Annotated in this window: 54 protein-coding genes and 1 pseudogene (2 of these 55 only partly in view); 26 read left to right on the top strand and 29 right to left on the bottom strand. The window is 71.6% G+C overall.

From position 1 onward, the window contains the following. From ACGFZF_RS08005 to ACGFZF_RS07965, 9 genes are all read right to left on the bottom strand, one after another. Positions 1-541: the 5' portion of a bifunctional DNA primase/polymerase gene (locus ACGFZF_RS08005; protein WP_393551996.1), read on the bottom strand. The gene continues 299 nt to the left of window position 1, outside the view; the window shows 541 of its 840 coding nt (coding positions 1-541); it begins with the start codon at positions 539-541; the stop codon falls past the left edge of the window. After that, positions 538-1,263 carry a DNA methylase gene (locus ACGFZF_RS08000; RefSeq protein WP_393551994.1) on the bottom strand — a complete coding sequence of 242 codons (726 nt, stop codon included), beginning with the start codon at positions 1,261-1,263 and terminating at the stop codon, positions 538-540. The genes ACGFZF_RS08005 and ACGFZF_RS08000 overlap by 4 nt, the downstream gene beginning before the upstream one ends. An 81-nt stretch (positions 1,264-1,344) precedes the next feature. Then, positions 1,345-1,620 (bottom strand): hypothetical protein, encoded by a 276-nt coding sequence (locus ACGFZF_RS07995; RefSeq protein ID WP_393551992.1) that lies wholly within the window; start codon positions 1,618-1,620, stop codon positions 1,345-1,347. Between the two features lie 14 nt (positions 1,621-1,634). Continuing rightward, the gene (locus ACGFZF_RS07990) at positions 1,635-3,410 is read right to left on the bottom strand and encodes a MarR family transcriptional regulator (RefSeq protein ID WP_393551990.1); all 1,776 of its coding nucleotides are present in this window, start codon (positions 3,408-3,410) and stop codon (positions 1,635-1,637) included. A gap of 272 nt (positions 3,411-3,682) precedes the next feature. Then, positions 3,683-4,045 carry a DUF6251 family protein gene (locus tag ACGFZF_RS07985; RefSeq protein ID WP_393551988.1) on the bottom strand — a complete coding sequence of 121 codons (363 nt, stop codon included), beginning with the start codon at positions 4,043-4,045 and terminating at the stop codon, positions 3,683-3,685. 5 nt (positions 4,046-4,050) lie between these two features. Beyond that, positions 4,051-4,389 (bottom strand): RRQRL motif-containing zinc-binding protein, encoded by a 339-nt coding sequence (locus ACGFZF_RS07980; protein WP_393551986.1) that lies wholly within the window; start codon positions 4,387-4,389, stop codon positions 4,051-4,053. Then, positions 4,389-5,252, bottom strand: coding sequence for a DUF2637 domain-containing protein (locus ACGFZF_RS07975; RefSeq protein ID WP_393551984.1), 864 nt, complete (start codon positions 5,250-5,252; stop codon positions 4,389-4,391). The genes ACGFZF_RS07980 and ACGFZF_RS07975 overlap by 1 nt, the downstream gene beginning before the upstream one ends. Then, positions 5,249-5,422, bottom strand: a complete 174-nt coding sequence (locus ACGFZF_RS07970) for a hypothetical protein (RefSeq protein WP_393551982.1) — start codon at positions 5,420-5,422, stop codon at positions 5,249-5,251. Before ACGFZF_RS07970 ends, ACGFZF_RS07975 begins: the two co-directional genes overlap by 4 nt. Continuing rightward, complete coding sequence (locus ACGFZF_RS07965; protein ID WP_393551980.1) at positions 5,419-5,685, bottom strand: DUF6284 family protein; 267 nt, start codon at positions 5,683-5,685, stop codon at positions 5,419-5,421. The genes ACGFZF_RS07970 and ACGFZF_RS07965 overlap by 4 nt, the downstream gene beginning before the upstream one ends. Positions 5,686-6,200: 515 nt before the next feature. Between ACGFZF_RS07965 and ACGFZF_RS07960 the strand changes: the two genes are divergently transcribed. The 5 genes from ACGFZF_RS07960 (at position 6,201) to ACGFZF_RS07940 (ending at position 11,812) form a co-directional block, all read left to right on the top strand. Continuing rightward, entirely contained in the window at positions 6,201-6,989 is a 789-nt protein-coding gene (locus ACGFZF_RS07960; protein ID WP_393551978.1) for a GntR family transcriptional regulator, read from the top strand. Then, positions 6,986-7,636, top strand: a complete 651-nt coding sequence (locus tag ACGFZF_RS07955) for a YdcF family protein (protein ID WP_393551976.1) — start codon at positions 6,986-6,988, stop codon at positions 7,634-7,636. Before ACGFZF_RS07960 ends, ACGFZF_RS07955 begins: the two co-directional genes overlap by 4 nt. A gap of 191 nt (positions 7,637-7,827) precedes the next feature. Beyond that, positions 7,828-9,756 (top strand): hypothetical protein, encoded by a 1,929-nt coding sequence (locus ACGFZF_RS07950; protein WP_393551974.1) that lies wholly within the window; start codon positions 7,828-7,830, stop codon positions 9,754-9,756. Positions 9,757-10,645: 889 nt separating this feature from the next. Continuing rightward, positions 10,646-11,266 (top strand): pyridoxamine 5'-phosphate oxidase family protein, encoded by a 621-nt coding sequence (locus ACGFZF_RS07945; RefSeq protein WP_393552943.1) that lies wholly within the window; start codon positions 10,646-10,648, stop codon positions 11,264-11,266. Positions 11,267-11,464: 198 nt separating this feature from the next. Next, positions 11,465-11,812 (top strand): VOC family protein, encoded by a 348-nt coding sequence (locus ACGFZF_RS07940; protein WP_147976856.1) that lies wholly within the window; start codon positions 11,465-11,467, stop codon positions 11,810-11,812. A 21-nt stretch (positions 11,813-11,833) separates the two neighbouring features. On the opposite strand, the gene ACGFZF_RS07935 is transcribed toward ACGFZF_RS07940, so the two are convergent. The 4 genes from ACGFZF_RS07935 to ACGFZF_RS07920 form a co-directional block, all read right to left on the bottom strand. Continuing rightward, positions 11,834-12,718 (bottom strand): sigma factor, encoded by an 885-nt coding sequence (locus tag ACGFZF_RS07935; RefSeq protein ID WP_393551972.1) that lies wholly within the window; start codon positions 12,716-12,718, stop codon positions 11,834-11,836. Positions 12,719-12,964: 246 nt separating this feature from the next. After that, positions 12,965-13,357, bottom strand: coding sequence for a DUF6479 family protein (locus ACGFZF_RS07930; protein WP_393551970.1), 393 nt, complete (start codon positions 13,355-13,357; stop codon positions 12,965-12,967). 143 nt (positions 13,358-13,500) lie between these two features. Beyond that, entirely contained in the window at positions 13,501-15,204 is a 1,704-nt protein-coding gene (locus ACGFZF_RS07925; protein WP_393551968.1) for a bifunctional 3'-5' exonuclease/DNA polymerase, read from the bottom strand. A 180-nt stretch (positions 15,205-15,384) separates the two neighbouring features. Next, positions 15,385-16,653, bottom strand: a complete 1,269-nt coding sequence (locus ACGFZF_RS07920; RefSeq protein ID WP_393551966.1) for a LuxR C-terminal-related transcriptional regulator — start codon at positions 16,651-16,653, stop codon at positions 15,385-15,387. A gap of 219 nt (positions 16,654-16,872) precedes the next feature. On the opposite strand from ACGFZF_RS07920, the gene ACGFZF_RS07915 reads away from it, so the two are divergent. Continuing rightward, entirely contained in the window at positions 16,873-17,790 is a 918-nt protein-coding gene (locus ACGFZF_RS07915; RefSeq protein ID WP_393551964.1) for an NADP-dependent oxidoreductase, read from the top strand. A gap of 215 nt (positions 17,791-18,005) precedes the next feature. On the opposite strand, the gene ACGFZF_RS07910 is transcribed toward ACGFZF_RS07915, so the two are convergent. The 3 genes from ACGFZF_RS07910 to ACGFZF_RS07900 form a co-directional block, all read right to left on the bottom strand. After that, complete coding sequence (locus tag ACGFZF_RS07910) at positions 18,006-20,111, bottom strand: FtsX-like permease family protein (protein ID WP_393551962.1); 2,106 nt, start codon at positions 20,109-20,111, stop codon at positions 18,006-18,008. Then, positions 20,105-20,875, bottom strand: a complete 771-nt coding sequence (locus ACGFZF_RS07905; RefSeq protein WP_393551960.1) for an ABC transporter ATP-binding protein — start codon at positions 20,873-20,875, stop codon at positions 20,105-20,107. The genes ACGFZF_RS07910 and ACGFZF_RS07905 overlap by 7 nt, the downstream gene beginning before the upstream one ends. A 134-nt stretch (positions 20,876-21,009) precedes the next feature. After that, positions 21,010-21,822 carry an NAD(P)H-binding protein gene (locus ACGFZF_RS07900; protein ID WP_393551958.1) on the bottom strand — a complete coding sequence of 271 codons (813 nt, stop codon included), beginning with the start codon at positions 21,820-21,822 and terminating at the stop codon, positions 21,010-21,012. 80 nt (positions 21,823-21,902) lie between these two features. Between ACGFZF_RS07900 and ACGFZF_RS07895 the strand changes: the two genes are divergently transcribed. From ACGFZF_RS07895 to ACGFZF_RS07875, 5 genes and pseudogenes are all read left to right on the top strand, one after another. Next, on the top strand, positions 21,903-22,292 hold the full coding sequence (locus ACGFZF_RS07895; RefSeq protein WP_356603701.1) for a helix-turn-helix domain-containing protein: 390 nt from the start codon (positions 21,903-21,905) through the stop codon (positions 22,290-22,292). Beyond that, positions 22,271-23,416, top strand: a complete 1,146-nt coding sequence (locus tag ACGFZF_RS07890) for a DUF2786 domain-containing protein (RefSeq protein WP_393551955.1) — start codon at positions 22,271-22,273, stop codon at positions 23,414-23,416. The genes ACGFZF_RS07895 and ACGFZF_RS07890 overlap by 22 nt, the downstream gene beginning before the upstream one ends. 165 nt (positions 23,417-23,581) lie before the next feature. Next, positions 23,582-25,639: an FUSC family protein gene (locus tag ACGFZF_RS07885; RefSeq protein WP_393551953.1), complete on the top strand. Its 2,058-nt coding sequence runs from the start codon at positions 23,582-23,584 to the stop codon at positions 25,637-25,639. A 222-nt stretch (positions 25,640-25,861) separates the two neighbouring features. After that, a pseudogene (locus ACGFZF_RS07880) lies at positions 25,862-25,948 on the top strand (hypothetical protein); the annotation flags it as partial. 164 nt (positions 25,949-26,112) lie between these two features. Beyond that, complete coding sequence (locus ACGFZF_RS07875; protein WP_393551951.1) at positions 26,113-26,355, top strand: DUF397 domain-containing protein; 243 nt, start codon at positions 26,113-26,115, stop codon at positions 26,353-26,355. Positions 26,356-26,512: 157 nt separating this feature from the next. Here the strand turns inward: ACGFZF_RS07875 and ACGFZF_RS07870 are convergent, their stop codons facing one another. Beyond that, positions 26,513-27,010, bottom strand: coding sequence for an ATP-binding protein (locus ACGFZF_RS07870; RefSeq protein ID WP_356603711.1), 498 nt, complete (start codon positions 27,008-27,010; stop codon positions 26,513-26,515). A gap of 330 nt (positions 27,011-27,340) precedes the next feature. On the opposite strand from ACGFZF_RS07870, the gene ACGFZF_RS07865 reads away from it, so the two are divergent. From ACGFZF_RS07865 to ACGFZF_RS07840, 6 genes are all read left to right on the top strand, one after another. Beyond that, the gene (locus ACGFZF_RS07865; protein WP_393551949.1) at positions 27,341-28,213 is read left to right on the top strand and encodes a helix-turn-helix domain-containing protein; all 873 of its coding nucleotides are present in this window, start codon (positions 27,341-27,343) and stop codon (positions 28,211-28,213) included. A gap of 76 nt (positions 28,214-28,289) precedes the next feature. Next, a complete protein-coding gene (locus ACGFZF_RS07860) occupies positions 28,290-29,747 on the top strand; it encodes an aldehyde dehydrogenase family protein (protein WP_356603715.1) in 1,458 nt (485 codons plus the stop codon). 190 nt (positions 29,748-29,937) lie between these two features. Then, a complete protein-coding gene (locus tag ACGFZF_RS07855; protein WP_356603717.1) occupies positions 29,938-30,477 on the top strand; it encodes a DinB family protein in 540 nt (179 codons plus the stop codon). Positions 30,478-30,518: 41 nt separating this feature from the next. Next, complete coding sequence (locus ACGFZF_RS07850) at positions 30,519-31,169, top strand: PadR family transcriptional regulator (RefSeq protein ID WP_393551946.1); 651 nt, start codon at positions 30,519-30,521, stop codon at positions 31,167-31,169. Positions 31,170-31,280: 111 nt separating this feature from the next. Beyond that, a complete protein-coding gene (locus ACGFZF_RS07845) occupies positions 31,281-32,219 on the top strand; it encodes an ATP-binding cassette domain-containing protein (RefSeq protein WP_393551943.1) in 939 nt (312 codons plus the stop codon). Further along, a complete protein-coding gene (locus ACGFZF_RS07840) occupies positions 32,216-32,980 on the top strand; it encodes an ABC transporter permease (protein ID WP_393551941.1) in 765 nt (254 codons plus the stop codon). The genes ACGFZF_RS07845 and ACGFZF_RS07840 overlap by 4 nt, the downstream gene beginning before the upstream one ends. An 87-nt stretch (positions 32,981-33,067) precedes the next feature. Here the strand turns inward: ACGFZF_RS07840 and ACGFZF_RS07835 are convergent, their stop codons facing one another. From ACGFZF_RS07835 to ACGFZF_RS07825, 3 genes are all read right to left on the bottom strand, one after another. After that, positions 33,068-34,480: a glutamate decarboxylase gene (locus tag ACGFZF_RS07835; RefSeq protein ID WP_393551939.1), complete on the bottom strand. Its 1,413-nt coding sequence runs from the start codon at positions 34,478-34,480 to the stop codon at positions 33,068-33,070. 24 nt (positions 34,481-34,504) lie between these two features. After that, on the bottom strand, positions 34,505-35,785 hold the full coding sequence (locus tag ACGFZF_RS07830) for an ion channel protein (RefSeq protein ID WP_393551937.1): 1,281 nt from the start codon (positions 35,783-35,785) through the stop codon (positions 34,505-34,507). A gap of 227 nt (positions 35,786-36,012) precedes the next feature. Further along, entirely contained in the window at positions 36,013-36,381 is a 369-nt protein-coding gene (locus ACGFZF_RS07825) for a YbjQ family protein (RefSeq protein WP_147979029.1), read from the bottom strand. Positions 36,382-36,531: 150 nt separating this feature from the next. Here ACGFZF_RS07825 and ACGFZF_RS07820 point away from each other — a divergent pair, with 150 nt between their 5' ends. After that, positions 36,532-37,227, top strand: coding sequence for a DedA family protein (locus ACGFZF_RS07820; RefSeq protein WP_393551935.1), 696 nt, complete (start codon positions 36,532-36,534; stop codon positions 37,225-37,227). Between the two features lie 381 nt (positions 37,228-37,608). On the opposite strand, the gene ACGFZF_RS07815 is transcribed toward ACGFZF_RS07820, so the two are convergent. Both ACGFZF_RS07815 and ACGFZF_RS07810 read right to left on the bottom strand, forming a co-directional pair. Then, positions 37,609-39,249, bottom strand: a complete 1,641-nt coding sequence (locus ACGFZF_RS07815) for a threonine/serine exporter family protein (RefSeq protein WP_393551933.1) — start codon at positions 39,247-39,249, stop codon at positions 37,609-37,611. A gap of 122 nt (positions 39,250-39,371) precedes the next feature. After that, a complete protein-coding gene (locus tag ACGFZF_RS07810) occupies positions 39,372-39,866 on the bottom strand; it encodes an inorganic diphosphatase (protein WP_003968257.1) in 495 nt (164 codons plus the stop codon). Positions 39,867-39,969: 103 nt separating this feature from the next. On the opposite strand from ACGFZF_RS07810, the gene dacB reads away from it, so the two are divergent. The 7 genes from dacB (at position 39,970) to ACGFZF_RS07775 (ending at position 48,439) form a co-directional block, all read left to right on the top strand. After that, positions 39,970-41,490, top strand: coding sequence for a D-alanyl-D-alanine carboxypeptidase/D-alanyl-D-alanine-endopeptidase (dacB, locus tag ACGFZF_RS07805; protein ID WP_393551931.1), 1,521 nt, complete (start codon positions 39,970-39,972; stop codon positions 41,488-41,490). A gap of 82 nt (positions 41,491-41,572) precedes the next feature. After that, positions 41,573-42,703: a zinc-dependent metalloprotease gene (locus tag ACGFZF_RS07800; RefSeq protein ID WP_393551929.1), complete on the top strand. Its 1,131-nt coding sequence runs from the start codon at positions 41,573-41,575 to the stop codon at positions 42,701-42,703. Between the two features lie 195 nt (positions 42,704-42,898). Then, entirely contained in the window at positions 42,899-43,912 is a 1,014-nt protein-coding gene (gene tilS / locus ACGFZF_RS07795; RefSeq protein ID WP_393551927.1) for a tRNA lysidine(34) synthetase TilS, read from the top strand. Between the two features lie 41 nt (positions 43,913-43,953). Beyond that, positions 43,954-44,493, top strand: coding sequence for a hypoxanthine phosphoribosyltransferase (hpt, locus tag ACGFZF_RS07790; RefSeq protein WP_132917781.1), 540 nt, complete (start codon positions 43,954-43,956; stop codon positions 44,491-44,493). 171 nt (positions 44,494-44,664) lie between these two features. Then, positions 44,665-46,686: an ATP-dependent zinc metalloprotease FtsH gene (gene ftsH / locus ACGFZF_RS07785; RefSeq protein ID WP_393551925.1), complete on the top strand. Its 2,022-nt coding sequence runs from the start codon at positions 44,665-44,667 to the stop codon at positions 46,684-46,686. Positions 46,687-46,771: 85 nt separating this feature from the next. Continuing rightward, the gene (gene folE, locus ACGFZF_RS07780; protein WP_393551923.1) at positions 46,772-47,377 is read left to right on the top strand and encodes a GTP cyclohydrolase I FolE; all 606 of its coding nucleotides are present in this window, start codon (positions 46,772-46,774) and stop codon (positions 47,375-47,377) included. 72 nt (positions 47,378-47,449) lie between these two features. Then, positions 47,450-48,439 (top strand): hypothetical protein, encoded by a 990-nt coding sequence (locus ACGFZF_RS07775; protein WP_393551921.1) that lies wholly within the window; start codon positions 47,450-47,452, stop codon positions 48,437-48,439. A 15-nt stretch (positions 48,440-48,454) separates the two neighbouring features. On the opposite strand, the gene ACGFZF_RS07770 is transcribed toward ACGFZF_RS07775, so the two are convergent. The 6 genes from ACGFZF_RS07770 to ACGFZF_RS07745 all read right to left on the bottom strand — a co-directional run bounded on the left by ACGFZF_RS07770 (position 48,455) and on the right by ACGFZF_RS07745 (position 53,383). After that, positions 48,455-48,943, bottom strand: a complete 489-nt coding sequence (locus tag ACGFZF_RS07770) for a DUF3180 domain-containing protein (RefSeq protein WP_393551919.1) — start codon at positions 48,941-48,943, stop codon at positions 48,455-48,457. Positions 48,944-49,005: 62 nt separating this feature from the next. Beyond that, complete coding sequence (folK, locus tag ACGFZF_RS07765; RefSeq protein ID WP_393551917.1) at positions 49,006-49,605, bottom strand: 2-amino-4-hydroxy-6-hydroxymethyldihydropteridine diphosphokinase; 600 nt, start codon at positions 49,603-49,605, stop codon at positions 49,006-49,008. After that, a complete protein-coding gene (gene folB / locus ACGFZF_RS07760) occupies positions 49,602-49,961 on the bottom strand; it encodes a dihydroneopterin aldolase (protein WP_147979038.1) in 360 nt (119 codons plus the stop codon). The genes folK and folB overlap by 4 nt, the downstream gene beginning before the upstream one ends. A gap of 202 nt (positions 49,962-50,163) precedes the next feature. Further along, positions 50,164-50,622, bottom strand: a complete 459-nt coding sequence (locus ACGFZF_RS07755; protein ID WP_393551914.1) for a nuclear transport factor 2 family protein — start codon at positions 50,620-50,622, stop codon at positions 50,164-50,166. Next, entirely contained in the window at positions 50,619-51,479 is an 861-nt protein-coding gene (folP, locus tag ACGFZF_RS07750) for a dihydropteroate synthase (RefSeq protein ID WP_393551912.1), read from the bottom strand. The genes ACGFZF_RS07755 and folP overlap by 4 nt, the downstream gene beginning before the upstream one ends. A gap of 56 nt (positions 51,480-51,535) precedes the next feature. After that, positions 51,536-53,383, bottom strand: a complete 1,848-nt coding sequence (locus ACGFZF_RS07745) for a phosphatidylglycerol lysyltransferase domain-containing protein (protein WP_393551910.1) — start codon at positions 53,381-53,383, stop codon at positions 51,536-51,538. A 164-nt stretch (positions 53,384-53,547) separates the two neighbouring features. Here ACGFZF_RS07745 and ACGFZF_RS07740 point away from each other — a divergent pair, with 164 nt between their 5' ends. Further along, positions 53,548-54,660 carry an alpha/beta hydrolase gene (locus ACGFZF_RS07740; protein ID WP_393551908.1) on the top strand — a complete coding sequence of 371 codons (1,113 nt, stop codon included), beginning with the start codon at positions 53,548-53,550 and terminating at the stop codon, positions 54,658-54,660. Here the strand turns inward: ACGFZF_RS07740 and ACGFZF_RS07735 are convergent. Further along, on the bottom strand, positions 54,647-55,575 hold the 3' portion of the coding sequence (locus tag ACGFZF_RS07735; RefSeq protein WP_393551905.1) for an ABC transporter ATP-binding protein. 214 nt of this gene lie beyond the right edge of the window; 929 of the gene's 1,143 nt are visible here — the last part of the coding sequence; its start codon lies beyond the right edge, outside the window — the gene reads right to left on this strand; its stop codon occupies positions 54,647-54,649. The genes ACGFZF_RS07740 and ACGFZF_RS07735 overlap by 14 nt on opposite strands.

Here is a 55,575-nt window from a genome sequence, read left to right as displayed (position 1 = left end):
ACCGGACGACGGTGGACTTCTTCTCGGCGAGCGCGCGGACGGTGTCGGGCAGATCAGCCAGGATGCCCGTCCCCGGGCCACGCCATCGGGCGTAAGACATAAGGGACTTGATGTCGACACCGGCCCGAACTCCGTTCATGGAGCGCATGGTGCCGACGTAGATCCAGTGCTCGCCCCGCGTCGTGGCGACGGTGCGGGTCGAGGGCAGGGTCTCGCGGGCCCACGCGATCGCGTCAGCGTCGTCCAGGTCCACGACGGTGACCCCGGCGCCACCGGGGTGGTAGGCGACGGCTCCGGCTCGCTGCCAGGCAGCGGTCCACGGGGCAGAGGACAGCACGGTGGGGTCGGTCGTGGCGGCGGCCCACCCGTGGCACGGGAGCGGGCACATGCAGGGACCGGGGGTCTTCATGTGCGGCCGGCCGCCACACGCGTTGGCCGCGCAGGCCGGGCAGTTTCCGAACGGCAGCTTCCCCACGCGCAGAGGCAGCACGGGGACGCCGGATCCAGCGAGGCTCAGGGCGGTGTGCAGGTGGGTGTTCACGCCGCCACCCCCAGCCGCGACTGGGCGAGGAACGCGGCACCGATCCACTGGCTGTAGGCGGGCGGGATGGCCTCGGTCAGCTCCTCACGGACGTCGGTCCACGTGATGCCCATCGCCGTCTGCATCTCCGGCACCGTGGCCTTACCGCCCCCGCTGCCGTACGGGGCGACGTACGGACCGTCCCGGTAGACGCCGTGCCGGTGCCCACGCACATAGCCCCGATGCTTCGGATGGGCCGGCTGCTCGGTGCTCCAGCGGCCGAGTTCGAAATTCCGGTGCCTCAGGACACCGAGGGAGAACATCTCCCCGCAAAGCCACACGTCCTTGCGGATCTCCGCCCGACCGTTGGGCTGCTCGATCACATACGGCAGACCGGAGGCGTCAAGGAGTTCGCGGGTAGGCGCGACCAGGTCCACATGGTCACCTCCCCAGCCCTGCGACTGGTTCGTGCCGACGGTCAGCGCGCACTTTCCCTGGCACGGCGGAGAGGAGTGGATGAACGCGTACCGCTCGATCTCCCCCGTGGCGATCAGGGCGGCCAGGTACTCCAGGGCATTGGCGCGGACGAAGGTGAAGGGGTAGTTCGTGCGGGCGACGATGTCGACGCCGACGATGTCGAACCCGGCTCGGCGGTAGCCCATGGCTGCGCCGCCGGCGCAGCAGAACAGGTCCAGGAGTAACGGACGCTCGGCGTCTCGCCGAATGTCGGTGGGGTGGGTCATGCTGGAGACCTCCAGGTCTTGAGTCGATCGGGAGATGAGGGCGGCCCCGGACTTTGCCGAGACGGGGGCCGCCCTTCCGCATCACTGCGGGTCGATGGACACGGGGTGTGTGGTGGCGACGAGGGCTGCGAACGCGTCGTGCCTGGCCCTGATGTCGCCGAAGGTGAGTGCTCCGAGGGGGCGGTGGGGGATCTCGCGCCCGATCTCCAGTCGCAGGGCGTCAGCTACGTACGGCTCGGCGCAGAGCACGGTGCTGTGGATCCGCCTACCGTCCGGGTCGTGGGCGTGGAGGACGAGGGTCGTGATGCCGTCCGGGTTGGTGGTGATGTGGAAGCCGAGCAGGGTGTGGGGTTCCACGTTGTCTCCTCGGGTTAGGCGGCTTCGTTGGTGGTGAGTGCGCCGTCGGCCTGGCGTTGGATGTGGCCGGTGTCGGCGAGGCGCTTGATTGCCTTGGAGACGGTGCCTTTGGTCAGGCCGGTTTGGTCGGCGAGGTCCTTCTGTCGGATGGGCTGTTCGGCCTGGCGGATGAGGGTGAGGATGCGTGCGTCCGCGCTGTCCGCCTGGACAGGGACCGATACCGGTGCTGCGGGGGTGTCGGTGGTGTCTTTCACGAGGGTGAGCGCCGGGGTTGTGGTGGTGGGGCGGTGCCAGGGGGTGCGGGCGGGTAGGGCGATGACGACGGTCTTGTCCATGTAGCGGACCTTGACGGGGTCGGGCTTGCGCTTGCCGTCGCGGATGAGCGCCACGCCGGGGGCGGGGAGTTCGTCGGCGTTCCAGCCCTTGGCCTGTGCGTCCTCGCCAAGCACGACGCGGGCCTCGGCGGGGGTGCGGACGGCGAGGCAGATGGAGGTGGAGATCTGTGGGGCGATCTGCTTGGGGACGCCGTCGTTGATGGTGGGCTTCTGGGTCATCCACCACAGGTCGATGCAGGCGGCGCGGCCCATGCGGGCGATGGACTCCAAACCCGGCAACGCGCTGCGGGTGACCGTCTTGGTCTTGCCGGTCTCGTCCACGGTGGGGAAGGGAACCTTGTCGGCGGCGGTAAGAACCTCGGCCCCTTCGTCGACGACGAGGGTGATGCGGGGGCGGTCCGGGGTGGGGGTCCAGGTGTCCTGGCCCTTGGGCAACACGGCAAGCCGGTCGTGCATCTCGGCTTCAACCTCATCCACCAGCGTGATCACGTCGCGCGGGGTGGAAGCGACGCGGGCCCGGTGGTCCCACAACCGTCCCTCGACCTGCTTCAGGTCGATGATCGCCAGCGCATTCGACGCGCCTTCGGACGCGTCGTAGAGCAGGGGGCGGGAAGCGACGGACTTACCCGCGCCGGAGCGGCCCGCGATGAGGAGCCGTTCGCCGAGCGGGACGGTCACCTGCTCGCCGGTCACCGTGTCCACCCCGAGAGAGCGGCGGTCGGGGGACCACTGGAGGTTGTCGCCGTCAGCGGCGGACCTGGTGCGAAGGGTCATCTCCGCCCAGCCGCCACGCTTGCCCGCCTTGATCTGGATCCGCAGATCGGTCCGGGCGCCGAGCAGGGCCCGGACGTGGTCCTCGGCCGAGCGGAGCTTGGTCGCGGTCCACTGCCCATCCAGCCGGACGGCAACGACGATCCCGGACTCGGTGAGCGCGGGCCGGCCGGTCATGGTTCCGGCGAGGCCGCGCTGCTCGGCGTGCTCGCGCCAGTGCTCCGGCTGCAACCGGCCCAGCAGCGCACGCTCCTCGGCCGTCGGCTGAAGACCGGTCTTCTCCCGCCGGGCGCGGGCGACCGTCCAGACGACAGCGCCGACGATGGCGACGGTGACGGTGATGGCCGACCACAGCCACACCCGCCCGGGAACCAGGGGCAGGGTGATCCGCGCGGCGATGGCGGTGGCGATCGCGGCCTTGGACGCGAACAGCCACAGCGGGTCGGGCACCCGGCGCTTGGCCGTGGCCAGCTCCCGTTCGGCGCGGTGGACGATGGAGGTGACCTTCTGCGGGTCGATGGCCCGTGCCTGGGCGACGGCGCGGCGGGCGTCTGTGACGAGCGGCTTGCGTTCGGCGCGCAGGGTGCGGCGCCGTTCTGCCTCGGCCCGCCAGCGGGTGGCGGTCCAGCGGGCGGCGGTGGCGGCGTACTGGCGGTGGATCTGCCAGGCTGAAGACTGGCTCACGTCGGTCCTCTCCAAAGGCTGGTGGGTCGGGTGGTGACGGGCCCTGCGACGGCCCGTCACCACCACGGTGAGTAGCGGAGTTTCCGGTTTCCTGGTTTCCGGCAGGGCCCCTACGCGTGCGCGCGCGAGACGGGAAACTTCCCTCACGCTGCGTCGCTACGGGGGCCCTGGCGGCCTAGCGCACCCCCGGGGGTCTCAGACCCTCCAGAAGGGGGGTGCGGGCCCCTGCGGCCCGCCTACGGCTTCAGGCCCCAACCTGGCGTGGATAGCGCCTACTTGGTGCGCTTGCTGGCGCGCTTGCCGTCCCTGCCGCCGACGCTGCGGACGATGGTGACGACGCCCCAGGACAGGACGGCAGCGAGCAGGGCGAGGATCGCGAGGTTCGCGGCGATCGCGGTCAGCGCGCCGACGAGCAGGGGGCCGAAGTAGACCCCGGCCGCGACCGCGCCGGCCCCGACCCCGGAGCCGAGCGCGACCCGCTGCACCGTGCGGTCCGGCGGTGCCTGGTGGATGTGCTGGTGCACCACCTGCGGCACGGCCGCGGGCTGCTGGTGGAGGGCGGGGAGGTGGTCGGCGTAGGCGTACTGGCCGTCCGGGAGCCGGACCACGGGCGCGGGCTCGGGAAGGTTGGTCACGGTGTTCACGTCCTTTCTGGCTGCTCGGGGAAGGCGCAGGGGGTGCACATGCCGAGCGATGTCGGGATGCGGTAGCCCGCGTCGCGCCGGCAGGTGGGGCAGATACGGCGAGCCGTGTTCGCCTTGGCCAGGGCCGCCCGCCGGGCGGGGGTCATGGGGCGGACGGGCTTGGCCAGGTCGACCCGGTACAGGTAGGCGACCAGCGGCCCCCGGCGCTTGCGGGGGCGTTCGAGCTGCGCGGCGACCGGCTGACCACCCGGCCGTAGGCCCCGGGCGCGGAGCTGCCGGAACGTGGCCAGCCCATCCGGGGCGAGCCGCCAGCGGTAGACAGGGACGGCGCCCATCAGCCGACCACCACCGGCTCAAGGACAGCGCTTCGTTCGGCCCGCAGGGTCTCGCGCAGCATCCGGGCCTTGTCGGGTGACGTCCGCAGCGCCTTCCGGATGCCTTCGGCGGTCAACTGCTCGACCGGCCACGACTCCGTGATCTGACGCGCCTCGGCCAACAGTTCATCGGCCGTGCGGCGAGGTCGGGCCGATCGAGCCGCCTCGGGCACCCGACCGGTCGCCCGACGCGGTGCCGACTGCTCAGCCGCCACCGCATGGACCACGACCCGATCAGTCGACCCCGACTCGACCAGGGAATCGACCGGCTCGGGCCGCTCGATCGCGACCGGCTCGACCAGCGCGGGAACCAGCTTGGGAGCGGGTTCCGTGAGGTCAGAGGTAGACCGTTCTGTGTCGACATCAGTGGATTTCTTCGCATTCGTGGGGTCGATCGGTCGATGGTGAAGGACCTTGGCGACCAAATCGGAGCCGAAGTAGATCGAGCCGACCGGGAGCGATGTGGCGAGCAGGACCAGCAGCCAGTTGACCGGGTCCCAGTCGGCCAGTCGGGTCCAGTCGACCGACTCGCCGTGCAGCTCGGGCACGAGACCGTGCACGAAGTTCAGCACCAGCGAAGCGGCCGTGTAGGCGGCCAGGACCCGCAGGGCGAACCGCTTGTCGGCCCGATCGGTCAGCACCAGCGTGGCGACCAGAGCCAGGGCCATCAGGCCGTCGACCACGAACGGATACAGGGTGGCGCCGGTCTCGTCCGCGCCGACGGCCGTGGCCACGTCCCGCAGCGCGTTCCACGACACCCGGAACGCCATACCGACCACGGCGACCAGCGCCAGGACGAGCAGCGCTTTGCCGGCGCGGTTCATCCCTGACCCTCCTTGCCCTGGCGGGCCAGGAAGAGGAGGCGGGCGACAGCGATCACGCCGACCGCCGCGATGACTCCGGCGTAGTGGACGCCCCGGCGGCCAAGGGCCAGCCCCCAAACCTCCACCGCGACACACAGAGCGAGCAGGCTCCAGAAGGTGAGGCGGTTCATGCGGCACCGCCCGCCTGGGTCAGGCCGGTGCGGTTCGTCAGGTTGCGGCGCTCGGCCAGGACCCGGTTCCGGGCCCGGCGGACGCGGCGGGTGTCCAGCTCGTTGGCCGGCCGGTCGATGGTCATGATCTGCGCGTCGAGCAGGTCGACCTCCGCCAGGATCAGCGGCATCTCCGTCTCGATCGCGTCCAGCTCCGCGTCCGACGGCTCACCATCGAACGGGACGGCCGTAACAGCGGCCTGAAGTGCAGCGATGAACGTCATTGGGTGTGTTCCTCTCACACAGGAACGGCCCGAACCGAGGCCCCGGAGGTGCAACTCCGGGGCCTCTCGCCGTTGGAAACCATCCGGCTCCCCTCAGCCCCGCCCGTACGGCACAGGCCGGACGGGCGGAGGAGGCAACCGGCCGCAGCCAAGCGGCTGCGGTGTTGGGGGTGGGTGGGGCTCGCGATCCTTGCCCTTGTCTCACCGCACGTATGGATCTCTTGTCCGCCCGGAAGGGCGGCATGGGAGAAGGTGCTTGCTGCTCGTGCGGCAGGGCCTGCGGCTTGTCGCAGATGCCTGTAGTTCTGATCTCTCTATGCAGTTCACAAGCCAGCGGTCGCTTCCATCGAGCCGCTTCACCAGCTCTCCGGGCGCCGGGAGCAGCCCAAAGAAGGCCCTCCCGCACTCGCTGTCCTGGGACTGCGAAGTGCCTGAGAAGACTGTGACGCACAGTCCCGGGACTGTCAACAGTCCTGGGACTGTGCTTGACTGGAGTCAGTCGAGAGGAGTTCGCAGTGGCACCGAAATGGCGGGAACTGGCGGACAAGCTGGCGGAGCAGATCAGGAGCGGGGAGTACTCCCCGGGTGAGCAGCTTCCGCAGATCCGCGACCTGGTCGAGGCGGGCGAGGGGTCGAAGACGACCGTCCACGCGGCCTACAAGGCGCTGGAGTCAGAGGGGCTCGTGACCTCCTCCCGTGGGCACGGCACTGTCGTGCGGGAGCGGGCGCCGCTCAAGCGGTTGGGCATCGCCCGCTACGACAAGGCGAAGTGGCGCGACGGCGACGAAGTCGCGTTCATCGCGGACCGGGTCGCCTCCGGGCGGGCCTACAAGCGTGGCGAGCAGACCCAGACGGTTGGCCGCGTCGTGGCGCCTCCCATCGTCGCGGCAGCGCACGGGCTACCCGAAGGCGCTGAGGTATACGCGCGGGCACGCCTGGTAAGGGAGGGTGATCAGCCGACGCACACCCTGACCAGCTACTACCGCCCGGAGCATGTCGAGGGGACGCGGATCGTCGACCCAACCCCCGGTCCCGCCGGCCGGGGCGGCGGCTTCCGCGTGCTCTATGACGCGGGTTACGAGATCGATCGCATGCGGGAGGAACTGTTCGCCCGGGCCGCCAAGTCGGAGGAGGCCGAACAGCTCAAGCTCCTCCCAGGGGAGTGGGTGGTCGAGCTGCACCGGAGCACGTTCACGGCGGACGGCACGCTGGTGGAGTTCGCGATCGGCGTGCATGCCGCGACACGCTTCGCCTGGGCGTACGACTTCCAGGTGCCCGACTCGGCGGCGGAGGAGGGGCAGTGATCTCCGCTCAGAACTGGGTCGACGCCGAACGGCTGTGGGACTTCCAGCAGATGGGCCACGAGCTGCGCCCCTGCTCGGTCGGTATCGGTCTGGGCAGCCATGACCTGGGTGTGGCTGACGTTTCCGTCGACCTGTACCAGCGTGGCCTCTTCCCGGTCATCGTCTTCACCGGCGCTACCAGCCGCACGACCGAGGGGCGGATGCCCCGCGGTGAGGCGGAGCACTACCGTGACAGGGCGCTGGAGTTGGGCATGCCGGCGTCCGCGATCCTCGTTGAGCCCAACGCCCGAAACACGGGCGAGAACATCCGGCTGTCCCGCGCCCTCCTTGCCGAGCAAGGGGTAGACGTGACGTCGGTGCTCCTCGTCAGCAAGCCGTACGAGGAGAGGCGGGCGTACGCGACCGCACGGAAGCTGTGGCCAGACGTCGACATCGTGAGTGCGTCTGCGGTCATGACGCTCAGGGAGTACGTCGACTCCGTCCAGGACACCCGCCTGGTGCTGGACATGCTCGTCGGTGCCGTACAGCGACTGCTCATCTACCCGCAGCGCGGTTTCATGATCTCTCAGGATGTGCCGGCGGACGTGCTGGCGGCGTACGGGCGGCTGCGCGATGGAGGATTCGTGAGCCGACTCATGCCGGAGTGAGGATCGCGACACGCCTTCTGTCCCGCCCAGATCGTCCGTGCAAGTGAGAAAAACCTCCCGGGTCGAGCCCCACTCCATCATAGAATCTGAAGCGAATAGCGGCTTCCTGGCAGCCGTTCGTTCATCGTGTCCGACCTGCCTTGAAGGTAAGACAGTCGTGATTCAAGTGAATGATTACCTGGGAGGGCGCCATGAGCGAAGGTGATTCCGCAGCGAGCGACTCGGATCTTACTGAAGGATCGCGATCCACTCTTGATCCTACTGCTCCGGAATTCATGGTGTATCGACACGACGCCTCCCTGGTGCCCGCCCTGGCTGCACTTGCTGATGAGGCATGTGAAGGGGCCGAAGACTTTATGGATGCGAGTCTTCGAATCGGGAAAATTGCGCAGGTATCCGGGAAGTCGTTCGATCCTGCTGCCTTGCGGGTTCTGACCACAACCTTTACGTATCATCTTGCGATCCACCCATTCATGTCCTCTCAGCCCGGTGCATCCCTAGTTCCCCTGGATGGCCCGTCGATCTTTCCCATGGCGCTGCGTGATGCTGATAGTGAGGTCCGGGCGCTATGGCTCGCGCTCAGTTCGTCCGTGACGCACTCGGCGGCAAAGGCGCGTTGTTCCGATATTGTCTTCACTCTTCGACTGGCGAATAGTCGCGACGCGGCCGAGGATGCAATCCGCTCTTATTTGGAATTGATCGGAGGAGGTCTTTCTGTCACGGACCAGGGATCTGGTTTGCTGCGCGCGTGGGAACTTGCGCGCTCGGTGAATCTCGTCTCAATGGTGTCACAGGTTAAGGCGGCCATGCTGGATATGGCTGAGGATCTGCTGAGTGACGGTGAAAACGGTTACATCCTCATCCAACTTCTAGATGCCCTGAGCGCCCCGCAGCGCAAGAAAAATGCACAGTTGGTGGATCCCAAGGTCGACCATCTGCTTGACGTGGCTCTCCTCGCCTACCCAGGGACGCTGACAATTGGCCAGATAGCCGCGCTTGTCCGCCGCAGGGCCACTGCCGATGGCGATGATGTCCGTGCTCGGCGCGCCAGTGAGGCTGAGGTTAGGGCGCACCTGAATGATGCTGATCGTGCTGTTGATGGGATCGTTATCAGAGCCCACCTGAATGACGCTGCTTCGCTCGCTCGGCGGCTCAACCTTCCCGAAATGGAAAGAGAGGCCGTTTCCCGTCTGCAGTCTGCCCCTTCGGTCGAATGGAAGACTGTAGGGGTCGAATTCGGCATCCCTAATGCATATGCTCGAAGCTACCTACGTCCATACAGGCGAGTCGACGCGTGGCGCAAAGCCCTGGGTGTCTGGTTCGAAAGTGAGGCTCCCAGTGGAAATCTGGATCAAAATGAGAAAGCGGCGCGCGTAGCGCTGGATCGGCCAGGATTTATCAGGCTCGCAACCACTCTAGTGTTCGGGCCGGGAGATATGCCCAGGCGTGTTCTCTCTGAAGGTGATGACAGCTTCCAGCGCGAGTTGGCTCGCGAAGAGACCTGGGGTATTCATATTCGCGGGATCCTTCTCGCTGATGCCCTTGACGTCATAAAGGATCGCTTCGGGATTCCTTGCTTCACTGATCTTGAAGAATCCATAGCCACGTCGGGAACCAGTCCGGGGTCAGCCAAGACTCTCGCGAAGGGGTTGATCCTGTATTGGGTCGGCGAGTTTGATGCTTGCGTGCATCTAGTTGTTCCCAAAATTGAAGCATCGATTCGAGCGCTCTTGCTTGAGCTTAATGAGCCCGTGTATAAAGTTCAGGTTGGTGATGGGGTAGGGCAATTCCCGGGTCTTGGTGCACTCCTTCCGTATCTGACAGAAAATGGGTTTGACCCTGACTGGGAGCGGTTTCTGAGGACTTTTCTGCTCGGCGACGGAATGAATGTCCGCAACCTTGTCGCTCACGGGTTCATGGACAATGCAAGCCGGGAGCAGGCCGCTCTGGCGCTCCGGGCTTACTCGCTGTTGGTGCTCATTACTTCCCACGAGCACGCCGAGACGGACGCCGGTCTGGTCAAGGCCGCCTTGGCCAACCCACTCGGAGTGGCGCCACGTCCGTGGTGGCGGCGCCTCGGGCGGGCTACGCGAGCTGCGTGGTACGAGCTTCTCGGGTAAGCGCGCTGGACTTCCTGTGGTCTCAATTACGGTCTCAACGGCCCCTCTGTCCATGGTCGTCCGCTCAAGTCTCAGAAGGTCTGTGACCAGGAGGGGGCTGGGACAGCGGACGCCCATGGACACCCCCGGACCAAGATCGGACAACTCGTAATGCGTAGGTCTCGGGTTCGAATCCCGAAGGCGGCTCTGTGGAAGCCTCAGGACTCACTCGCCGTGACCTGGGGCTTTTGCTTTGCCCGGGGAGTGCGCGTCGCGTACCGGGCACGCCGTGGAGGTCGTCTCGCCGGTGCCATCAAGGTTTCGGCGCCTGGGCCGAGTTCGTGCCCGGGAGGTCGGACGGTCACGCGTCCTCCGGCGGTCAGGACTCCCGGTGAGCGCCGGCCTGGGCGGCGTCCGGACGGGACCCCGCTGCGCCTGCCGTTGGGAGAGGACGCGGTGGAGCGCGTCGAGGCGAAGCTGGATCTGGTACGACGTGAACTCGACCCGTGGCGGCACGTAGCGCTCTCCACCGCGGTCTGAGTCCCCAGGCGAAGGGATCGTCACCTGCCCCGGGTTCCGCACGGGCGGACGAGGGTCCCGTGCGGGGCCGAGCCCGTGGTGGGGCACGCATCGACGGCTGTTCGGGGGCGGGTTGCCGTCCGAGCGGGTCGCCCCTGGTGGCCCCGCACCTTCGTCCTGCCGCGTGGCGCCTCGTGGTCCCGACAGGTGGGCGGCCGTGGCGGCGGGCGGGGGGAACGTCGTAGAACACGGGGAGCGGGAAACACCCGGGGGAGAGGACAGCATGAGCACAGCCGCCGAGCAGGTACACGGTGACGCGTCGGAGCAGGCGCGTGGCGGGCAGGAGGAGGCCGGGGGGCTGGAGGTGACCGGGCGGACGCGGTTGCGGCGGATGCGGCACAAGGGGAGCCATCGGCGGGAGGACCTCGACGCGGTGCTGGCCGCCGGGTTCCTCTGTCATCTCGGGGTCGTCGTCGACGGCACGCCGATGGTCGTGCCCACCGTCTACGGCACCGACGGCGACCGGATCTACCTGCACGGATCGGTCGCCAGCCGGAGCCTCGTCCAGGCCCCCGACGCCGCCGTCTGCGTCACCGTGACGCACGTCGACGCCCTCGTGCTCGCCCGTTCCGTCTTCGAGCACGGCGTCAACTACCGGTGCGCGATGATCTACGGCGTGCCGCGGCTGGTCACCGACCCCGAGGAGAAGCTGCGGGGGCTGCGGGCCCTCACCGAGCAGTCCACGCCCGGGCAGTGGGACTACGCCCGGCGGCCGAGCCGGAAGGAGCTCGCCGCGACCGCCCTCGTCGCGCTCGACCTCACCGAGGCCTCCGTGAAGACCAGCGACGGCCCGCCGGACGACGGTGACAGCCCGGACGCCGAACTCGGCCTGTGGGCCGGGGTCCTGCCGGTGGTCACCACGATCGGGGCGCCCCTGGCCGACCCGGTCCTGCCGGCCGGCATGGCGCCGCCGACCCATGTGGCGGAGCGGGCCGGACGGATCCTCGGTTAGGGGCGTCCCGCCGATCGTGCCGGGCTCGCGGCGCCGGGGGCGGGCTCGGCCACGAGGAGGTCCCCACGGGCGGGCGGCGGGGTGGTACGGGGTGGCTGACCGCGGCGGGGGAGAGGCCGCTTCCCGCTTGTCAGCCGCCGCGCGCCGCGGATCATGGAGGGGAAGGCATGCCCCGCCCGACTCCCCGAGGAGGACCCCATGACCACCACCGGAGCCCGGACGATCCTCTACCCCGTGAAGGACCTGGAGAAGGCGAAAGCCCTGTTCACCGCCCTGCTCGGCGTCGAGCCCGAGATGGACGAGCCGTACTACGTCGGGTACGTGGTGGCCGGGCAGCACATCGGCCTCGACCCGAACGGCCACGCCAAGGGGCTGACCGGACCGTCCCCGTACTGGCACGTCGACGACATCGAGGGAACGTGCCGGGCGCTGCTCGCCGCGGGTGGGGAGACCGTCCAGGAGATCCAGGACGTCGGGGGCGGCCGGCGCATCGCCTCCGTCCGGGACGCCGACGGCAGCCTGCTCGGCCTGCTCCAGGACCCCTGAGCCCGCCGCTGCCGCGGGTCCTCACTCGTCGAGGAGCTCCAGCTCCAGGCGGTGGAGCCGGCCCGGGTCCGCCAGGACGTCGATCGAGGTGATCCGGTCGTCGAGCACGGTGAAGCCGAAGACGACCCTCGGCTCCCCGCCCGGTGCCCAGACCAGGCCGGCCGCCCCGTCCACCGTCGCGATCCGCGCCGCGCGGGCCACGCGTCCGGAGAAGGTCTTCGTCACGTCGTCCGCCCCGTGCGCACCCGTCGCCCCGGTACGGACCGCCTCGGCGTCCGCCCGCAGCACCACGTCCGGGTCCAGGAGCGCGCGCAACGTGTCGACATCACCGCTCCGCGCTGCGGCCAGGAACGCCGTGACGACCTCCCGCTGACGCGGAAGGTCCGGTTCCGGCATCTCCTCCGTCCCCTGGACGCGCCGCCGCACCCGGACGGCGAGCTGCCGGGCGGCGGCCGGGGTCCGTTCCACGATCGGGGCGATCTCCTCGAAGGGGACGGAGAACAGGTCGTGCAGCACGAACGCCAGCCGTTCGGCCGGTGTGACCGTGTCCAGGACGACCAGCAGCGCGCGTCCGGCGGAGTCGGCGAGCAGCGCCCGCTCGTCGGGATCGCCCGCCGTGTCGGGCGGGTGCGGGGCCTCGTCGTCGCCCGCGTCCCACGGGCCTTCGCGAGGGGCCTCGCGGGCCCGCAGCAGGCCCAGGCACACGCGGGCGACGACCGCGGTCGGCCGGGCGTCCGGCCGCTCGATCGCCTCGGTCGCCTCGGTGTCGGAGCCGCCCAGCCGCAGCCGGGCCTCCCGGAGGGCGTCGTCGGCCTCGTCGAACGAGCCGAGCAGCCGGTAGGCGATCGCCCGCAGCCGCGGTCGGTGTTCCTCGAAGAGCTCGGCCGGGAGTGTGTGAGCGTCCACCGGAAACGACCTCCGTGGAGCGGTCGACCGCCGTCGCCGCCCGACGGCGGCGATCAGGGGCCGCGGCTGCCCGGATGTCCCGTGCGGACGGGCCGACGGGACGGGGAGGCGGCCGCGGCGAGGGGGTGGGTGGGCACCGGGGACCGCACGGGTCGGCGGCCGGTGCGGTCGGTGTCGGGGGCCGGCGTGCGGGTGCCGGACGGGGTGTCCGGCGACCGCACGCCGTCAGGTGTGGCGCGCCGGCGTTCAGTCGCCGTGGCCCGTGCCTCCGCTGCCGAAGCCTCCGCTGGAGATCCCGCCCCACTTCCGCTTCTCCTCGGTCGGTGGTTCGGGGGAGGTCTCGCTGCCCGACTTCTTGAGTTCGTACGGCATGAGCCGGTGTTCCCCGTCGGTCTGCGGCATCTCCGCTGGTCGGCGGTACTCGGACATCTCACCGGGGAGAGCGTCGCTCTCCGGGCGGTGAGGCTGTTCCTCCGGCTTCGGTGTCGGGGATTCCTTGTCCCGGACACGCATGCCCAGGAAGAACCCGCCGATCAGTACGGCGACGATGATCAGACCGCCGAGGACCTGGCCCAGGCCTGACTGCCAGACGCCGGCCAGTGTCGCGCCCCCTGCGGAATCCGCGAGAAAAGCGTTCATAATCCATGATTACCCCGTTTTGGGGCGTTATGGATGCTCGGGCTTCCGAACTTGCCGGAAACGCCCGCACCGGTCCCGGCCGCGGCACGGAGGTGGGCAACCGGTGACCCGGTGTGACCGTGGCCGGGGCGGACCGCAGCGCCCTACTTCGCGTCCGAGTAGCGCTCCACGGTCGCCGTCGTGAACGGGAAACGGACCGGTGTGGGGCCGAAGGCGATCCGCGCGGCCTCGTCACCGGCCGCGCGGATGGCCTCCGTGACCGCCTCCGCCTCGTCCCCCGGGCAGTGCACGATCACCTCGTCGTGCTGGAAGAAGACCAGCTCGCCACGCATTCCGGCGAGGGACCGGCGGAGCGCGGCCAGCATCAGGAGGGCCCAGTCCGCCGCGCTGCCCTGGACCACGAAGTTCCGGGTGAACCGGCCGCGGGCGCGGGCGTCGGTGGAGGCGTACCCGGGCGTGAACTCGCCCTCGGCGTCGCCCCGTCCGGCTCCCGCGCCGGCGTCCTCCTGCGGGATGCCCGCCTCCTCGGCCTCGCCCGCGCCGGCCGCGCGCGGACTGGTCCGGCCGAGCCAGGTCCGGACGAGCCGGCCGTCCTCGCCCGCCTTGGCCGCGTCGTCGACGTAGGCCACGGCCCGGGGGAAGCGGCGGCGCAGCGCCGCCAGGTTCTTCAGGCCGTCGCCGCTGGTCTGACCGTAGATCGCGCCGAGCAGCGCGAGTTTGGCGTGCTCGCGGTCGCCGGAGAACGCCCGGTCGGACAGCCGGGTGTAAAGGTCGTCGGGGTGCCCGGCGACCTCCATCAGCCCGGGGTCGCGGGAGATCGCGGCCAGCACCCGGGGTTCCATCTGGTCGGCGTCGGCGACGACGAGCCGCCAGCCCTCGTCCGCGACGACCGCCTGCCGTATCACCTTGGGGATCTGCAGGGCTCCGCCGCCGTTGGTGGTCCAGCGTCCGCTGACCGTGCCCCCGGGCAGGTACTCGGGGCGGAAGCGGCCGTCGTGCACCCAGTCCTGGAGCCAGGACCAGCCGTGGGCCGTCCAGATCCGGTACAGCTTCTTGTAGGCGATCAGCGGCGCGACGGCGGGATGGTCGATCTCCTCCAGCTCCCAGCGGCGGGTGGAGCGTACGCGGATCCCGGCCCGCGCGAAGGCCTTGACGACGTCGGCGGGCAGGTCGGGGCGGACCCGGTGGCCGAACGCGGCGGACACCTCGTCGGCGAGTTCGGCGAGTCTGCGGGGCTCCCCGCCGCCCGCGTAGCGCTCGCCCAGCAGCCCGCGCAGCACCTCGCGGTGCACGTCGGCCCGCCAGGGCAGACCGGCCCGGTTCATCTCGGCGGCCACCAGCATGCCCGCGGACTCGGCCGCGGTGAGCAGCCGCATCCTGCCCGGGTGTTCGGTGCCGTCGTGGCGGCGCTGCTGCTCGGCGTAGACCTCCAGGAGGCCCTCGAAGGGGATCCCGGTGGCCGGCGCGGGTTCGAAGAGCGAGTCCTGCGATCCGGGGGCGGCGGCGCGCTGGGGCGGATCGGGGGGCACCGGAGCGTTGCGCAGCCGCGCGAGGGCCGCGGCGGCCGACCGCGGCTCCCCGAGGCGCCCCTCGTGACCCAGGAGGAGCTGCTCGGCGTCCTCGATGTCGTAGCACCGCTCGACGCGCACCCCGGCGGCGAGCAGCCGGGGATAGACCTCGGCGGTCGAGCGCCATACCCAGCGGGCGACGTCGGGCCGGGAGCGGACGGCCGTCACGAGATCGGGCGCGCGCAGGACCGGTCCGGCGGGCAGCCCGTCGGGGCCGAGCGGGACGAGCAGCGCTCCGTCCCCCTCCGCCTCGGTGGCCAGCGCCCACCTCTCGCTCATGGGTGCGAGTCTGGCACCCGCCACTGACAGCGTCCTGCCGCGCCACGGCGGACGGGGGCGCGGGCTCCCGCGCGCCGCGGCGGGCGTTCGGCGGCGGGAGTGCGGCCGGGCGTCCGGGAGCCGGACGCCCCCGGGGGCGCCGCGGTCCGGACGTGCCCTGCACCCCGCCGCCGTCCCCCGCTAGGCCACCGCGTGGAAGAGGGCCGCCGCCTCGCCGCGGGAGCCGACGCCCAGCTTCGTCAGGATGTTGGCGACGTGGAACTTCACCGTGGACTCGCTGATGTGCAGCTCCTGGGCGATCTGCCGGTTGCGGTGGCCGAGCGCCAGATGGGTCAGCACCTCCACCTCCCGCTCACCGAGCCCGGTCAGCGGATGGTCCGCGGGCGTGACCGGGGTGTCCGGCGTGGCCAGGGGGATCACCGCCGTGAGGGTCGTGCCCCAGCCGGCGACCGCGTCCGTCTCCAGGCGCCCGCCGAGGACTTCCAGACGGTCGGTGATGCTGCCCGCTCCCAGCGGGCAGGCGTCGAGCATCCCCGCGCCGTCGTCCCGCACCGTGGCCCGCAGCTCGTGCTCGGTCAGCTGCCAGCCCACGTGGACCCGCGTCACCGTGTCCTGCTCCAGGACGATCAGCAGCAGCGCCCGCAGGATCGCCCGCGCCCCGTGCGCCACGTCCGCCGCCAGGGAACGCGCGGTGTCCGGCGGACCGAGCTCCAGCCGGACCGGGCTGTGCCGCAGCATCGGCCGCAGTCCGTCCGCGAGGCGCTCGAAGGCCTCGTGGGCCGGCTCCTCGGCCACCGAACGGTCCCGCGTCGACTCCGCTCGCATCTCGACCAGCGCGGAGACGGCCAGTTCGGTGGCGGTCGCCCGGGCCGTCGCGTCGTCCAGGGCCCGGCTCCGCAGCACCCCCAACACCCCTGACAGTGCGGCGGCGTGAGAGGTGGTCAGCTCGGCGGTCACCCGTGCCCGGGTGTCCGCGGCGGCCCGGGAGCGGGCCAGCGCGCCCGGCACGGCCTCCACGGCGAAGCGGTCGAAGTGGCTGGTCACGAGGTCCCACAGGGCCTGGGCGACCGCCAACTCGGGTTCGCCCGCGGGGGCGGCGCCCTCGTCGCGCACGAGGACCAGGACCGAGCCCCGCGGGGTGGCGTCGCTGGTCACGGCGACGACCGGGAGTGCGGTGCCGCCGGCCGTCACCGTCCCCTGCCAGGGGCGCCCGGGCGTCCCGGAGGCGAGCAGCGGGGTCAGGTCGGCGGCGGTGACGAGCATGCTCGCGTCGGCCGACTTGAACGGCGAGTGGGCGCAGTGCGTGGAGAGTTCGGCGGCGGAACGGTGCGGGATCAGCGGCGCGAGGACGGCCGAGACCCGAGGCAGGACCTGCCCCAGCGGCCGGCGCAGGACGTCGTACGCGGCGGCCAGGGCGTGGGACGCGGCACCGGTGGCGGTCAGTTCCATGCAGTCGAGCGTACTGAGCCGGCTCCTGTCCGCGGCCGTCCTTTCGGACAGGGAGGACTGGCCGTTCGGCGGGCCGGACGGACGGGCCGGCGAGGCCAGGCTGGGAGCACGCCGACGGACCGCAGCGAGCGGGACGGAGGCGGACCGAGGGCCGCACGGGAGCGGCCCGACGCGGATCCGGGCGCCGAGAGGACGAAGCGCCGGACGAAGGGGGTCGAGATGGAAGCGATCGTGTACGAGGAGTTCGGCGGCGCGGACGTGCTGCGCCACGAGACCGGGGTCGCCGTGCCCGAGCCGGGCCCCGGCGAGGTGCGGGTCGCGGTCGCCGCGGTCGGGGTCAACCCGGTGGACCACAAGCGCCGTCACGGCTGGGTCGAGCAGTTCTACCCGACCACCTTCCCGGCCGTTCCCGGTCTGGAGTTCGCCGGCACGGTGGACGCGCTCGGCGAGGGGGTGACGGGAGTCGCCGTCGGCGACGAGGTGCTCGGCTGGACGAAGACCGGCGCCTACGCGCAGTACGCCCTGGCCGATCTCTTCGTGCCCAAGCCGGCCGGACTGTCCTGGGAGCAGGCCGCGAGCCTGCCGGTGGCCGGTGAGACCGCGCAGCGGGTGCTGGACCTGCTGGGCGTGCGGGAGGGCGAGACCCTGCTGCTGCACGGGGCGGCGGGCGCCGTCGGCTCGATGGCCGTCCAGCTCGCGGTCGCGTCGGGGGTGACCGTGATCGGGACCGCGTCCGAGCGGAACCACGCCTACCTCAGGTCGCTGGGCGCGGTCCCGGTGACGTACGGGGAGGGTCTGGCGGACCGGGTCCGCGCGGCGGCCCCGCAGGGTGTCGACGCGGTCTTCGACGCCGCCGGCCACGACACGCTGCCGGTCTCGATCGAGCTGCTGGGCGGCGAGAGGGAGCGGATCGTCACGATTGCCGCGGTGGACGCGGAGGAGCACGGCATCGTCTTCTCGGGCCTGTCCGCGGCCCCCGACGTGGTCCGCGCGGGCCTGACCGCCCAGGCCGGGCTGGCCGTGGAGGGGAGGCTGCGGGTCACCGTGGCCGAGTCCTTCCCGCTGAAGGAGGCGGCCCGGGCCCAGGAGCTGAGCGAGTCGGGCCACGTGCGCGGCAAGCTCGTCCTGCGCCCCTGAGGGGCCCGTGCGGCCGAGGGCCCCACGGGGGCGGGCCTTCGGCCGGCGGCGCAGGGCAGCCGGGCACGGCGCGCACGAGAACCCGGCGGGACGGCGGCCGGCCGGGGGACGCACGGGGGCCCGGCACGGCGGGCGCGCGGTCGTACGGCAGGACAGGGCGGGGCGGTGACCCGGCTCCGACCCTGGTCACCGCCCCGTCCACCCACGATCGCCGCTCAGCGCGTCAGCCGCCACGCGGGGAGCGTCGCGGCCGCCGTCGCGACCACCCCGCACGCCCCGGCCGCCGCGCCGATCGCCGCCCAGGGGACGGCCAGTGCCACCGGCGCGGAGAGCGCGGCCAGCCCCGCGCCCAGGGTGCCCAGGTTCACCGCGGTGACCGCCAGGCCCAGGGCCGCCCCGATCCCCACGGCGAGCCCGGTCTCACCCGCCACCACCCGCAGGATCCGGGCCCGGGTGGCACCGGCCAGCCGAAGGGAGGCCAGCTCCCCGCCCCGTACCGAGGTGGCCATGAGCAGCGTGTTCGCCAGGGCGATCAGGGTGTAGACGAGGGCGATGCCCAGGACCAGCACCATTCCCAGCCGGATCGGCGGGCTCATGACCGGGTGGGTCGCCGCCGCCCACGCGTCGGCCGTTCGGACGGTGCCGCCGCTCGCGGCCAGGGCCCGCGGTGTCACTCCCCGGGCGTCGATCCGGTCCACCACCGCGCCCGGCGCGTTCGCCCGGGTCACGTACGGCCCGTTGTCGCCGGTGCCGAGCGCGAGGACCGCCACCACGCGCAGCCGTACCGGGCCGCTCCCGTCGGCGCGCCAGACCGCGACCTCCGTGCCGACCGTCCGCCGCTCCCACTCCTCGTTGACGACGATCGAGCGGTCGTCGAGGTCGGCGAGGTTCCCGGCCACCACCGGCAGCCGCGCCAGGTCCGCGAAGGTCGCCGGGTCGGACACCGCCCGCGCCCCGTACTTCACCAGTGCCTCCTCCCCGTCCCTGACGAAGACGGAGGTGCTCGCGCTCGCCGAGACCGCGGCCCCGGGGGCGGCGGCGACCGGCTTCAGGTCCGTGCCGGTCACCACGTAGGGCGCGGACGTCTGCTCGCGTGCCTCCGTCGCCTTGGTCTGCGTCACGCTCGTCGCCGAGCCGAGCAGTGATCCGGCGAGCGCGACCGTGACGAGCACGGGTGCGGCGATCGCCGCGGTCCGGCGGACGGCTGCCGCGCTGTTCTCCCGGACGAGCATCGCGGTCGCTCCCGGCAGCCGCAGCAGGCGGGCCACCGGCCGGACCGGCAACGGGGAGAGCAGGGCGACGCCGCCGATCAGCAGCATCGACCGGCTCATGTACGACTTGCGCTTGAGCAGTTCGGACGGTTCGGTGGCGCAGGTCCACACGAGCAGGCCGAGTCCCGCCAGGAGCAGGCCCGCGCCGAGCACCGCGCGGCCGAGCGGCAGGACGTCGGCGTCGACGTCCGCCTCGCGCAACGCGGCCGTGGGCCCGACGCGTCCGGCCCGCCGGGAGGCGGCGACGGCGCCCGCGAGCGCGACTCCCACTCCGGTCCCGAAGGCGGTGTACAGCGGCCAGTGGGCGGTGGCGGGGATCGTGAACCAGTCGGGAGCCAGGTCCCCGTCGACGAGGATCCGCGCCGTCCAGGGGGCGGCCAGGACGCCGAGGGCGCAGCCGGCGGCCGAGGCGAGGACGCCGACGGCCGCGGCCTCGGCGAGCAGCATGCGCCGCACCTGACCGGGCGTGGCGCCGGCCGTGCGCAGCAGCCCGAACTCGCGCCGTCGCAGGGCCACCGCGAAGGCGAAGGTGGAGGCGACGACGAAGACGGAGACGAAGGTGGTGACTCCGCCCGCGGTGCCGAGCAGGGAGTTGAGGGCGACGAGGGCCTCGGCGTCCTGTTCGGGCTCGGGGTCGGCGCGGCGCCGGTCGCCGCCGGTGAGGACCTCGGCCCGGTCGCCGACGAGCGCGCGGACCCGGTCCACGGGGCCGTCGACGCCGACGGCGTCGGGACCCCCCGCGGTGGTCACGGTCCAGCGGGCCCGGAGTTCACGCAGCAGTTCGATATCCACAGGCTGTGGACGGTCGAGCTTCCGGGTGGCAGGGGCCGTCGTCGGGCCGCGTCGCACCTCGACGGTGAGGGTGTCGCGGCCCTTCACGACGACCGGCGCGGACGCGAAGCGCACCGGTTCCCGCTCGGGGGCGTCGAAGGTGGCGGACAGGCCGAGGCCCGTCACGGTGAGGAGCCCGACGCCGAGGGCGAGGGCGACGAAGCTGCCGAGGAAGGCGGCCCAGCGGGCGCGCAGTCCGGTGAGGAGGACGGTCAGCATGCGACGGCCCCCGTCCGCGCCGTCCCCCGCGCCTCCCCGGTGGTGCCGGCCGTCTCCAGGCCCGCCATCCGGGCCGCGACGCCGTCGACGGTGGGTCCGGGCAGCTCGCCCGCCACCCGTCCGTCGACCAGGAAGACCACCCGGTCGGCCCGGGCCCCGGCGGCCGGGTCGTGGGTGACCATGACGATCGTCTGCCCGTTCCGGTCCACCAGGTCCCGCAGCATGCCGAGCACCTCCCGGCTCGTCGTGGAGTCCAGGGCGCCGGTCGGCTCGTCGGCGAAGAGAACGGCCGGGCGGGTGATCAACGCCCGTGCGATCGCGACCCGTTGCTGCTGACCGCCGGACAACTCGCCGGGCCGGTGCCCCTCGCGGCCGGCGAGCCCGACCCGGGCGAGCGCCTCGCGCACCTCGGTGCGGGACGGACGGCGCCCGGCGAGCCGCACCGGGAGGGCCACGTTCTGGGCGGCCGTCAGCGAGGGCAGCAGGTTGAACGACTGGAAGACGAAGCCGATCCGGTCCCGCCGCAGCAGGGTCAGGCGCCGCTCGCTCAGCCCCTCCAGGCTGATCCCGGCCACCTCGACCGTCCCGCTCGTGGGCCGGTCCAGCCCGGCGGCGCACTGCAGCAGCGTGGACTTGCCCGAGCCGGAGGGCCCCATCACGGCGGTGAAGGAGCCGGTCCGCAGGTCGAGGTCGACGCCGTCGAGGGCGCGGACGTCGCGGTGGTGGCGGTGCAGGGCGGTGAGCCGTACGGCGCTTGGGGTCATGGCTCAAGCGAACCGTTTCCGCCCCCGGCCGGTCACGACCTCTGGGGGGCGTCCGGGGGGTGGGGCCAGGCATACCCCGCGGGTGGGGACGCAGCCCCCGCCGGTGCGGCCGTGCGCCCGGCGCGGCCGGACCGCTACCCCTTCCGCACCGCCTCCACGAACGCGTCCAGCGGGTCGCGCGGCTCCCGGTCCAGGACCGCCCGCAGGTCGCTCCGTACTCCCGAGCCGTCCAGGAAGCCGTGCGCGATCGCCGAGTACGTGCCCGTCAGCATCGGGATCCGGAACGGCTCCGCCCCCGAGGCGGCGAGCGCGGTGCGCGCCTCGGCCAGGGTGCCGGGGGCGTACGTGGCGCCCAGCGCCCGCGCCAGTTCCGGGCCGCCGAGCGGGCGTTCGCCGACCAGCTCGTAGGTGCGGCCGGCGTGCGCGGCCGGGGCGGCGGCGACCGCGGCCGCGATCTCGGCGAGGTCCTCGCGGGCCACGGCGGCCAGCCGGCCCTCGCCGAGCGGGCCGGTGACCCGCCGGTCGGCGTCCGGGGCGGCGAGCAGGGCCAACAGCTCGGCGTAGAGGCCGTTGCGCAGGATCGTCCACCGCGCGGTCGAGCGCCGCAGACGCCGTTCGGTCCAGCGATGGGCGAGGGCGTACGAGAGGTGGTCGCCGTCCCCGGAGATGCTGGTGTAGACGAGGTGGCCGACCCCCGCCCGCTCGGCGGCGGAGATCGCGGCCTCGTGGCGGGCGACGACGGTGTCGTCCTCCCCGTACCCCGCGGAGATCATCAGCAGCGTGTCCACTCCGGCGAAGGCGTCGACGAGCGTGGCCGCCTCGTCGAAGTCGACGAGGCGGGTCCCCGGCAGGCCCGCGCGGGTGCCGAGGACGACGTCGTCGCGTCCCGCGAGACGCTCCGCGACGAGCCGGCCCAGCCCGCCGGAGACCCCGGTCACGAGCAGCATGATTCCCCCTGTTCTCGCCGGTCGGTGGTGACGCCTGCCAGCATGGTGGGGGGCCAGGGATCTCGGAAGGAGGCACATTCGTGTCAGTGGGGCACACGGAGGTAACCGCCGCGCCGGTCGTCTCGTGCGCGGAGGACTGCGGGGTGCGGGACGTGCAGGACCGGCTCGGCGACAAGTGGACCGTGCACGTCGTGGTCGAACTCGCCGCGGGCACCCGGCGGTTCAAGGAGCTGCAGCGGCTGGTGACGGGCATCTCGCAGCGGATGCTCACCCTCACCCTGCGCCGGCTGGAACGGGACGGGCTGGTGACGCGGACGGTGCATCCCACGATCCCGCCCCAGGTGGAGTACACCCTGACGGAGACCGGGCACAGCATGACGCACCTCATCAAGCAGCTGATCGACTGGTCGCTCGACCACCGCGAGGTGATCGGGCGGGCCCGAGCGGAATGGGACGCCCAGCAGTCGTGAGCACGGTCGAGAACGCCTTCCGGACGGCGCTGTACACGGACGAGGTCGCCGCGCTGGACTCGGCCGCGTCCCTGCTCGCTGCGGACCCGGCCGCGGATGCGGAACTGTCGCGGCGGGGTGCGGAGTTCGTCCGCCGGGCCTGGGAGCGGGGCTGGCAGCCCGCCGACGTCGTCCGGCTGGTCCGGCGCGACCTGGCGGAGGAGCACGTCCGGCTGCTCGGGGCGCTGATCGCGGCGGAGACCGCCGGATACGAACGGCTGCCGGCGCGGTGGGCGGCGCAGATCGAGGACCTGGACACGCGCGCGTGGCGGGCGGACCGCTTCTCGTACGCGACGGCCGTGCTGGAGCTGTACCGCCTGCTGGTCAGGCTGCCGTCCCTGGACCCGGTGGGCCCCGTGCCCGGCGACGCGCTGCCGCCGCCGGCGGCGGGCGAGCCCCGGATGCTGACCCGCATCCGGGCGCTGCTCGCGAAGGCGGAGGCGACCGGCTACCCGGAGGAGGCCGAGGCCCTGACGGCCAAGGCGCAGGAACTGATGGCCCGCCACAGCCTGGACGAGGCGGCGCTGGCGGCGGGGGCCCAGGGCCCGGCGGGGGAGACGCCCGGGGCCGTGCGGATCGGCGTGGAGCCGCCGTACGAGCAGGCGAAGGCGATCCTGCTGGACGCGGTGGCGACGGCGAACCACTGCCGGGCGGTGTGGAACGAGACCTACGGCTTCTCGACCGTGGTCGGCTTCGAGGCGGACCTGGGGCCGGTGGAGCTGCTGTACACCTCGCTGCTGGTGCAGGGGATGTCGGCGATGGCCAAGGCGGAGGCGGAGCAGCGGGCGGGCGGTCGCAAGCGTACGAAGTCCTTCCGGCAGTCGTTCCTCCTCGCGTACGCGAACCGGCTCGGCGCGCGGCTGGCGAGCACCTCGCGGCGGGTCGCGGCCGAGGCGCCGACGCTGCTGCCCGCCCTCGCCTCGCGCGAGGTCGCGGTCACGGCCCGGACGGACGAGATGTTCCCGCAGACCCGTACGACCCGGGTCCGCGCGGCCTGGGACGAGGCGGGCTGGGACCACGGCACGACGGCGGCGGACCGGGCCGGGCTGAACCGGGGTCGGCCGGAGGTCCCCTCGGGGGACTGACCCAGGGCCGGCCGGCGGGCCGGCGGGCCCGGGGCGGGAGCGGCCGTCCGGCGGAGGCCCGGCGCGGGCAGGGGCCCGGGCGGCCCGCGGTCATCCGGACCGGTCCGCTCCGACGTCTTGTCCGTCATGTCCGATACGTAGGGGTTCGCGGATAGGCTCGCGGCCATGAGTTGGCTTCGGGCGCTGCGGAAGACCGCCCGTTCCGGAATGGCCGTCGAGCGCCTACGGCTCGAACCGCTGGTCGCCGCCCGCGGCGCCCTCGGTCTCGCCCTCGTCGTCGGCGGCTCGCTTGCGCTCTTCGGCCCCGGCGTCGCCGCCTCCTCGGCCTTCGGCGCGTTCCAGGCGGCCATCGCCACCTTCCAGCGCTCCTGGCGTCCCCGCCCGACCCTGGCCCTCGCCTCCGGCGCCAGCCTCGCCGTCTCCACCTTCCTCGGCTACCTCACCGGCGCCGGCGCGCACCCGGGGCCCTTCCTGGCCCTGCTGGTCCTGTGGACCCTCGTGGCGGGGCTGGCCTGGACCGCGGGCCCGACGGTCGGCATCATCGCCTCCTCCAACGTCGCGATCATGCTGGTCACGGTCACGCTCCCCACCTCCGTCGCCGAGGCGGCCGGGCACGCCGCCATGATCGCCGTCGGCGGTCTCGTCCAGGCCGCGCTCGTCGTCCTCCTGCCGGTCCGCCGCTGGGGAGCGCACCGCGACGCGCTCGCCGACGCGCTCGCCGCCGAGGCGGACTACGCCCGGCGGCTGCGGCAGGACCCGACCGCGCCCTTCGATCCCGTCCCGCTCATGACCGCCCGCAGCGCGGCGGCCGTCACCCCGCGCCAGGCCCGCCGCCGCCCCGCGGAGCTGCACGGGGCGCGGGGTCTGGCCGAACGCATCCGCCCGGTGCTGGCCTCCCTCGCCGACCCGGCCGTCGGGGTCCCCGCCGAGGGGCCGGAACGCGGCCGGGTCCGCGAGCTGCTCGGCGCGGCGGGCGCGATCCTGGACGCCGCGGCGCACGCGATCCGCCACGGCGAGCCGGTCGAACTGCCGCCGGCCGCCGTCGCCGCCCTCCGCACCCCCGACACCCAGGGGATCCTGCACGGCCCGCCGCGCCGGACCGCCGCGCGGCTCGCCGCCCTGCTCGACGACGTGGTGGAGACCGCCGAGCCCCGCACCGAGACGGCCTCCGGGGCCCGCGCCCGTCCCAGCCTCCTGGCGCTGACCCCGAACGTCCTGGCGGCGATGCGCGCCGAGCTGCGCCGGGACTCCCCGATCCTGCGCCACGCGATCCGGGTCTCGGCCGTCACCGCCGTCGGCTACGTCCTGGGCTCGGCCCTGCCGCTCGGCCACGGCTACTGGGCGCCGATGGCCTCCGTGATGGTGATGCGCCCCGACTTCACGCAGACGTACGCGCGTTCCGTCGCCCGCTTCGGCGGCACCCTGGTCGGCGTCGCCCTGGCCACGGCCGTCGTCCAGGGCGTGCACCCCGACATGTGGTTCTCCGCCGCGCTCGCCGTCGGTTGCGCCTTCGGGATGTACCTGCTGATGCACACCGGGTACGTCGTCTCGCAGATCTGCGTCTCCGCGTACGTCGTCTTCCTCCTCGGCATGGGCGGCTCGGAGTGGGCGCAGACCGTCCGCGAGCGGGTGATCCTGACGCTCCTCGGGGGTGTCCTCGCGATGCTCGGCTACGCCCTCTATCCGGCCTGGGAGACGCCCCGGCTGCGGGGCCGGCTCGCCGACTGGCTGGTGGCGGACGGCCGTTACGCCGCCACCGTCGTCGCCCACTACGCCGACCCGGCGGGCAGCGTCTGCCCCGACGTCCGGGAGGCGCTGCTGGCCACCCGGGCCGCCCGGATCGCCTGGCAGGAGGCGCTGGTGCGGGCGACGCACGAGCCGGTGCGCCACCGCGGCCTGTCGCACACGGCGACGGAGGACGCCGAGCACGCCCTGGCCCAGTTCGGCCGGATCGCGATGCTGATGGAGGCGCACCTGCCGGAGCGGGGCGCCCCGGCCGTGCCCGCGGCCGCGACGCTGGCCGAGGCGCTGCGCCGGGCGACGGAGCGGGGCGCGAAGGCGGTACGGGAGCGCGGCGAGCCCGACTGGGACGACCTGCGGGAGACGGTCGCGACCTGGGACGCCCCGCCGGACCCGCTGCTACGGACGGGGGCGCGGATGCTCCTGGAGGCACTGGACGAGCTGTCGGCGGCCCTGGAACCACAGAGCCCGCGGCCGACGTGAGATCCGGGCCGCGGCGGCCTCGCTCCCGATCGTCCGACGCCGGGGCGCGGGAAGCGGCGGCCGGCGGCCCGACGCCGCCTTCCCGGGGCTCCGGCCCGTGCCGCCCGCACCGCCGGGGTCCCCTCGCGAACCCGTGAGGCCCGAGAGCCAACCAGCCGGACCGGGACGGCGTCCTCTTCGTCGACGGAGAAAGGACGCGGACCCGCCGCGCGGTTTCTCGCCGGCCCGGGCAAGATCGGAAGTCGTAGGCTGACCGGAGCGAGTGCGCGACCGCAACGGCGTACCGCCCGGGCGATGAAGATCGTCAGGGGGATGGCGCTCGTCACGTACCCGTCGGTAGTGCGCCGGCACGCTGAGTCGCGTAGTCAACACACCACCCCGCGTGCACGTGCATCTGCTCATGCATTGGCATATGAACACAGCTATGATCCGAGGAAGTTGACACCTGCATCAAGCAACTCGGGGAGCTTCCAATGCACCAGGCGCATCCTGCGTACAACGGCATGGCGGCCACCGAGCTGGAGGGTGTCGTCTGGCAGAAGAGCAGGCACAGCAACTCCCAGGGGTCCTGCGTGGAGTTCGCCAAGCTCCCGGGCGGGAACGTGGCGATGCGCAATTCGCGCCACCCCGACGGGCCGGCTCTCGTCTACACGCCCGCCGAGATAGAGGCGCTGCTGCTCGGGGTCAAGGACGGGGAGTTCGACCACCTGGTCTGAGGTGGACGGCGACGTCCCGCACGCGAAGCTGCACGGGCACCCGCACCGTACGCGCCGCTCATGAGGTCCGGCCCGCGGCCGGACGGCGCGCGAAGGGCCCCGGCGGTCGCCGGGGCCCTGTCGATCTCGGTGTCGCACGATCGTGGCGCGGTCGCCGCTATTCCGACCCCAGCCGGAACAGCGCCCACACCACCTTGCCGTGCAGGGTCCCGGCCAGCGGGTGCCATCCCCAGCTGTCGCTGAAGGAGTCGACCAGGAACAGCCCGCGCCCGGACTCCGCCGCGCAGTCGCCCTCGGCCGCGCGGGCCTCCGGGCTCTTGTGGCTCGGGTCGCGCACGGCGCACACCAGTCGGCCGGTCCACCGCATCAGGTGCAGCCGGACGGGCGGGTTCTGGCCCTCCTCCTGAGGAGCGTCCGCGGGCATCGCGTGGCGCAGCGCGTTGGTGACGAGCTCGGAGACGACCAGCGCGACATCGTCGAAGCGGTCGGCGAGGTCCCAGTTCGTCAGCGTCGACTGCGTGAACTTCCGTGCGCCGCGCACCGCTTCGTAGCGAGGAGGCAGCGCGCAGGAGGCGGAGTTGGAGACGGCGGCGGGATCGATCGGCGGAAGCCCCTGCCGTAACGGCTCGAGCATGGTCGATCCATTCGTCCCCATGCGAGGCACTCCCGGGAATCGCGGCTGTGGTGCGACGGCGTGGTGCTAGAGGTGCTGCCAAGGGTGCTGCGCCGCTGCATCACGATCGAGTCCGCAGCCGCGCGGGGTCCATGGTTCCGAATGCGCCCACTGGATGCAAGGGCAGATGCACGTGCACGCGCCGGACCTGTCCGGCCACGCGCCGATTCTGTTGATATCTTCTGTCACCTCCTTTCGTCTCGTCCGTGAAGTCGCCCTGAAGTTGCCCTCTTTCCGTAATCGAATGTGTACGGGCTGAAGCGTTTAGTGGCAGAATCCGGGACCCGAGACCGTGAACGAGAGGCTCAAGTCGTGACCGCAGTCGAATCGAGCGGAACGAGCGGGAGTGTCGTCCGGCGCATCCTGCTGGGCTCGCAGCTGAGGCGGTTGCGCGAATCGCGTGGCATCACCCGTGAGGCGGCCGGCTACTCGATCCGTGCTTCCGAATCCAAGATCAGCCGTATGGAGTTGGGAAGGGTGAGCTTCAAGGCCAGGGACGTCGAGGACCTGCTCACGCTCTACGGGGTCGGCGACGAGGCCGAGCGCGACTCGCTTCTCGGGCTCGCCCGCGAGGCCAACGTGGCCGGGTGGTGGCACAGCTTCGGCGACGTACTGCCCGGCTGGTTCCAGACCTACATCGGCCTGGAAGGCGCCGCCTCGCTCATCCGCGTCTACGAAGTCCAGTTCGTCCACGGCCTGTTGCAGACCGAGGCATACGCCCAGGCGGTCGTCACCCGCGGCATGCCGGACGCCTCGCGCGCCGAGATCGACCGCCGCGTCGCCCTGCGCCTCGAACGCCAGAAGATCCTCGTCTCCGAGCGCGCCCCGCGCGTCCACGCCGTCCTCGACGAGGCCGCCCTGCGCCGGCCCTACGGCGACCGCTCGGTCATGCGCGGCCAGTTGAAGCACCTCATCGAGGTCTCGGAGCACCCCTCGGTCACCCTGCAGGTCATGCCCTTCAGCTTCGGCGGCCACGCCGGCGAGAGCGGCGCCTTCACCATGCTCAGCTTCCCGGAGTCCGACCTGTCCGACGTCGTCTACCTGGAGCAGCTCACCAGCGCCCTCTACCTCGACAAGCGCGAGGAGGTCGGTCAGTACACCCGGGTGATGGAGCGCCTCCAGGAGGACAGCCCCGATCCGGCGGAAACCCGTGATCTTCTCCGAGGACTCCTTCAACTCTCCTGATACGTAAGTACGATGACGTGACATCAGTTCACGTCCGTGCCGACGTCCGCCACCGCGGGTTAAGGGGTCTCGTCCTATGTCCTACTTCACCGACCTGGCCCACCAGTACATCGACGGCGAGTGGAAGCCCGGCAGCGGATCGTGGGACATCATCGACTTCAACCCGTACACCGGGGAGAAGCTCGCCTCGATCACGGTCGCCACCGCCGAAGAGGTCGACCGCGCCTACCGGGCGGCCGAGCGCGCCCAGACGGCGTGGGCCGAGACGAACCCGTACTCCCGCCGTCTCGTCTTCGAGCGCGCGCTGCGCATCGTCGAGGAGCGCGAGGAGGAGATCGCGGAGACGATCGTCGCCGAACTCGGCGGCACGCGCCTCAAGGCGGCTTTCGAACTGCACCTCGCCAAGGAGTTCCTGCGCGAGGCGATCCAGCTGGCGCTGCGCCCCGAGGGCCGGATCCTGCCCTCGCCGGTCGACGGCAAGGAGAACCGCGTCTACCGCCTGCCGGTCGGCGTCGTGGGTGTCATCTCCCCCTTCAACTTCCCCTTCCTGCTGTCGCTGAAGTCGGTCGCCCCCGCGCTGGCCCTCGGCAACGCCGTCGTCCTCAAGCCGCACCAGAACACCCCGATCTGCGGCGGCACCCTCGTCGCGAAGGTCCTGGAGGACGCCGGTCTGCCGGCCGGCCTGCTGAACGTCGTCGTGACGGACATCGCCGAGATCGGCGACGCCCTGCTGACCCACCCGGTGCCGAAGGTCATCTCCTTCACCGGCTCGGACAAGGTCGGGCGGCACGTCGCCACGGTCTGCGCGCAGCACTTCAAGCACGCCGTCCTCGAACTCGGCGGCAACAGCGCCCTCATCGTGCTGGACGACGCCGACGTCGACTACGCGGTCGACGCGGCGGTCTTCAGCCGTTTCGTCCACCAGGGCCAGGTGTGCATGGCCGCCAACCGCATCCTCGTGGACCGCACCCTGGAGCAGGAGTTCACCGAGAAGTTCACGGCGAAGGTCGCGACGCTGCGCGTCGGCGACCCGGCCGACCCGGCCACGCACATCGGTCCGCTCATCAACTCCCAGCAGGCCGAGTCCGTCTCGGCGCTCGTCGACCAGACCGTCGAGGACGGCGCCACGGCGCTCCTGCACGGCTCGGTGGACGGCAATCTCGTCTCGCCCTCCGTCCTCACCGGCATCGCGCCCGACGCGCCCGTGCTGAGCCAGGAGATCTTCGGCCCGGTGGCGCTGATCGTCCCCTTCGACGGCGAGGACGAGGCGGTGCGCATCGCCAACGACACGCCCTACGGGCTGAGCGGCGCCGTCCACACCGGTGACGTCGAGCGCGGGGTGCGGATCGCCAAGCGCATCCACACCGGCATGATCCACATCAACGACGGCACCGTGCACGACGAGCCGATCGTCCCGTTCGGCGGTGAGAAGCACTCGGGCATAGGGCGGCTGAACGGCGACTCGATGATCGACGCCTTCACGACCCAGAAGTGGATCTCGGTCCAGCACGGCCGCAGCCGCTTCCCGTTCTGACCCCCGGCCCCGGCCGGGGTGTCCGGCCGGGGTTCCCGGGAGGGCCTTCGCGGGGTCGTTCCCGGCCCGTCACCCTCCCGCGTCGAGTTGCGGACCGTAGTTGTCCGCAAGCCTCCGTAGCGTGGGGGTTGTCGGGAAGGCGCAGGGCCCCCGGCCGTGCACCCGGCACACCACTGAGAGGCGGACACCCATGGTCACCCACGTTCCCGCGGCGGCTCCCGGCGACGAGCGCGGCACGCTCCTGAACTTCGTCGAGGCCCAGCGCGCGGCGGTCCGCCGCTCCGTCCTCGGACTCACCGAGGAGCAGGCCGCCGGCCGCCCCAGCGCCAGCGAGCTGAGCCTGTCCGGGCTGGTCAAGCACGTGGCGGAGATGGAGCTCAACTGGCTTCGGCTGGCCCAGCAGCGCCCCAACGAGCGCCAGCGCACGCAGGAGACCTGGGGGGACAGCTTCCGGCTCGTCGAGGGCGAGTCGATCCCGGACGTGCTGGCCTTCTGGGACGACGTGGCCAAGGAGACCGAGGCGTTCATCCTCGCCGTGCCCGCCCTCGACGACACCTTCCCGCTGCCGCCGGCCCCCTGGTTCCCCGAGGACGGCGCCGTGTCGATGCGCTGGCTGATGCTCCACCTGGTCGAGGAGATCGCCCGGCACGCCGGGCACGCGGACATCATCCGGGAGTCCCTGGACGGCAGGACGTCCTTCGAACTGGTGGCGCTGGAGCAGGGGCACTGAATCCCCCGTACCCTAGTCAAAATTGACTAGGAGGTGTGCGGATGTCGGCGATCCGGCTTCTTGTCCTGGGCGCGGTGCGTCAGCACGGCCGCGCCCACGGCTACCAGGTCCGCAACGACCTGGAGTTCTGGGGCGCGCACGAGTGGTCCAACGCCAAGCCCGGCTCGATCTACCACGCGCTCAAGCAGATGGAGAAGCAGGGACTGCTCCGCGCCCACGAGATCGCGCCGAGCACCGCCGGCGGCCCGCCCAGGACCGAGTACGAGGTGACCGGGCGCGGCACGGAGGAGTACTTCGCGCTGCTGCGTGAGGCGCTGGCCACGCACGACCAGAAGACGGACGTCCTGTCGGCGGGGATCGGCTTCATCGTCGACCTCCCGCGGGCGGAGGTGGTGGAGCTGCTGCGGCGGCGGGTCCAGGGGCTCGACGCGTGGCGCGCCACCGTCACCGAGTACTACACCCCCGAGGGCGGCCCGGGGCAGCTGGGCCACATCGGCGAGATCATGCACATGTGGGTCCACTCGGCCGACGCCGGCAAGGAGTGGACGCTCGGCCTGATCGAACGGATCGAGGCGGGCGCCTACTCCTTCGCCGGAGAGGGCGGGGAGCCCTTCCTCGGCGTCCTCGCGGAGGGGCAGGAGAACCCGTACGCGACGGGTGGCGACGACGGTGAGGGCGACGCGGAGTCCTGACCGGGGCGTCGCCGGAGGATGACTATTCAAGTTTGACCAATGGGACCGGCAGGGTTAGTTTGATGGAGTAGTCAAATTTGATTACCGAGTGGGACGGCTGGAGGACCACGGATGACTGACGCGATCGTCGTCGAGGGCGCGCGCAAACGGTACGGGGACAAGCAGGCTCTCGACGGCCTGGACCTGGTCGTCGGGAGCGGCACGGTGCACGGCGTGCTCGGACCCAACGGCGCCGGCAAGACCACGGCGGTGCGGATCCTCGCCACCCTGCTCCGCCACGACGAGGGGACCGTCCGGGTCGCCGGGCTCGACGTCCGCACCCGGGCGGGCGAGGTCCGGCGGCGGATCGGACTGCTCGGCCAGCACGCCGCCGTGGACGAGGAGCTCGGCGGCCGGCAGAACCTGGAGATGTTCGGCCGGCTCCACCACCTGGGCGCCCGGCGCGCGGGGACCCGGGCCGACGAACTCCTGGAACGCTTCGGGCTGACCGAGACCGGGCGCAGGCCGGTCGGCCGCTACAGCGGGGGCATGCGCCGCCGCCTCGACCTCGCGGCCTCGCTGATCACCGAGCCGGACGTGCTGTTCCTCGACGAACCCACCACCGGACTCGACCCCCGCGGCCGCAACGAGGTGTGGGAATCGGTGCGTTCCCTGGTCGGCGGCGGCACGACCGTCCTGCTGACCACGCAGTACCTGGAGGAGGCCGACCAGCTCGCCGACCGGATCTCGCTGGTGGACCGCGGGCGGGTCGTCGCCGACGGCACCGCCGACGAGCTGAAGGCCCGGGTCGGCGGCGACCGGATCGACGTCGTGCTGCGCGACGCCCGGCGCCTGGACGAGGCGGCGGCGCTGCTCCCCTCGGCTGAACCGGCCGTCGACCGCGACCGGCGGCGGATCAGCGCCCCGGTACGGGACCGGATGGCCGCACTGGCCGAGACCGTACGGGCCCTGGAGGCGGCCGGGATCGAGGCGGAGGACATCGCCGTCCGGCGGCCCACCCTGGACGAGGTCTTCCTCCACCTGACCGACGCGAAGGAGGTGGCCGCATGAGCGCGGTCTACGTGGTGAGCGACTGCTGGACCATGACCCGGCGTGAACTCGCCCACTGGGCGCGGCAGCCGGTACAGGTCCTGGTCGGGCTGGTCTTCCCGGTCATGATGCTGCTGATGTTCGGCTACCTCGTCGGCGGCGGGCGCGGGGTCGAGGGGGAGTACGTCGACTTCCTCGTGCCCGGCATGCTCACCCTGACCATGGTCTTCGGGCTCGAAGGCACGATGACGGCGGTCACCCAGGACCTGAACAAGGGCGTGATCGACCGCTTCCGCTCGATGCCGATGGCCGACGGCGCGGTCCTTGTGGGGCGTTCGGCCGCGGACATGCTCCAGTCGACGGCCGGACTGCTGCTGATGGCCGGGGTCGGCTACGCCATCGGCTGGCGCGCACACGGCGGATTCGGCGCCTTCGTGGGGGCCTTGGGGCTGCTGCTCCTGCTGCGCTTCGCGATGCTGTGGATGGGGATCTTCCTCGCGATGGTCGCGGGCCGGGCGGAGATGGTCCAGGCGGTGCAGATCCTGGTCTGGCCGATCGGCTTCCTCTCCAACGCCTTCGCCTCTCCCGCGTCCATGCCGGGCTGGCTGGCCTCCGTCGTGGAGTGGAACCCGATGTCGGCGACGGCGACGGCGGTCCGTGACCTCTTCGGCAACCCGGGCGGGGAGCCGGGGCACGTGATGGCGGCGGTGGTGTGGCCGGTGGTGCTGTTCGCGGTCTTCTTCCCGCTGGCGGTCGGCAGGTTCCGGCGCCTGAGCGGCTGAGCGGCCGGGTCCCGCCCGGGCGGGACCCGGCCGGACGGGGTGCGCCGGCGGGCGCGCCCCGTCCCCCGTGGCCTTCGGTGGCGGCCTTCAGTGGTGGAAGGAGGTCGCCGCCGACTTGTCGCGGTTCATCGGGTGCTGCTGGGCGCGCAGCTCGGGGAGCAGCCGGTTCAGGTCGTCGACGAAGAGGTCCGCGAGGTCGGCCGAGAAGCCGTTGCGGCAGACCACGCGCAGGACGGACAGGTCCTCCCGGTCGGCGGGGAACGTGTACGCGGGGACGAGCCAGCCGTGTTCGCGCAGCCGCCGCGAGACGTCGAAGACGTCGAAGGCCGTGATCTCGGGGGCGGTGGTGAAGGCGAAGACGGGCAGCTGGTCGCCGCGGGTCAGCAGCCGGAAGTCGCCCATCGCGTCGATCCGTTCGGCGAGCCCGCGGGCGATGTCGCGGCTGGTCTGCTGGACGGCCCGGTAGCCCTCCCGGCCGAGTCTCAGGAACGTGTAGTACTGCGCGACGACCTGGGCGCCCGGCCGGGAGAAGTTGAGGGCGAAGGTGGGCATGTCGCCGCCCAGGTAGTTGACCCGGAAGACCAGTTCCTCGGGCAGTTCGGCGGGCGAGCGCCACAGGGCCCAGCCGACGCCCGGGTAGACCAGGCCGTACTTGTGGCCGGAGGTGTTGATGGAGGAGACCCGCGGCAGCCGGAAGTCCCAGACCAGGTCCTCGTCGAGGAAGGGGGCGATCATCGCGCCGGAGGCGCCGTCCACGTGGACGGGGATGTCGAGCCCGGTCCGTTCCTCGAGGGCGTCGAGGGCGGCGCAGATCTCGGCGACGGGTTCGTAGGAGCCGTCGAAGGTGGAGCCGAGCACGGCGACGACACCGATGGTGTTCTCGTCGCAGAGGTCCGCCGCCGACTGCGCGTCCATGTGGAAGCGGTCGCCCTCCATGGGCACGAGGCGGGCCTCGACCTCCCAGAAGTTGCAGAACTTCTCCCAGCAGACCTGGACGTTGACGCCCATCACCAGGTTGGGCCGGGCGCTGCCGGGGTAGCGGTCGCCGTTGCGCTGGGCCCAGCGGCGCTTGAGGGCCATGCCGGCGAGCATGCACGCCTCGCTGGAGCCGGTGGTGGAACAGCCGACGGCGGTGTCCGGGTCGGGGGCGTTCCAGAGGTCGGCCAGCATCGCCACGCAACGGCGCTCCAGCTCGGCGGTGCGCGGGTACTCGTCCTTGTCGATCATGTTCTTGTCGCGGCACTCCGCCATCAGCACCCCGGCCTGCGGCTCCATCCAGGTGGTGACGAAGGTGGCGAGGTTGAGCCGCGAGTTGCCGTCGAGCATCAGCTCGTCGTGGACGAGCTGGTACGCGCTCATGGGTGGCAGGGGCCCGTCGGGCAGACGGTGGTGCGGGGGCGCGTCGGTCATGCCGCCGATGGGGTTGGCCAGCCCGTAGAAGGGGTTGAGGGCGAGGCGACGGTCCGCCCCGGGTTCGCCGGGGCCCTTGTGCAGGGGCATGGGGAGACTCCTTCGGATGGGGTGTCAGTGCAGGGAGGCACCGGACGGGTCGAGTTCGAGCTGGGGCCGCCCGGTGACGACCAGCCAGGCCGGCAGCGAGGCCAGGCAGAGCAGGGGGAGCACCGGGGGAGAGGCGACGAGGACGGCGGCGACGAAGAGGCTCACCCAGCCCTGCCGGGTGGTCGCGAGGAGCACGCCGAGCACGGCGGAGGAGACGGCGACGGCCGGTGCGATCTCCGGTACGAGGGCCTGGGCGAACAGGCCGAAGGCGACGCCGATGAACACGGCGGGGAAGATCCGGCCGCCGACGAAGCCGCAGGACGCGGCGACCAGCAGGGCGGCGAGCTTGACCACGGCCATCCGGCTCAGCTCGCCCGGCGTCCAGTCGCCGATGTCCGCGGTGAGCGTCTTGACCTCCTCCAGGCCCTTGAAGAGCGTCAGATGCCCGCCGATGGTCGCCAGCAGGCCGAGGACGAGGCCGCCGAGCGGCAGCATCAGCATCGGGTGCCGCAGCCGGTGGAAGGCGCGGTGGACGTGGGGGAAGGCGTAGCAGGCGAGGAGGCCGAAGAGGGCCGCGGCCGTGGCGATGACCATCGCGGCGAGCAGGTCGCCCCAGCCCGGGTCGCTCAACGGGGGCAGCGCCAGGTCGAAGCTGGCGTGCGCGAGCAGCGTCGTGGTCATCGCCCCGGCTCCCGCGGCGACCAGTGGGGCGAAGAGCCGGTCCCAGAGCGATCCGGGGCCGGGCGTGTGGGTGAGGGCCTCGGAGATGACCAGGGCGGCCGCCACGGGGGTCCCGAAGAGGGCGCCGATGGTGGCCGCGGAGGCGAGCGAGACCCACAGGGCGCCCGGCAGGGAGGGCCGGGCCCTGGTGCCGAGCCAGTAGGCGAGGGCGATGTTGGCCGCGATGATCGGGTTCTCCGGGCCGAGGCTGACCCCGCCCGCCAGCGCCAGCGCCGTGGCGAGCAGCAGGCCGGGGACGATCCGCGGGGACATGGGGGCGCCGCCGAGTCCGGTGGAGGCGGGGTCGGGTCCGGCGTGCCCGGAGATCCTCCAGACGACCAGCCCGACCGCGATGCCGGTGGCGGTGAGCATGACGATCATCCAGAGGGAGGAGTAGCCGCCGATGCCCAGTGCGTCCGGAAGGGTTTTCCAGAGGACGTGCTGGAACTCCTCGGCCGCCACGCTCACGCCCAGGAACAGCAGACTCGCGGCCACGCCGACCACGAGGGCGGGCAGGATCTGCGGCAGCAGCACCCGCAGCGGGGCCGGCGGCACGGGCGCGGGCGACGGTGTATCGGTGACCACCGGCTCACCATATGTGAGCAAAAGCCGCATAACATCCCGAGATTCGGGCGGCACCTCACGTCGCGTCGGCGAATCCGCTCCACCGCGGACCGGCTGAGCACCTCCGTACACCCGCCCGCGTGACCGCGGACCGGTGGCCCGCCCGGCCGCGGCGGTACGGGGCGGAGCCGGGAGCGCGGCCGCCGGCTCCGCCCACACCACCGCGCCGACCGCGACCGCGCCCCGGATCAGGCGCGGGGGGCGATCACGGCCGCGGTGCCGTAGGCACAGACCTCCGTGCCCACGTCCGCGGCCTCCGTCACGTCGAAGCGGAACATCAGCACCGCGTTCGCGCCGCGCGCCCGCGCCTGCTCCACCAGCCGTTCCATCGCCTGGTTGCGGGTCTCGACCAGGGTCTTCGTCAGACCCTTCAGCTCACCGCCGATCATCGACTTCAGCCCCGCGCCGATCTGGCTGCCCAGATGCCGGGACCGCACGGTGAGCCCGAAGACCTCGCCGATCACCTGTTGGACCTGGTAGCCGGGGACGTCGTTGGTCGTGACGACCAGCACATCGGACTGCGGACCCTGCCCGCCGCCGTAATCCTCGATGCCCATGCGCATCCACCTCCTGGCCCCCAGCCTCGGGCGCTCCACGCCCTGCCGCATCCTGGAGGGGGCCGGTGGAACCCGGACCCGAAAGAATGCGTTGATACCTTGAGGCGGCCGTACCCCCGCCCCCATCGACCGAGCAGGAGCCCGGAACCCGTGAACACGCTTGCCCTCGGACCGAGCTGGCTGGACCCGGACTACCTGATCCAGACCTTCGGTCTGATCGGTGTCCTGGTCATCGTCTTCGCCGAGTCCGGCCTGCTCATCGGGTTCTTCCTGCCCGGTGACTCGCTGCTCTTCACCACCGGCCTGCTGGTCACCACCGGCAAGCTGGACACACCGCTGTGGCTGGTCTGCACCCTCGTCGCGCTCGCCGCGATCATCGGCGACCAGGTCGGCTACCTCTTCGGCCGCAAGGTGGGCCCGTCCCTCTTCAAGCGCCCCGACTCCAAGCTCTTCAAGCAGGAGAACGTCGAGAAGGCGCACGAGTTCTTCGAGAAGCACGGCCCGAAGTCGCTGATCCTGGCCCGCTTCGTGCCCATCGTGCGCACGTTCACGCCGATCATCGCCGGCGTGAGCCGGATGAACTACCGCTCGTTCATCATCTTCAACATCGTCGGCGGTCTGCTCTGGGGCGTGGGGGTCACCCTCCTGGGCGCCTCCCTCGGCAAGATCGACTTCGTGCACGAGCACATCGAGGCGATCCTCATCCTGATCGTCCTCATCTCGGTCGTCCCGATCGCGATCGAGTTCCTCCGCGCCCGCTCCCAGAGCAAGAAGGCCGCCCGCGCCCAGGGCGACCAGGGCGACTCCCCGACTTCCACGGAGCGCGGCCGGCACGCCAAGCGCTAGGGCCTGTCTTCAAAGTCCCTCCCCCTGGGCTTCGCCCGGGAGGTGCCCCCAGCTCGCGGCGCCCGGTACCGCGCTCCCCCGTGGCCCTTCGGGCACGGGAGGGGCCCCCACGCCGCGTTGTCGAAGCGTCAGAGTACGTCCAGTACGCGGACGCTCCTCCGCCTTGCGATGCACGGCACCGGACACCGCGAGCCCGACCGGCGCTACTTTGAAGACAGGCCCTAGAGACCCCCGGCCCCCGGCCGGACCCTCCCGCGTCCCGCGGCCCCGCAGGCACCCTGCGAGCCCGCGGGACGCCTGCGTGGAGGACCCGTACGGGACGACCGCGCGGGCGCCACCGCGGCGTCCCCCCGGGTCCCGCCCCGAAGGTCTCGACAGGGCTCAGAAGCCCCTCGTCCGCTTCGCCGCCCGGCGGGCCGCCGCCGCGCGCGGCGCCTGCATGAACAGCCGGGCCAGCTCGCTTCCGAGGTTCACCCCGATGGCGATCGCCAGCGCCAGGGCCGCCGCCTTGGCCAGCGACGCGAAGCCCTGGTCCAGGTTGTTCTGCGCGATCGCCAGCACCCCGAAATAGGTCGCCGAACCCGGCAGCAGCGGCCCGATCGCCGCCGTCACGTACGGCAGCGAGGACGTGTGGTGGTAGCGGGCGATCAGCTGCCCGAACAGACCCACCAGGCCCGCCGCCACCGCCGTCGCCATCACCGCCGACCCGTCCGCGGTCACCGCGATCGACGCGTACACGACCCAGGCCACGCCACCGTTCAGCGTCGCGAACACCACCGTCTCGCGCGACTGCTGCAACAGGATCGCGAAGGTCGCGCACAGCACCATCGCCGCCACGATCTGGATCGCCGGCCGCTCCACCGCGCTCAGCGCGCCCTCCGGATTGAGCTGCGCGTCGAACTGCACCGCCAGGTACAGCACCGACAGCACGCCCACCACGATCGCCACGAAGAAGTACCCGACCTCCAGCAGCCGGGCCGAGGCCGTGATGTAGAAGCCGGTCAGACCGTCCTGCACCGCCGCCACCAGGGCCCGCCCCGGAATCAGCGCGAACAGGCCACCCGTGATGACCGCCGACGGCCTCAGATCCGTGTGCAGCAGCGTCAGCAGCACCCCCATCGCGGCCGGCGGCATCGCCGCCACCAGGAACTGGTAGAACTCCGGCAGCCCGCGCCCCGCGCACAGCCACGCCAGCCGGTCGCCCAGCACCGCGCCCAGCGCCGCCACGAAGAACACCGTCGTGTCACCGCCCAGCAGCACCGAGGCGGCACCCGCCAGCACGCCCGCCGCCGCCGTCTGCACCCAGCCCGGATACGGGTGCCGGTTACGCCGTATGTCCGCCAGCCGCCGGTACGCCTCCTCCGGCGTGACCTCGTGCGCCTCCGCGTTGATGTCGGCGAGCAGCTGGTAGACCGCCGCCAGCCGCGTGTAGTCCGTGCCCCGCCGCCGCACCGTCCGGTTCGCCGTGATCGGATCGTCCACCAGCGACGGCTGGTGCGTGATCGACAGCAGCGTGAACGTCACCGTCGGCTCGCACCGGTCCAGCCCGTACGAGCGGCAGATCGCGAACATCGCCGCCTCGACGTCCTCCGCGGCCTCGCCGCCCGCCAGCAGCAGCTCCCCGATGCGCAGGGTCAGGTCCAGGACACGCCCCACGGCCGGCCCGGACTCGTCCTCCTTGCGCGTCTCCGGCACCGGACGCTCGCTCACCGGCAGCCGCAGCATCGTCCGCATCCGGTCCTGCCACGGCGCGTCCACCGGCAGCTTCGCCAGCGGGATGCCGTGCGCCGGCGTGAACGCCGCCGGCGCCTGCTTCACGGAATACGTCGACGGCGTGGCGAACGCCGACCCCTCCGGCTCCGCGGCCGGCTCCGGATGGAAGCCCTTGGGCACGGCGAACTCGGAGGTCGGATGCTCCTCCTCCGGCGGCACAGGCTGCTCGACCCCCGCGGGCGGGGTGAAAGCGCTGCGCGCCTCGTCCGACTGCGGCTTGCGGTCCTCGGGGCCCTCCGGCTCCGCCACTGTTCTCGCCCTCACTCCGCGGCACACACGGCCGAAACCAGTATGAACGCGCGACGGGCGGCACACCCCGAGAGGTGTGCCGCCCGCCGCGTCACAGCTGTACGCCTATGGGAACGCCCCGATCAGTGGGCGCCGCCCTGCGCCTCCAGGCGCTTGTAGGAGGCCTCGATCTCGGCCTCGGCCTCGGCGCGACCGACCCAGTCCGCACCCTCGACCGACTTGCCCGGCTCCAGGTCCTTGTAGACCTCGAAGAAGTGCTGGATCTCCAGGCGGTCGAACTCGGAGACGTGGTGGATGTCACGCAGGTGCTCCACACGCGGGTCCGACGCGGGGACGCACAGCAGCTTGTCGTCGCCGCCGGCCTCGTCCGTCATCCGGAACATGCCGATCGCGCGGCACTTGATCAGGCAGCCCGGGAACGTCGGCTCGTCGAGGATGACCAGGGCGTCCAGCGGGTCGCCGTCCTCGCCCAGGGTGTTCTCGACGAAGCCGTAGTCGGCCGGGTAGCTGGTCGAGGTGAACAGACGGCGGTCCAGACGGATGCGACCCGTCTCGTGGTCGACCTCGTACTTGTTCCGCGACCCCTTCGGGATCTCGATGGTGACGTCGAACTCCACGGGTGGCTCCTCCTGAATCAACACATGTGAATGCCCTGCGGCAACGCGCAGTGATTAAGTGTCCCTCACGCCTGTGTGTGATCGCGAAAGGGGCTGGTCAGCAATGCCGGAGCCGAGGCTGTGGCAGCTCACGGCGTGCTCTGCCGTGCTCGGTCTGGCACTGGCCGCCGGAGCGGTGGCCGCCGCCGGCCCATGGGACACGGGTCAGCGTAAGGCCGAGCGGGCCCGCGCAGCCGCCACCGAGGGGACAGGTGGCGCACATCACGCGCGAACCGGAGCCCCCGCCGCCCCTCCGCGCCCCGCACCGGCCCCCAGCGCCGCCGGCGTCCTCCGCGCCCTCGACACCCCCCGCACCACCCGCCCCGCGGACCTCGCCGCCACCCTCGTCCCCCTCCTCGCCGACCCCGGCCTCGGCCCCCTGCGCACCGCCTCGGTCGTCGACGTCGCCACCGGCAGACAGCTCTACGGCGAGGGCGCCACCACCCCCATGACCCCCGCCTCCACCATCAAGATCGCCACCACCGCGGCCGCCCTCTCCGCCCTGGGCCCCGACCACCGCATCACCACCACCGTCGTCGCCTCACCCGACGGCCGCACCCTCACCCTCGTCGGCGGCGGAGACCCCACCCTCGACCGCGCCCGGCTCACCACCCTCGCCGCGAGCACCGCCCGCGCCCTCGGCCCGCGCCGCACCACCCCCGTACGGCTCACCTACGACACGAGCCTCTACCAGGGACCCAGCCGCCACCCCATCGGCCCCAACGACAACATCGCCCCCGTCAGCGCCCTCATGACCCGCGAAGGACGCCTCGACGACTCCACCCACGGCCCCGCCCCCCGCACCGCCGACCCCGCCGCCGACACCGCCACCACCTTCGCCGGACTCCTCGGCCGCGCCGGCGTCCACGTCACCGGCACCCCGACCCCCGGCCGTGCCCCCACCGTCACCACCGCCCAGGACCACAAGGCCCCCGCGAGCCCGGGAGCCACCAACACCGGCACCCCGACCACCCCCACGACCGGCACGACCACCACCACCGACCCCAAGACCCCCCAGACGGGCACCCTCCTCGCCCGCACCCACTCCGCACCCCTCGCCGACCTCGTCGAACGCACCCTCACCCACAGCGACAACGACCTCGCCGAAGCACTCGCCCGCCAGACCGCCCTCGCCCACCGGCAACCCGCCAGCTTCACCGGCGCCGCCAAAGCCGTACGCGACGAACTCACCCGCCTCGGCCTCCCCACCACCGGCGCCCACTTCGCCGACGGCAGCGGCCTCTCCCGAGCCGACCGCCTCTCCGCCGCACTCCTCACCGCCCTGCTGACCCGCGCCGCCGACCCCGCGCACCCGGCCCTGCGCCCCGTCCTCACCGGCCTCCCCGTCAGCGGCTTCACCGGCACCCTCCAGGACCGCTTCGACACCACCACCGCCCACACCGGCGCCGGCCTCGTCCGCGCCAAGACAGGCACCCTCACCGGCGTCAACACCCTCGCCGGAACCGTCGTCACCACCGACGGACGACTCCTCGCCTTCGCCTTCCTCGCCGGCCGCACACCCTCCCCCGCCACCGCGCAGCCCGCCCTGGACCGGCTCTCCGCCGCCCTCACCGCACCCCGCTGACCCGCCGCCGACCCCCACCCGAACCACACCGAACCCGCTCCAAGCCCCTCCCGAACCGGCGCCGAGAACGTACGGTTGACGCATGACGAGCATCGGTGGTGTCGAGATGGTCGACTGGAACCTCGCGGTCGCGACCGCGACCCGACTCCTGCGCCCGGGACCCGAAGTGACCCGCGACGAAGCCCGCGAGGTCGTCGCGGAACTCCGCCGGCACGCCAAGGCGTCCGAGGAACACGTCCGCGCCTTCACCCGGATGGTCCCCGAAGGCCACGAACCACGGGACACACCCGTCCTCGTCGTCGACCGCGCCGGCTGGGTCCGCGCCAACGTCGCCGGCTTCCGCGAACTGCTCTCGCCCCTCCTCGACAAGATGCAGGAACGCCGCTCCACCACCACCGGCGGAGCCATGCTCGGCGTCGTCGGAGGCAAGGTCACCGGCGTCGAACTCGGCATGCTCCTGTCGTTCCTCGCCTCCCGCATCCTCGGCCAGTACGAGACCTTCGCCCCCGCCACCCGCGAACTCCCCACCGGCGACAACGGCGGCGGACGACTCCTCCTCGTCGCCCCCAACATCGTCCACGTCGAACGCGAACTCGCCGTCGACCCCCACGACTTCCGGCTCTGGGTCTGCCTCCACGAAGAGACCCACCGCACCCAGTTCACCGCCGTCCCCTGGCTCCGCGACCACCTCCAGGGCGAGATCCAGTCATTCCTCGGCGCCACCGAGGTCGACCCGTCCACCGTCGTCGAGCGCCTGCGCGAAGCCGCCCAGGCACTCGCCGGAGGCCGCCCCGAAGGCGAGGAGGGAGAACCCTCCCCCTCCCTCGTCGAACTCGTCCAGACCCCCGAACAGCGCGAGATCCTCGGCCGCCTCACCGCCGTCATGTCCCTCCTCGAAGGACACGCCGACTACGTCATGGACGGCGTCGGACCCCAGGTCGTCCCCTCCGTCGCCGAGATCCGCGAGAAGTTCCAGCAACGCCGCGCCCGCGGCGCCTCCCGCCTCGACCTGGCCCTCCGCCGCCTCCTCGGCCTCGACGCCAAACTGCGCCAGTACCGCGACGGCGAACGCTTCGTCCGCGCCGTCGTCGACCAGGTCGGCATGGACGGCTTCAACCGCGTCTGGACCTCCCCGAACACCCTTCCGACCAAGGCCGAGATCGCCGCACCCGCCGACTGGATCGCGAGGGTGCACCGTAAGGCAGACTCCTGAGACGCAGGCCGCGGACGGCAGAAGAAAGCGCCACCAATCACCCATCCGAGGGACCATAGGCGAAGAGCAGGCGTGCAATGCTCGGTAAACGGCCGGGTTCTGTCACCATCGACGCACTCTGAGTGACCGAACCCCCTCTTCCGACCGTTAAGTCTCCGACCGAGGCACCCCACTCCTTCACGAAGGGCACCGGACATGGGTCCCCATCCTGCGGTCGCGGCGATACGCCTGGCGGTCCGCCGCGTACTCCACGACATCCTCACCGAACACCACACCGACACCGGCGAGCCGACCACCGAGCCCCTGGTGCTCGTCGCCTGCTCCGGCGGCGCCGACTCCATGGCACTCGCCTCCGCACTCGCCTTCGAATCCCGCAAACTCCCCCTCCGCGCCGGCGGCATCACCGTCGACCACGGACTCCAGGACGGCTCCGCCCAACGCGCCGCCGAAGTCGCCGACCGCATGACCGCACTCGGCCTCGACCCCGTCGACTCCGCCGCCGTCACCGTCGGCCGCGAAGGCGGACCCGAAGCCGCAGCCCGCGACGCCCGCTACGCCGCCCTCGACGCCGCCGCCGAACACCACGGCGCCACCGCCGTCCTCCTCGGCCACACCCGCGACGACCAGGCCGAAACCGTCCTCCTCGGCCTCGCCCGCGGCTCCGGCATCCGCTCCCTCTCCGGCATGGCCGCCGTCTCCGGCACCACCCGCCGCTACCGACGCCCCTTCCTGGAACTCGACCGGCAGACCGTCCGCAAAGCCTGCGTCGCCCAGGAACTCGCCGTCTGGGACGACCCCCACAACGCCGACCCCGCCTACACCCGCTCCCGACTCCGCCACGAAGGCCTCCCCGCCCTCGAGAAAGCCCTCGGCAAAGGCGTCGTCGAAGCCCTCGCCCGCACCGCCCAGCTCTCCCGCGACGACGCCGACGCCCTCGACTCCTGGGCCGCCGACGCCGACGCCTCCGTACGCGACGACGCCGGCCGCCTCGAATGCGCCAAACTCTTCGGACTGCCCCCCGCCGTCCGCCGCCGCGTCCTCCGCCGCGCCGTCATCGCCGAGGGCGCCCCCGCCGGCTCCCTCTTCGCCCGCCACATCGAAGAGGTCGACCGACTCATCACCGGCTGGCGCGGCCAAGGAGCCATCAATCTGCCCGGCCGCGTCGAGGCACGCCGGCAGGGTGGCAGACTGGTCATTCGGCAAGGCTGACGCAAGCTGCAACGAAAGTGACCCGGGTGAACGAGAAGGACATGGGCACCGACCTCAAGTCGGTGCTCATCACCAAGGAAGAGATCGACGCGAAGCTGGCCGAGCTGGCCGCGAAGATCGACGCAGAGTACGCGGGCAAGGACCTGCTCATCGTCGGAGTCCTCAAGGGCGCCGTGATGGTGATGGCGGACCTGGCACGCGCCCTGTCCACCCCCGTCACCATGGACTGGATGGCCGTCTCCTCCTACGGAGCCGGCACCCAGTCCTCCGGAGTCGTCCGCATCCTCAAGGACCTCGACACCGACATCAAGGGCAAGCACGTCCTCATCGTCGAGGACATCATCGACTCCGGCCTGACCCTGTCCTGGCTCCTGTCGAACCTCGGCTCGCGCGAGCCCGCCTCCCTCGAGGTCTGCACCCTGCTCCGCAAGCCCGACGCCGCCAAGGTCGCCATCGACGTCAAATGGATCGGCTTCGACATCCCCAACGAGTTCGTCGTCGGATACGGACTGGACTACGCCGAGAAGTACCGCAATCTCCCCTTCGTCGGCACCCTGGCCCCCCACGTCTACGGCGGCTGACCCCACCGGACCCCACCCCGCGATCCAGGGAACCAGCACCGCCTTCCCGCCGTTGGAGCAAGGGAAGGCGGTCTCCGGCCCTCATGCTGGGGTACCGTCCGAAGAACAGCTTTTTCTCACAGCAGCATTTACCTACGGGCAGGAGGGACGGAGCGTACCCGCTCCGTATGGATGGACGTGAAGCGATACTTCCGTGGGCCGGTCATGTGGATCGTGCTGGCCGTCCTCGCCGTGGTCGTGCTGATGCAGGTCGTCGGCTCGTCCGAGGGCTACAAGACGGTGGACACCAGCAAGGTAGTCCAGGCGATCAATGACAAGCAGGCCAACCAGGTCAAGCTGACGACCGGCGACGAGCAGGTCATCAAGGTCGAGCTCAAGAAGGACGCCGACAAGGACAAGTACGGCGGCAGCACCAAGATCCAGGCCAGCTACATCGGTGACCAGGGCGCCAACCTGACCACCACCCTCCAGGAACAGTCCGCCTCCGGCGCACTGGACAAGGGCTACACCGTCTCCCCCGAGCGGCAGAGCCCCTTCCTCTCGATCCTGTTCTCGCTGCTCCCCTTCGTCCTCATCGTGGTCGTCTTCCTCTTCCTGATGAACCAGATGCAGGGCGGCGGCTCCCGAGTCATGAACTTCGGGAAGTCCAAGGCCAAGCTCATCACCAAGGACACCCCGAAGACCACCTTCGCCGACGTGGCGGGCTCCGACGAGGCCGTCGAGGAACTCCACGAGATCAAGGAATTCCTCCAGGAGCCGGCCAAGTTCCAGGCCGTCGGCGCCAAGATCCCCAAGGGCGTGCTCCTCTACGGCCCGCCCGGCACCGGCAAGACCCTCCTCGCGCGCGCCGTCGCGGGAGAAGCGGGCGTGCCGTTCTACTCGATCTCCGGCTCCGACTTCGTCGAGATGTTCGTCGGCGTCGGCGCCTCCCGGGTCCGCGACCTCTTCGAACAGGCCAAGGCGAACGCCCCCGCGATCGTCTTCGTCGACGAGATCGACGCCGTCGGACGCCACCGCGGCGCCGGCCTCGGCGGCGGTCACGACGAGCGCGAGCAGACCCTCAACCAGCTCCTCGTCGAGATGGACGGCTTCGACGTCAAGGGCGGCGTCATCCTGATCGCCGCCACCAACCGACCCGACATCCTCGACCCGGCACTCCTGCGCCCCGGCCGATTCGACCGGCAGATCGCCGTCGACCGCCCGGACATGCAGGGCCGCCTGGAGATCCTCAAGGTCCACCAGAAGGGCAAGCCGGTCGCCCCGGACGTCGACCTCGGCGCCGTCGCCCGCCGCACCCCCGGCTTCACCGGTGCCGATCTCTCCAACGTCCTGAACGAGGCGGCGCTCCTCACCGCCCGCTCGGACAAGAAGCTGATCGACAACCACTCCCTGGACGAGGCGATCGACCGCGTGGTCGCGGGCCCGCAGAAGCGGACCCGGATCATGTCGGACAAGGAGAAGAAGATCACCGCGTACCACGAGGGCGGACACGCCCTGGTCGCCGCGGCATCCCCGAACTCCGACCCCGTCCACAAGATCACCATCCTGTCCCGCGGCCGCGCCCTGGGCTACACGATGGTGCTCCCGGACGAGGACAAGTACTCGACCACGCGCAACGAGATGCTCGACCAGCTGGCCTACATGCTGGGCGGACGCGCCGCCGAGGAACTCGTCTTCCACGACCCGACCACGGGCGCCGCGAACGACATCGAGAAGGCCACCACCACGGCCCGCGCGATGGTCACCCAGTACGGCATGACCGAGCGACTCGGCGCCATCAAGTTCGGCGGCGACAACACCGAGCCGTTCCTCGGCCGTGAGATGGCCCACCAGCGCGACTACTCGGAAGAGGTCGCCGCGCTGGTCGACGAAGAGGTCAAGAAGCTCATCGAGACCGCGCACAACGAAGCGTGGGAGATCCTCGTCGAGAACCGCGACGTCCTCGACAACCTCGTCCTGCAGCTCCTCGAGAGGGAGACGCTGGGCAAGGAGGAGATCGCCGAGATCTTCGCCCCCATCGTCAAGCGCCCGGCCCGCCCCGCCTGGACCGGATCGGCCCGCCGGACGCCCTCCACGCGTCCGCCGGTGCTCTCCCCCAAGGAGCTGGCCCTGACGAACAGCGCGAACGGCGCGACCCCGGTCGACACCACCAAGGCGATCGAGATCGCCCCGGAGGACACCCCGGAGTCCTGACCCGGAATGGATGCCGCGCCCCCCAGGTTTTAGCCTGTGGGGGCGCGGCATTTCGCGTACTCAGGGCAGACGGAACGAGGCACAGATGACCGACCCGGTGACGCTGGACGGCGAGAGCACGATCGGCGAGTTCGACGAGAAGCGCGCCGAGAACGCCGTGCGCGAGCTCCTCATCGCGGTCGGAGAGAACCCTGACCGCGAGGGGCTGAGGGAGACGCCGGCGCGGGTTGCACGCGCGTACAGGGAGCTCCTGGCGGGGATGCGGCAGGACCCGGAGGATGTCCTGACGACGACGTTCGACCTGGGCCACGACGAGATGGTCCTGGTGAAGGACATCGAGTTGGTTAGCTTCTGTGAACATCATCTTCTCCCGTTCCATGGAGTGGCCCACGTGGGCTACATCCCGGCGGATTCCGGGAAAATCACAGGTCTCTCCAAGCTTGCGCGACTCGTGGATGTCTTCGCTCGGCGCCCGCAGGTGCAGGAGCGGCTCACTACGCAAATCGCGGATTCACTCATGCGAATCCTTGAGGCGCGGGGGGCGATCGTCGTGATCGAGGCCGAGCACATGTGCATGTCCGTCCGCGGCATCCGCAAGCCGGGCGCGAAGACGACGACCTCCGCGGTACGTGGCCAACTGCGTGACGCTACTACGCGAGCCGAGGCCATGTCCCTGATAGTGGCACGTTAGTCGCGGATATCCCGTATGGGTTCATAACCTCCCCGGTCAGTGACTCGATCACCGACCGGGGAGGTTTTTTTCATGGGATACGGGCTTTCCAGCAAGATGCTGGTGAACCTGGTGGAGGGGTGCGCCCAGGCCAGGACGGTCGTTCCGGGCCAGGTCCTGTGGACGCTGGACGGCGACCGGACGGTGCACACCGTCGTCTCGGAGGTGACCGCGGCCAAGGCCCGCGAGGCCGTCGAAGTGGTCACCGACCACATGACCTTCGTCGCCAGTCCGGATCTGCTGCTGGCGACGCCGGACGGCTGGACGCAGGCGGGCGAGGCCGCCGGGGCGACGGTCGCGTGGACCCCGGCGCGGAAGCTGCGCAGGGAGCGGCTCCGGATCGGGCCGGGGTACGACTTCGGCTACTTCGTCGGCGCGACCTGCGCGGACGGGACCGTCGGCCGGAACTACGTGTCGCTGGTCGTGAACGAGGAATGGTTCGCTTCCCGGTACGCGGCCGCACTGACCGCCTGTACCGGGCTGCCCGCGCGTCTGGAGCCGGTGAGCCGGCCGTCCGGGTATCTGGAACGGGATGCTCCCGGCTTCCGGGTACGAGTGGTCTCGTCCTACCTCGCCGACGCCCTGCGGCACTATGCGGGCGACGCCCACCACATGCGGCAGCGCTTTCCGAGGGTGGTGCTGAGGGACATCGAGACGTTCCGGGGATTCCTCGACGGTTACGTCGACGGTGACGGCTGCCCCATCAGGCATTGGCCGGGCCGGGTGGTCACGAGCGCCAACGTGCCGTTCCTGACCGAGTTGGCGCAGATCGTCGGAGCGCGGTTCACCCCGTCGAGGAAGGTGCCGGCCTCGCAGCTCTGCGTGTCGGACCGCTGGGAGAGCCGGGGCACCTTCGTGCCCGAGTACCACCGCACCGATCCACCGGAGTCCTCCTGGGTCACGGTGCGCGACGTGCGTCCCCGGCCCGCCGCAGGGACCAAGCCGTTCACCTTCTACGGCTACCGGCTCGCGCCGTATCCCACGTTCCTGGTGAACGGGCACCTCGTGCGCGAGCCCCGGTAGGCCGGCCGGGGCCGGTCAGGTGACCGGCGCCGAGCCGTTCTTGCCGTTGTTCTCGTCCTCCGGGAGCTTGCAGACGCGCTCCAGGAAGAGGGCCGCCGCGATGACCGCGGCGCCGGCCAGGACGGCAAGGCCGGCGTAGATGGCCTGGTCCCGGCGGGCGGGGACGTCCAGGGAGCCGAGGAGGAAGACGCCGACGCCGCCGTACATGCCGGCGACGAGGGCGGCGACGAGGGCGCTGGCCTGGCCGAAGACCACCGCGCGGGCCGCCATCAGCGGTTCCACGCCCTTGGCGTCCGGGCGGCGCTCGCGCTGGGCCTTGAGGCGGACGCGGATGGAGAGGGCGGTCGCGGTGAGGACGGCGGCGATGGCGGCGAGCACGATGGGCGCGGCCAGGGGGACGCTCGGCAGGGTGCCGACGGCGTCCCACAGCCGGGCGCCGCCCCAGGAGAGGACTCCGGCCACGATGAACAGTCCGGCGAGAACCTTGAGCCGCAGTTGTTTCACCGGGTGTCCTTCGGGGGGTCGGAGTCGTCGGGGCTGTAGTCGATCTCTGACGAGACTAACGACTACTCGGGCAGACGGAGTTCCAGGTCGGTGCGTGGCATGACGCCGTCGTGGCCGAGGGAGGCGAGGAGTTCGCCGACGGTGCCGTGTCCGGGGATGCGGGCCTCGGGGTCGACGTCGTGCCAGGGGGCGAGGACGAAGGCGCGCTGGTGGGCGCGGGGGTGGGGGAGGGTGAGGACCGGGTCGTCGGAGACGACGTCGGCGTAGGCGACGATGTCGACGTCGATGGTGCGGGCGCCCCAGCGCTCTTCGCGGACGCGGTGGAAGGCCTCTTCGACGGCGTGGGCGCGCTCCAGGAGGGAGGAGGGCGGCAGGGTCGTCTTCACGAGGGCGACGGCGTTGAGGTAGGAGGGCTGGCTGCCGGGGTCGACGCCCCAGGGCTCGGTCTCGTAGACGGGGGAGACGGCCTTGACGCGGACGCCGGGGGTGTCTTCGAGGGCGTCGATGGCGCCCTGGAGGGTTTCGAGGCGGTTGCCGAGGTTGGAGCCGAGGGCGATGACGGCCCATTTGGGGTTGGAGAGGGTGGTGTCGGCGGCGTCGACGGCTGCGACGACGGACGCCGGTACGGGCTGCACGGTGGGATCGCTGTGCGTGGCTTTCATACTCGGCTCCGGGTGATGGTGACGGTCACGTCGTCGAAGGGGACCGTGATGGGGGCGTCGGGCTTGTGGACGACGACTTCGACCTCCTGGACGCCGGGGTGCTTGAGGCATTGCTGGGCGATGCGTTCGGCGAGGGTCTCGATGAGGTCCACCGGTTCGCCCTGGACCACGTCGACGACCTCTTCGGCGACGACGCCGTAGTGGACGGTCTTGGTCAGGTCGTCGTCGGCGGCCGCGGGGCGGGTGTCGAGGCCGAGGGTCAGGTCCACGATGAAGGTCTGGCCCTCCTCGCGCTCCTTGGGGAAGACGCCGTGGTGTCCTCGGGCCTTGAGGCCGCGCAGCGCGACACGATCCACGGGGGGTTCCTCCTGCTGTCGTAGTTCCGGGGGCCACGCAGCCGGGTGCGGACGGCCGGGTGTCCTCCTTCGAATCTACCTGCGAGCGCCGACAGCTCTTGCCCGTGGGGGCGGGAGGTGAGGGGCACACTGGCTGGGTGCGGCCCCTACCCCGGGGGCCGGATTCCAATCCCCCGGGCCACTCGAACGGCGCAGGATTGCGTCAGGTGCCTGGTTCTTCGTCGTCTTCGTCGTCTGATTCGGCGAGGACGGGGGAGCCGTGGTGGGACCAGATCTTCCAGCCGTCGGGTGTGCGGCGGAACACGTTGGTGGCGACGACGAGCTGGCCGACGAGGGGTCCGAGTTCGGCGCCGTCCTCGGCGGGGCCGCCGCTGAGGATGTTCTCGGTGCAGGTGACGACGGCCACGTCGGTGGTGAGGGACGTCTTGACGTCGGTGAGGAAGAACTGGATGTACTCGGTGTTCGCCATGATCAGGGCGTAGGAGCGGAGTACTTCGCCGCGGCCGGTGAGGACGGGCCAGCCGGGGTGGACGCAGCTGATGGGGGTGGCTCCGTCGTCGAGCCAGAGGGTGGAGATCTCTTCGAAGTCGCCGCGTTCCATGGCCTCGTAGAAGGCGGTGTTGGCGGCTTGGACGGCTTCGGTGTCGGCCGTGTGGGTCACGCGGCTCCTTCGACGGCTCTGGCGACTCGGACGGCGTCGGCGGTGGCTCTGACTTCGTGGACGCGGACGGCCCAGGCGCCTTCGTGGGCGGCGATGGCGGAGACGGCGGCGGTGGCGGCGTCGCGTTCGCGGGCGGGGGGTGGGCCGGCGCCTTCGCGGGTGAGGACGTGGCCGAGGAAGCGTTTGCGGGAGGCGGCGACGAGGAGGGGGCGGCCGAGTGCGCGGAGTCGGGGGAGGTGGGCGACGAGGGCGAGGTCGTGGGGGGCGAGTTTGGCGAAGCCGAGGCCGGGGTCGAGGACGATCCGGTCGGGGTCGATGCCGCCGTCGATGACGGCTTCCATGCGGGTGCGGAGTTCGGTGACGACTTCGGTGACGACGTCGTCGTAGACGGCGAGGTTGTTCATGTCCTGGCTGAAGCCGCGCCAGTGCATGACGACGAAGGGGACTTCGGCGGCGGCGACGGCGGGGATCATGCCGGGGTCGGCGAGGCCGCCGCTGACGTCGTTGACGAGGGTGGCGCCGGCGGTGACGGCGGCGTGGGCGACGGAGGCGCGCATGGTGTCGACGGAGACGGTGATGCCTTCGGCGGCGAGGCCGCGGACGACGGGGACGACGCGGCGGAGTTCTTCTTCCTCGTCGACGCGGGTGGCGCCGGGGCGGGTGGATTCGCCGCCGACGTCGACGAGGTCGGCTCCTTCGGCGGCGAGGTGGAGGCCGTGTTTGACGGCGGCGGTGGTGTCGAACCAGCGTCCGCCGTCGGAGAAGGAGTCCGGCGTCACGTTGACGACGCCCATGACCGCGCAGCGGTCCCACTCCGGCAGGCCTCGGGGTGTGCCCCGTCCGCTCAACGTACTCATGCGTCCAGCCTAGGGGGTGTCCTGCCGGTCATGCTCTGCCGATCAGGCCCTGTCGCTCAGGCGGCGCGGGCTTCGTGGCCGGTGGGGGAGCCGACGATGTGGGGGCAGGGGCGGGCGGTGGGGGTGGTGCGGCGGGTGAAGGGGCGGGGGACGCGGAAGTTCACGAAGCCTTCGGCCTGCATGGCGGCGAGGCCGATGCGGGGGAGGTCGCCGCTCTTGCGGTAGACGACGAAGCGGGGTTCCCAGCGGGGGCGGAACTTGGCGTTGAACTTGTAGAGGGACTCGATCTGGAACCAGCGGGAGAGGAAGACGAGGAGTCCGCGCCAGACGCGGAGGACGGGGCCGGCGCCGATCTTCTCGCCGCGGGCGAGGGCGGAGCGGAACATGGCGAAGTTGAGGGAGACGCGGGTGATGCCGAGGCGGGGGGATTCCTGGAGGGCGGCGACGATGAGGAGCTCGTTCATGCCGGGGTCGGCGCTGCGGTCGCGGCGCATGAGTTCGAGCGACATGCCGTCGGTGCCCCAGGGGACGAAGTGGATGATGGCTTTGAGGTCGCCGTAGGGGGAGTGGGGGTCGGCGGGCTGGTCGGGGTCGTTCTTGTGGGCGGTGGCTATGACGGCGTCTCCGTCGCCGGGGTCGCCGATGCGGCCGAGGGCCATGGAGAAGCCGCGTTCGGTGTCGGTGCCGCGCCAGTCGGCCGCGGCTTGCCGGATGTGTGCGAGTTCGCTGTCGGTGAGGTCGCGGACGCGGCGGACTTTGGTGGTGTAGCCGTTGCGTTCGATGCGCTTGACCATTTGGCGGACGTTGCGCATGGCGCGGCCGGTGAGGGAGAAGTCGGGGACGTCGACGATGGCTTCGTCGCCGAGTTCGAGGGCGTCGAGGCCGGTCTCGCGGGTCCAGACCTCGCCGCCGGTCTCGGAGCAGCCCATGACGGCGGGGGTCCAGGAGTGGGCTTTGGCCTCGTCCATGAAGCGTTCGATGGCGCCGGGCCAGGCTTCGACGTCGCCGATGGGGTCGCCGCTGGCGAGCATGACGCCGGAGACGACGCGGTAGCAGACGGCGGCCTTGCCGCTGGGGGAGAAGACGACGCCCTTGTCGCGGCGGAGGGCGAAGTGGCCGAGGGAGTCGCGGGCGCCGTGTTTGTCGAGGAGGGCGCGGAGGCGGGTCTCGTCGTGTTCGGTGAGGCGGGCGGCGGGGTGCTCGGGGCGGAAGGTCAGGTAGATGGTGGTGAGGGCGGTGAGCATGCCGAGGGCGCCGAGGGAGTAGCCGACGGTCCAGTCGACGTCGCCGGTGTAGCCGATGGGGCCTTCGATGCCGAGGAGTCCGTAGAGGACGTGTTCGAGGCGGTCGGTGAGGCTGGGGTTGCCGATGATGCGGCGGGGGTGGGCGCTGACGATGACGAGGCCGAGGGCGAGGGAGCCGGCTCCCATGAGGACGAAGTTGGCGAGGGCGCGCCAGCGGCTTCGGGGGTCGGGGAGGGCGGCGAATTCACTCCGGTGGCGCAGCAGGAGTGCGAGGAGTGTGAGGGAGAGCAGGGCGCCGAGGACGGAGTGGCGCCAGACGAACTGGGCGGCGGCGCCGAGGGGGAGGAGGACGACGGCGGCTCGCCAGGCGCGGCGCTTGTGTCGCTTGAGGCCGTGGGCGAGGAGGAGGAGCAGGACTCCGGCGCTGAGGGAGAGTGCGGCGGAGAGGGGGCCGAGGGTGCCGGGGAGGACTTCGGCGACGGCGTGCATGCGGCTGGCGCGGAAGCGGGGGAAGACGCCTGCGGCGATGTCGATGAGGCCGATGAGCGTGCAGGCCGTTCCGACGAGGGTGGGGACCTTCTCGGGGCGTGGTCCGCGGAGAATCCGGCGTACGCGAACCGGAACCGATCCTGATTTGTCCCCATCTACCGTGACAGACATCGCTTCCCGTGCTTCCCGTGGTTTCGCGAGGATTCTTGGATCCGGCGGGCCGGGCGGTCGTGCGGCGGGCCTGCCGGAGGGTATTGCGCCTTCTAGGACGGCGCGGTGGGGCGGTGGGTTCATTCACGCACAGGAAATTCTCACGGAAGAAGCTCGAAGGACTCATGGGTCTCACCAGCAACGTTGTCCTGGCGCTTGCGGTCGTGCTGGCCGTCGCGCTGTTCGCCGCCACGGTGTGGCTGTGGCCGCGGCTGGCCGGTGGCGGGGGGCGGGCGGTGCTGGGGAGGGTCGGTCTGCTGGTCGCGACGCAGGTGGCGCTGTTCGCCTCGGTCGGTCTGGCGGCGAACAATTCGTTCCTGTTCTACGGCTCCTGGGCGGATCTTTTCGGGCAGGAGCAGGATCTGGGTGTGGTGGTGGATCACTCGGCCGGCTCCAGGGACGTCAAGGTTCTGGGGACGCAGCCGGTGGATGTTCCGGGTGGGGACCGGCCGTCGGTGGGCGGGCAGATACAGAAGGTGGTGATAGCGGGTGAGAAGTCGAGGATCGACTCTCCCGCGTACGTGTATCTGCCGCCGGAGTACTTCCAGCCGCGGTACGCGCGGAGCACGTTCCCGGCCGCGGTGGTGCTGACGGGGTATCCGGGTACGGCGGAGAACCTGTTGAAGGGGTTGCGGTATCCGCGGACGGCCTTCCAGCAGGTGAAGGAGGGGCGGATGCAGCCGATGGTGTTGGTGATGCTGCGTCCGACGGTGGCGCCGCCGCGGGACACGGAGTGTGTGGACGTGCCGGGCGGTCCGCAGACGGAGACGTTCTTCGCGGAGGATCTGCCGAAGGCGGTGTCGGAGACGTACCGGGTGGGGACGAAGCCGCGGAACTGGGGGTTCATGGGGAACTCGACCGGCGGGTACTGCGCGTTGAAGATCGCGTTGCACCATCCGGACCGGTTCGCCGCGGGTGCGGGTTTCTCGGCGTACTACCGGGCGGCGGAGGACGTGACGACGGGTGATCTGTTCCATGGGGACGGGGCGGCGCGCCGGCGGGCCGATCTGCTGTGGAGTCTGGATCACGTGAAGCAGGGGCGGTCGTCGTTCCTGGTGACGACGTCGAAGCAGGGTGAGGGGAATCTGAAGGGGACGCGGGAGTTCATCGCGAAGGTGCGGAGTCCGGCGCGGGTCTCCTCGATCACGCTGGAGAGCGGCGGCCACAACTTCAACACGTGGAACCGGGAGATCCCGCCGGGTCTGGTGTGGATGAGCGGGCGGCTCAGCGCGAACTGAGGGTGTCCCCGGTGGTGTCCGTCGCGGTGGGTCCGCCGGTGGTGCTGGGCCGGTCGTCGGTGGTGCCGGGGCGGGCGCGGCGCAGGGCGCGGTGGACGGCGGCGGGGGTGAGGACGCCGGCGTACCGTCCGCCGTCGGCGGGGTCGGTGACGGGGAGCCAGCCGGTGTCGTCCTGGAGGAGGGCGGCGAGGGCGTCCTTGAGGGAGGCGCCGAGCGGGACGGGTGGGGGCGCGGGGTGGGTGCGGCCGGGGTCGTCGGCGTGGAAGCGGCCGGTGGGCCGGCCGTCGGCGTCGAGGACGACTCCCCAGGGGGCGTCGGGTGTGCCGGCGGTGGGGCCGGGGCGCAGGGTGGGGGCTTCTTCGAGGTCGTCGCGGCGGAGGGCGGTGACGGAGAGCCTCTTGAGGTCGCGGTCGGCGCCGACGAAGTCGGCGACGTAGGGGGTGGCGGGGGCGCCGAGGACGGTGGCGGGGGTGTCGAGCTGTTCGATGGTGCCGTGTCCGTAGACGGCGATGCGGTCGCCGAGGCGGACGGCTTCCTCCAGGTCGTGGGTGACGAGGAGGACGGTCTTGCGGACCTGGGACTGCAGGCGCAGGAACTCGTTCTGGAGGTGTTCGCGGACGACGGGGTCGACGGCGCCGAAGGGTTCGTCCATGAGGAGGACGGGCGGGTCGGCGGCCAGGGCGCGGGCGACGCCGACGCGCTGGCGCTGGCCGCCGGAGAGTTGTTCGGGGTAGCGGGGGCCGTACTTCCTCGGGTCGAGGCCGACGAGTTCGAGGAGTTCGGCGGCGCGGGCGCGGGCCTGGGCCCGGGGGGCGCCGAGGAGGTGGGGGACGGTCGCGGTGTTGTCGAGGACCGTCTTGTGGGGGAAGAGGCCGACCTGCTGGATGACGTAGCCGATGCGGCGGCGGAGTCGGA

This window comes from Streptomyces sp. NPDC048338, assembly GCF_043201055.1.
GTDB lineage: Bacteria > Actinomycetota > Actinomycetes > Streptomycetales > Streptomycetaceae > Streptomyces.
Note: the sequence above shows the minus strand (reverse complement) of the source record. Positions and strands in the feature narration are given on the sequence as shown.

What these genes read in the sequence shown, in the direction of transcription:
- ACGFZF_RS07845 (WP_393551943.1), top strand. Translation starts at nt 31,281, where the DNA reads ATGACTGACGCGATCGTCGTCGAGGGCGCGCGCAAACGGTACGGGGAC.
- ACGFZF_RS07885 (WP_393551953.1), top strand. Translation starts at nt 23,582, where the DNA reads ATGAGTTGGCTTCGGGCGCTGCGGAAGACCGCCCGTTCCGGAATGGCC.
- folP (WP_393551912.1), bottom strand. Translation starts at nt 51,479, where the DNA reads ATGAGTACGTTGAGCGGACGGGGCACACCCCGAGGCCTGCCGGAGTGG.
- dacB (WP_393551931.1), top strand. Translation starts at nt 39,970, where the DNA reads ATGCCGGAGCCGAGGCTGTGGCAGCTCACGGCGTGCTCTGCCGTGCTC.
- ACGFZF_RS07800 (WP_393551929.1), top strand. Translation starts at nt 41,573, where the DNA reads ATGACGAGCATCGGTGGTGTCGAGATGGTCGACTGGAACCTCGCGGTC.
- ACGFZF_RS07920 (WP_393551966.1), bottom strand. Translation starts at nt 16,653, where the DNA reads ATGGAACTGACCGCCACCGGTGCCGCGTCCCACGCCCTGGCCGCCGCG.
- ACGFZF_RS07745 (WP_393551910.1), bottom strand. Translation starts at nt 53,383, where the DNA reads ATGTCTGTCACGGTAGATGGGGACAAATCAGGATCGGTTCCGGTTCGC.
- ACGFZF_RS07825 (WP_147979029.1), bottom strand. Translation starts at nt 36,381, where the DNA reads ATGGGCATCGAGGATTACGGCGGCGGGCAGGGTCCGCAGTCCGATGTG.
- ACGFZF_RS07875 (WP_393551951.1), top strand. Translation starts at nt 26,113, where the DNA reads ATGCACCAGGCGCATCCTGCGTACAACGGCATGGCGGCCACCGAGCTG.
- folE (WP_393551923.1), top strand. Translation starts at nt 46,772, where the DNA reads ATGACCGACCCGGTGACGCTGGACGGCGAGAGCACGATCGGCGAGTTC.
- ACGFZF_RS07840 (WP_393551941.1), top strand. Translation starts at nt 32,216, where the DNA reads ATGAGCGCGGTCTACGTGGTGAGCGACTGCTGGACCATGACCCGGCGT.
- ACGFZF_RS07910 (WP_393551962.1), bottom strand. Translation starts at nt 20,111, where the DNA reads ATGCTGACCGTCCTCCTCACCGGACTGCGCGCCCGCTGGGCCGCCTTC.
- ACGFZF_RS07965 (WP_393551980.1), bottom strand. Translation starts at nt 5,685, where the DNA reads ATGACGTTCATCGCTGCACTTCAGGCCGCTGTTACGGCCGTCCCGTTC.
- ACGFZF_RS07915 (WP_393551964.1), top strand. Translation starts at nt 16,873, where the DNA reads ATGGAAGCGATCGTGTACGAGGAGTTCGGCGGCGCGGACGTGCTGCGC.
- ACGFZF_RS08000 (WP_393551994.1), bottom strand. Translation starts at nt 1,263, where the DNA reads ATGACCCACCCCACCGACATTCGGCGAGACGCCGAGCGTCCGTTACTC.
- ACGFZF_RS07835 (WP_393551939.1), bottom strand. Translation starts at nt 34,480, where the DNA reads ATGCCCCTGCACAAGGGCCCCGGCGAACCCGGGGCGGACCGTCGCCTC.
- ACGFZF_RS07975 (WP_393551984.1), bottom strand. Translation starts at nt 5,252, where the DNA reads ATGAACCGCGCCGGCAAAGCGCTGCTCGTCCTGGCGCTGGTCGCCGTG.
- ACGFZF_RS07950 (WP_393551974.1), top strand. Translation starts at nt 7,828, where the DNA reads ATGAGCGAAGGTGATTCCGCAGCGAGCGACTCGGATCTTACTGAAGGA.
- ACGFZF_RS07775 (WP_393551921.1), top strand. Translation starts at nt 47,450, where the DNA reads ATGGGATACGGGCTTTCCAGCAAGATGCTGGTGAACCTGGTGGAGGGG.
- tilS (WP_393551927.1), top strand. Translation starts at nt 42,899, where the DNA reads ATGGGTCCCCATCCTGCGGTCGCGGCGATACGCCTGGCGGTCCGCCGC.
- ACGFZF_RS07925 (WP_393551968.1), bottom strand. Translation starts at nt 15,204, where the DNA reads ATGAGCGAGAGGTGGGCGCTGGCCACCGAGGCGGAGGGGGACGGAGCG.
- ftsH (WP_393551925.1), top strand. Translation starts at nt 44,665, where the DNA reads ATGGACGTGAAGCGATACTTCCGTGGGCCGGTCATGTGGATCGTGCTG.
- ACGFZF_RS07970 (WP_393551982.1), bottom strand. Translation starts at nt 5,422, where the DNA reads ATGAACCGCCTCACCTTCTGGAGCCTGCTCGCTCTGTGTGTCGCGGTG.
- ACGFZF_RS07900 (WP_393551958.1), bottom strand. Translation starts at nt 21,822, where the DNA reads ATGCTGCTCGTGACCGGGGTCTCCGGCGGGCTGGGCCGGCTCGTCGCG.
- ACGFZF_RS07860 (WP_356603715.1), top strand. Translation starts at nt 28,290, where the DNA reads ATGTCCTACTTCACCGACCTGGCCCACCAGTACATCGACGGCGAGTGG.
- ACGFZF_RS07740 (WP_393551908.1), top strand. Translation starts at nt 53,548, where the DNA reads ATGGGTCTCACCAGCAACGTTGTCCTGGCGCTTGCGGTCGTGCTGGCC.
- ACGFZF_RS07940 (WP_147976856.1), top strand. Translation starts at nt 11,465, where the DNA reads ATGACCACCACCGGAGCCCGGACGATCCTCTACCCCGTGAAGGACCTG.
- hpt (WP_132917781.1), top strand. Translation starts at nt 43,954, where the DNA reads ATGGGCACCGACCTCAAGTCGGTGCTCATCACCAAGGAAGAGATCGAC.
- folK (WP_393551917.1), bottom strand. Translation starts at nt 49,605, where the DNA reads ATGAAAGCCACGCACAGCGATCCCACCGTGCAGCCCGTACCGGCGTCC.
- ACGFZF_RS07870 (WP_356603711.1), bottom strand. Translation starts at nt 27,010, where the DNA reads ATGGGGACGAATGGATCGACCATGCTCGAGCCGTTACGGCAGGGGCTT.
- ACGFZF_RS07905 (WP_393551960.1), bottom strand. Translation starts at nt 20,875, where the DNA reads ATGACCCCAAGCGCCGTACGGCTCACCGCCCTGCACCGCCACCACCGC.
- ACGFZF_RS07850 (WP_393551946.1), top strand. Translation starts at nt 30,519, where the DNA reads ATGTCGGCGATCCGGCTTCTTGTCCTGGGCGCGGTGCGTCAGCACGGC.
- ACGFZF_RS07980 (WP_393551986.1), bottom strand. Translation starts at nt 4,389, where the DNA reads ATGGGCGCCGTCCCTGTCTACCGCTGGCGGCTCGCCCCGGATGGGCTG.
- ACGFZF_RS07945 (WP_393552943.1), top strand. Translation starts at nt 10,646, where the DNA reads ATGCGGCACAAGGGGAGCCATCGGCGGGAGGACCTCGACGCGGTGCTG.
- ACGFZF_RS07890 (WP_393551955.1), top strand. Translation starts at nt 22,271, where the DNA reads ATGGGACGCCCAGCAGTCGTGAGCACGGTCGAGAACGCCTTCCGGACG.
- ACGFZF_RS07930 (WP_393551970.1), bottom strand. Translation starts at nt 13,357, where the DNA reads ATGAACGCTTTTCTCGCGGATTCCGCAGGGGGCGCGACACTGGCCGGC.
- ACGFZF_RS07855 (WP_356603717.1), top strand. Translation starts at nt 29,938, where the DNA reads ATGGTCACCCACGTTCCCGCGGCGGCTCCCGGCGACGAGCGCGGCACG.